Annotated in this window: 61 protein-coding genes and 1 other RNA gene (2 of these 62 only partly in view); 23 read left to right on the top strand and 39 right to left on the bottom strand. The window is 45.5% G+C overall.

Going from position 1 to position 55,069, the window contains the following annotated elements; translation table 11 throughout:
• Together GJQ68_RS14935 and GJQ68_RS14930 are read left to right on the top strand one after the other, a co-directional pair.
• Window positions 1-605 carry the 3' portion of a bifunctional nuclease family protein gene (locus GJQ68_RS14935; protein ID WP_162340035.1) on the top strand. It extends 10 nt beyond the left edge of the window, so the window shows 605 of its 615 coding nt (coding positions 11-615); its start codon lies off the left edge, out of view; its stop codon occupies window positions 603-605.
• Window positions 606-729: 124 nt separating this feature from the next.
• Window positions 730-2,013 carry a NupC/NupG family nucleoside CNT transporter gene (locus tag GJQ68_RS14930; RefSeq protein ID WP_162418058.1) on the top strand — a complete coding sequence of 428 codons (1,284 nt, stop codon included), beginning with the start codon at window positions 730-732 and terminating at the stop codon, window positions 2,011-2,013.
• Window positions 2,014-2,021: 8 nt separating this feature from the next.
• Here GJQ68_RS14930 and GJQ68_RS14925 read toward each other — a convergent pair whose 3' ends face one another.
• A complete protein-coding gene (locus GJQ68_RS14925; protein ID WP_162418056.1) occupies window positions 2,022-2,456 on the bottom strand; it encodes a peptidylprolyl isomerase in 435 nt (144 codons plus the stop codon).
• A 209-nt stretch (window positions 2,457-2,665) separates the two neighbouring features.
• Between GJQ68_RS14925 and GJQ68_RS14920 the strand changes: the two genes are divergently transcribed.
• Complete coding sequence (locus GJQ68_RS14920) at window positions 2,666-4,165, top strand: peptide MFS transporter (RefSeq protein ID WP_394351317.1); 1,500 nt, start codon at window positions 2,666-2,668, stop codon at window positions 4,163-4,165.
• A gap of 48 nt (window positions 4,166-4,213) precedes the next feature.
• Here the strand turns inward: GJQ68_RS14920 and GJQ68_RS23225 are convergent, their stop codons facing one another.
• From GJQ68_RS23225 to GJQ68_RS14905, 4 genes are all read right to left on the bottom strand, one after another.
• Window positions 4,214-4,360: a hypothetical protein gene (locus tag GJQ68_RS23225; RefSeq protein WP_202927950.1), complete on the bottom strand. Its 147-nt coding sequence runs from the start codon at window positions 4,358-4,360 to the stop codon at window positions 4,214-4,216.
• Between the two features lie 137 nt (window positions 4,361-4,497).
• The gene (locus GJQ68_RS14915) at window positions 4,498-4,698 is read right to left on the bottom strand and encodes a hypothetical protein (RefSeq protein WP_162418052.1); all 201 of its coding nucleotides are present in this window, start codon (window positions 4,696-4,698) and stop codon (window positions 4,498-4,500) included.
• Window positions 4,699-4,752: 54 nt separating this feature from the next.
• Window positions 4,753-5,241, bottom strand: a complete 489-nt coding sequence (locus tag GJQ68_RS14910) for a hypothetical protein (RefSeq protein ID WP_162418051.1) — start codon at window positions 5,239-5,241, stop codon at window positions 4,753-4,755.
• A gap of 73 nt (window positions 5,242-5,314) precedes the next feature.
• Window positions 5,315-5,692: a response regulator gene (locus GJQ68_RS14905; protein WP_162340041.1), complete on the bottom strand. Its 378-nt coding sequence runs from the start codon at window positions 5,690-5,692 to the stop codon at window positions 5,315-5,317.
• 226 nt (window positions 5,693-5,918) lie between these two features.
• Between GJQ68_RS14905 and GJQ68_RS14900 the strand changes: the two genes are divergently transcribed.
• Window positions 5,919-6,401 (top strand): deoxycytidylate deaminase, encoded by a 483-nt coding sequence (locus GJQ68_RS14900; RefSeq protein WP_162340461.1) that lies wholly within the window; start codon window positions 5,919-5,921, stop codon window positions 6,399-6,401.
• 230 nt (window positions 6,402-6,631) lie between these two features.
• On the opposite strand, the gene murB is transcribed toward GJQ68_RS14900, so the two are convergent.
• Window positions 6,632-7,669 (bottom strand): UDP-N-acetylmuramate dehydrogenase, encoded by a 1,038-nt coding sequence (gene murB, locus GJQ68_RS14895; protein WP_162418049.1) that lies wholly within the window; start codon window positions 7,667-7,669, stop codon window positions 6,632-6,634.
• A 116-nt stretch (window positions 7,670-7,785) separates the two neighbouring features.
• Here murB and GJQ68_RS14890 point away from each other — a divergent pair, with 116 nt between their 5' ends.
• Window positions 7,786-8,751, top strand: coding sequence for a succinylglutamate desuccinylase/aspartoacylase family protein (locus GJQ68_RS14890; RefSeq protein WP_162418047.1), 966 nt, complete (start codon window positions 7,786-7,788; stop codon window positions 8,749-8,751).
• 90 nt (window positions 8,752-8,841) lie between these two features.
• On the opposite strand, the gene GJQ68_RS14885 is transcribed toward GJQ68_RS14890, so the two are convergent.
• Window positions 8,842-9,651 (bottom strand): hypothetical protein, encoded by an 810-nt coding sequence (locus GJQ68_RS14885; protein WP_162418046.1) that lies wholly within the window; start codon window positions 9,649-9,651, stop codon window positions 8,842-8,844.
• Window positions 9,652-9,781: 130 nt separating this feature from the next.
• Here GJQ68_RS14885 and GJQ68_RS14880 point away from each other — a divergent pair, with 130 nt between their 5' ends.
• Window positions 9,782-10,654, top strand: a complete 873-nt coding sequence (locus GJQ68_RS14880; RefSeq protein WP_162418045.1) for an SDR family oxidoreductase — start codon at window positions 9,782-9,784, stop codon at window positions 10,652-10,654.
• A gap of 18 nt (window positions 10,655-10,672) precedes the next feature.
• On the opposite strand, the gene GJQ68_RS14875 is transcribed toward GJQ68_RS14880, so the two are convergent.
• From GJQ68_RS14875 to ffs, 6 genes are all read right to left on the bottom strand, one after another.
• Entirely contained in the window at window positions 10,673-11,197 is a 525-nt protein-coding gene (locus GJQ68_RS14875; protein ID WP_162418044.1) for a hypothetical protein, read from the bottom strand.
• Window positions 11,198-11,267: 70 nt separating this feature from the next.
• Window positions 11,268-11,453, bottom strand: a complete 186-nt coding sequence (locus GJQ68_RS14870) for a CPXCG motif-containing cysteine-rich protein (protein ID WP_162340046.1) — start codon at window positions 11,451-11,453, stop codon at window positions 11,268-11,270.
• A gap of 187 nt (window positions 11,454-11,640) precedes the next feature.
• Window positions 11,641-12,354: a cell division ATP-binding protein FtsE gene (locus GJQ68_RS14865; RefSeq protein WP_162418043.1), complete on the bottom strand. Its 714-nt coding sequence runs from the start codon at window positions 12,352-12,354 to the stop codon at window positions 11,641-11,643.
• Between the two features lies 1 nt (window position 12,355).
• A complete protein-coding gene (locus GJQ68_RS14860) occupies window positions 12,356-12,559 on the bottom strand; it encodes a fructose-6-phosphate aldolase (RefSeq protein WP_162340048.1) in 204 nt (67 codons plus the stop codon).
• Window positions 12,560-12,622: 63 nt separating this feature from the next.
• Window positions 12,623-13,279 (bottom strand): fructose-6-phosphate aldolase, encoded by a 657-nt coding sequence (fsa, locus tag GJQ68_RS14855; RefSeq protein WP_162418042.1) that lies wholly within the window; start codon window positions 13,277-13,279, stop codon window positions 12,623-12,625.
• Between the two features lie 84 nt (window positions 13,280-13,363).
• Window positions 13,364-13,456: signal recognition particle sRNA small type (gene ffs / locus GJQ68_RS14850), an RNA gene on the bottom strand.
• 150 nt (window positions 13,457-13,606) lie between these two features.
• On the opposite strand from ffs, the gene GJQ68_RS14845 reads away from it, so the two are divergent.
• The 6 genes from GJQ68_RS14845 to GJQ68_RS14820 all read left to right on the top strand — a co-directional run bounded on the left by GJQ68_RS14845 (window position 13,607) and on the right by GJQ68_RS14820 (window position 19,605).
• Window positions 13,607-13,939, top strand: a complete 333-nt coding sequence (locus GJQ68_RS14845; protein WP_202927949.1) for a hypothetical protein — start codon at window positions 13,607-13,609, stop codon at window positions 13,937-13,939.
• A gap of 359 nt (window positions 13,940-14,298) precedes the next feature.
• The gene (locus GJQ68_RS14840) at window positions 14,299-15,645 is read left to right on the top strand and encodes a Gfo/Idh/MocA family protein (protein WP_162418041.1); all 1,347 of its coding nucleotides are present in this window, start codon (window positions 14,299-14,301) and stop codon (window positions 15,643-15,645) included.
• Window positions 15,646-15,680: 35 nt separating this feature from the next.
• Complete coding sequence (locus GJQ68_RS14835) at window positions 15,681-16,289, top strand: 3-keto-disaccharide hydrolase (protein ID WP_162418040.1); 609 nt, start codon at window positions 15,681-15,683, stop codon at window positions 16,287-16,289.
• A 156-nt stretch (window positions 16,290-16,445) separates the two neighbouring features.
• Window positions 16,446-17,588, top strand: a complete 1,143-nt coding sequence (locus tag GJQ68_RS14830) for a 1-acyl-sn-glycerol-3-phosphate acyltransferase (protein WP_162418039.1) — start codon at window positions 16,446-16,448, stop codon at window positions 17,586-17,588.
• 60 nt (window positions 17,589-17,648) lie between these two features.
• Window positions 17,649-18,524, top strand: a complete 876-nt coding sequence (locus tag GJQ68_RS14825) for a carbon-nitrogen hydrolase (RefSeq protein ID WP_162418038.1) — start codon at window positions 17,649-17,651, stop codon at window positions 18,522-18,524.
• The gene (locus GJQ68_RS14820; RefSeq protein WP_162418037.1) at window positions 18,514-19,605 is read left to right on the top strand and encodes an agmatine deiminase family protein; all 1,092 of its coding nucleotides are present in this window, start codon (window positions 18,514-18,516) and stop codon (window positions 19,603-19,605) included. Before GJQ68_RS14825 ends, GJQ68_RS14820 begins: the two co-directional genes overlap by 11 nt.
• A gap of 414 nt (window positions 19,606-20,019) precedes the next feature.
• Here GJQ68_RS14820 and GJQ68_RS23680 read toward each other — a convergent pair whose 3' ends face one another.
• The 10 genes from GJQ68_RS23680 to GJQ68_RS14775 form a co-directional block, all read right to left on the bottom strand.
• Window positions 20,020-20,091 carry a hypothetical protein gene (locus GJQ68_RS23680; protein ID WP_394351316.1) on the bottom strand — a complete coding sequence of 24 codons (72 nt, stop codon included), beginning with the start codon at window positions 20,089-20,091 and terminating at the stop codon, window positions 20,020-20,022.
• Between the two features lie 34 nt (window positions 20,092-20,125).
• Entirely contained in the window at window positions 20,126-20,335 is a 210-nt protein-coding gene (locus GJQ68_RS23545; protein WP_202927948.1) for a HepT-like ribonuclease domain-containing protein, read from the bottom strand.
• On the bottom strand, window positions 20,328-20,618 hold the full coding sequence (locus tag GJQ68_RS14810; RefSeq protein ID WP_162418036.1) for a nucleotidyltransferase family protein: 291 nt from the start codon (window positions 20,616-20,618) through the stop codon (window positions 20,328-20,330). Before GJQ68_RS14810 ends, GJQ68_RS23545 begins: the two co-directional genes overlap by 8 nt.
• Window positions 20,619-21,136: 518 nt before the next feature.
• Window positions 21,137-21,436, bottom strand: coding sequence for a helix-turn-helix domain-containing protein (locus GJQ68_RS14805; RefSeq protein WP_162418035.1), 300 nt, complete (start codon window positions 21,434-21,436; stop codon window positions 21,137-21,139).
• Window positions 21,423-21,776 (bottom strand): type II toxin-antitoxin system RelE/ParE family toxin, encoded by a 354-nt coding sequence (locus GJQ68_RS14800; protein ID WP_162418034.1) that lies wholly within the window; start codon window positions 21,774-21,776, stop codon window positions 21,423-21,425. The genes GJQ68_RS14805 and GJQ68_RS14800 overlap by 14 nt, the downstream gene beginning before the upstream one ends.
• Before the next feature lie 539 nt (window positions 21,777-22,315).
• A complete protein-coding gene (locus tag GJQ68_RS14795) occupies window positions 22,316-23,890 on the bottom strand; it encodes a solute:sodium symporter family transporter (RefSeq protein WP_162418033.1) in 1,575 nt (524 codons plus the stop codon).
• Between the two features lie 72 nt (window positions 23,891-23,962).
• Window positions 23,963-24,844, bottom strand: coding sequence for an inositol oxygenase family protein (locus tag GJQ68_RS14790; protein WP_162418032.1), 882 nt, complete (start codon window positions 24,842-24,844; stop codon window positions 23,963-23,965).
• 87 nt (window positions 24,845-24,931) lie between these two features.
• A complete protein-coding gene (menD, locus tag GJQ68_RS14785) occupies window positions 24,932-26,638 on the bottom strand; it encodes a 2-succinyl-5-enolpyruvyl-6-hydroxy-3-cyclohexene-1-carboxylic-acid synthase (RefSeq protein WP_162418031.1) in 1,707 nt (568 codons plus the stop codon).
• Entirely contained in the window at window positions 26,635-27,840 is a 1,206-nt protein-coding gene (locus GJQ68_RS14780) for a chorismate-binding protein (RefSeq protein ID WP_162418030.1), read from the bottom strand. The genes menD and GJQ68_RS14780 overlap by 4 nt, the downstream gene beginning before the upstream one ends.
• 5 nt (window positions 27,841-27,845) lie before the next feature.
• On the bottom strand, window positions 27,846-28,265 hold the full coding sequence (locus GJQ68_RS14775; RefSeq protein WP_162418029.1) for a hotdog fold thioesterase: 420 nt from the start codon (window positions 28,263-28,265) through the stop codon (window positions 27,846-27,848).
• Between the two features lie 53 nt (window positions 28,266-28,318).
• Between GJQ68_RS14775 and GJQ68_RS14770 the strand changes: the two genes are divergently transcribed.
• Window positions 28,319-28,948 carry a histidine phosphatase family protein gene (locus tag GJQ68_RS14770; protein ID WP_162418028.1) on the top strand — a complete coding sequence of 210 codons (630 nt, stop codon included), beginning with the start codon at window positions 28,319-28,321 and terminating at the stop codon, window positions 28,946-28,948.
• On the opposite strand, the gene GJQ68_RS14765 is transcribed toward GJQ68_RS14770, so the two are convergent.
• The 3 genes from GJQ68_RS14765 to GJQ68_RS14755 all read right to left on the bottom strand — a co-directional run bounded on the left by GJQ68_RS14765 (window position 28,938) and on the right by GJQ68_RS14755 (window position 31,325).
• A complete protein-coding gene (locus GJQ68_RS14765; protein WP_162418027.1) occupies window positions 28,938-29,348 on the bottom strand; it encodes a hypothetical protein in 411 nt (136 codons plus the stop codon). The genes GJQ68_RS14770 and GJQ68_RS14765 overlap by 11 nt on opposite strands.
• A 105-nt stretch (window positions 29,349-29,453) precedes the next feature.
• On the bottom strand, window positions 29,454-30,221 hold the full coding sequence (locus tag GJQ68_RS14760; protein ID WP_162418026.1) for a zinc ribbon domain-containing protein: 768 nt from the start codon (window positions 30,219-30,221) through the stop codon (window positions 29,454-29,456).
• Between the two features lie 3 nt (window positions 30,222-30,224).
• Window positions 30,225-31,325 (bottom strand): Nif3-like dinuclear metal center hexameric protein, encoded by a 1,101-nt coding sequence (locus GJQ68_RS14755; protein WP_162418025.1) that lies wholly within the window; start codon window positions 31,323-31,325, stop codon window positions 30,225-30,227.
• 44 nt (window positions 31,326-31,369) lie between these two features.
• Between GJQ68_RS14755 and lpxK the strand changes: the two genes are divergently transcribed.
• From lpxK to GJQ68_RS14725, 6 genes are all read left to right on the top strand, one after another.
• The gene (gene lpxK / locus GJQ68_RS14750; protein ID WP_162418024.1) at window positions 31,370-32,437 is read left to right on the top strand and encodes a tetraacyldisaccharide 4'-kinase; all 1,068 of its coding nucleotides are present in this window, start codon (window positions 31,370-31,372) and stop codon (window positions 32,435-32,437) included.
• The gene (locus GJQ68_RS14745; protein ID WP_162418023.1) at window positions 32,430-34,355 is read left to right on the top strand and encodes a putative porin; all 1,926 of its coding nucleotides are present in this window, start codon (window positions 32,430-32,432) and stop codon (window positions 34,353-34,355) included. Before lpxK ends, GJQ68_RS14745 begins: the two co-directional genes overlap by 8 nt.
• 8 nt (window positions 34,356-34,363) lie before the next feature.
• Window positions 34,364-34,975, top strand: coding sequence for a tRNA-(ms[2]io[6]A)-hydroxylase (miaE, locus tag GJQ68_RS14740; protein ID WP_202927947.1), 612 nt, complete (start codon window positions 34,364-34,366; stop codon window positions 34,973-34,975).
• Window positions 34,976-35,088: 113 nt separating this feature from the next.
• Window positions 35,089-36,333 (top strand): ABC transporter permease, encoded by a 1,245-nt coding sequence (locus GJQ68_RS14735; protein ID WP_162418022.1) that lies wholly within the window; start codon window positions 35,089-35,091, stop codon window positions 36,331-36,333.
• 10 nt (window positions 36,334-36,343) lie between these two features.
• Complete coding sequence (locus GJQ68_RS14730) at window positions 36,344-38,035, top strand: GMC oxidoreductase (RefSeq protein ID WP_162418021.1); 1,692 nt, start codon at window positions 36,344-36,346, stop codon at window positions 38,033-38,035.
• Between the two features lie 90 nt (window positions 38,036-38,125).
• On the top strand, window positions 38,126-39,688 hold the full coding sequence (locus GJQ68_RS14725; protein WP_162418020.1) for a GH3 family domain-containing protein: 1,563 nt from the start codon (window positions 38,126-38,128) through the stop codon (window positions 39,686-39,688).
• 57 nt (window positions 39,689-39,745) lie between these two features.
• Here the strand turns inward: GJQ68_RS14725 and GJQ68_RS14720 are convergent, their stop codons facing one another.
• The 3 genes from GJQ68_RS14720 to GJQ68_RS14710 are packed head-to-tail and all read right to left on the bottom strand — an operon-like array spanning window position 39,746 to window position 43,923.
• Window positions 39,746-40,504 (bottom strand): LytR/AlgR family response regulator transcription factor, encoded by a 759-nt coding sequence (locus GJQ68_RS14720; RefSeq protein ID WP_162418019.1) that lies wholly within the window; start codon window positions 40,502-40,504, stop codon window positions 39,746-39,748.
• A 6-nt stretch (window positions 40,505-40,510) separates the two neighbouring features.
• A complete protein-coding gene (locus GJQ68_RS14715; RefSeq protein ID WP_162418018.1) occupies window positions 40,511-41,503 on the bottom strand; it encodes a sensor histidine kinase in 993 nt (330 codons plus the stop codon).
• A gap of 38 nt (window positions 41,504-41,541) precedes the next feature.
• Window positions 41,542-43,923 carry a TonB-dependent receptor gene (locus GJQ68_RS14710; RefSeq protein ID WP_162418017.1) on the bottom strand — a complete coding sequence of 794 codons (2,382 nt, stop codon included), beginning with the start codon at window positions 43,921-43,923 and terminating at the stop codon, window positions 41,542-41,544.
• A gap of 193 nt (window positions 43,924-44,116) precedes the next feature.
• On the opposite strand from GJQ68_RS14710, the gene GJQ68_RS14705 reads away from it, so the two are divergent.
• The 3 genes from GJQ68_RS14705 (at window position 44,117) to rbsK (ending at window position 46,476) form a co-directional block, all read left to right on the top strand.
• Complete coding sequence (locus GJQ68_RS14705) at window positions 44,117-44,506, top strand: DUF2784 domain-containing protein (protein ID WP_235941569.1); 390 nt, start codon at window positions 44,117-44,119, stop codon at window positions 44,504-44,506.
• An 83-nt stretch (window positions 44,507-44,589) separates the two neighbouring features.
• Complete coding sequence (ric, locus tag GJQ68_RS14700; protein ID WP_162418015.1) at window positions 44,590-45,330, top strand: iron-sulfur cluster repair di-iron protein; 741 nt, start codon at window positions 44,590-44,592, stop codon at window positions 45,328-45,330.
• A 228-nt stretch (window positions 45,331-45,558) separates the two neighbouring features.
• Window positions 45,559-46,476 carry a ribokinase gene (gene rbsK / locus GJQ68_RS14695; protein ID WP_162418014.1) on the top strand — a complete coding sequence of 306 codons (918 nt, stop codon included), beginning with the start codon at window positions 45,559-45,561 and terminating at the stop codon, window positions 46,474-46,476.
• 304 nt (window positions 46,477-46,780) lie between these two features.
• On the opposite strand, the gene GJQ68_RS14690 is transcribed toward rbsK, so the two are convergent.
• The 10 genes from GJQ68_RS14690 to GJQ68_RS14645 form a co-directional block, all read right to left on the bottom strand.
• Window positions 46,781-47,491, bottom strand: a complete 711-nt coding sequence (locus tag GJQ68_RS14690) for an endonuclease/exonuclease/phosphatase family protein (protein ID WP_162418013.1) — start codon at window positions 47,489-47,491, stop codon at window positions 46,781-46,783.
• A gap of 82 nt (window positions 47,492-47,573) precedes the next feature.
• Entirely contained in the window at window positions 47,574-47,987 is a 414-nt protein-coding gene (locus tag GJQ68_RS14685; RefSeq protein WP_162418012.1) for a serine hydrolase, read from the bottom strand.
• A 51-nt stretch (window positions 47,988-48,038) separates the two neighbouring features.
• Window positions 48,039-48,422 (bottom strand): DUF3037 domain-containing protein, encoded by a 384-nt coding sequence (locus tag GJQ68_RS14680; protein WP_162418011.1) that lies wholly within the window; start codon window positions 48,420-48,422, stop codon window positions 48,039-48,041.
• Entirely contained in the window at window positions 48,400-49,191 is a 792-nt protein-coding gene (locus GJQ68_RS14675; protein ID WP_162418010.1) for a HipA family kinase, read from the bottom strand. The genes GJQ68_RS14680 and GJQ68_RS14675 overlap by 23 nt, the downstream gene beginning before the upstream one ends.
• Entirely contained in the window at window positions 49,184-50,029 is an 846-nt protein-coding gene (locus GJQ68_RS14670) for a sulfurtransferase (RefSeq protein WP_162418009.1), read from the bottom strand. The genes GJQ68_RS14675 and GJQ68_RS14670 overlap by 8 nt, the downstream gene beginning before the upstream one ends.
• 110 nt (window positions 50,030-50,139) lie before the next feature.
• Entirely contained in the window at window positions 50,140-50,340 is a 201-nt protein-coding gene (locus tag GJQ68_RS14665) for a hypothetical protein (RefSeq protein WP_162418008.1), read from the bottom strand.
• Window positions 50,341-50,400: 60 nt separating this feature from the next.
• The gene (dinB, locus tag GJQ68_RS14660) at window positions 50,401-51,468 is read right to left on the bottom strand and encodes a DNA polymerase IV (protein WP_162418007.1); all 1,068 of its coding nucleotides are present in this window, start codon (window positions 51,466-51,468) and stop codon (window positions 50,401-50,403) included.
• 8 nt (window positions 51,469-51,476) lie between these two features.
• On the bottom strand, window positions 51,477-52,826 hold the full coding sequence (gene gdhA, locus GJQ68_RS14655) for an NADP-specific glutamate dehydrogenase (RefSeq protein WP_162418006.1): 1,350 nt from the start codon (window positions 52,824-52,826) through the stop codon (window positions 51,477-51,479).
• A complete protein-coding gene (locus tag GJQ68_RS14650; protein WP_162418005.1) occupies window positions 52,827-54,107 on the bottom strand; it encodes an anthranilate synthase component I family protein in 1,281 nt (426 codons plus the stop codon).
• An 81-nt stretch (window positions 54,108-54,188) separates the two neighbouring features.
• Window positions 54,189-54,911, bottom strand: a complete 723-nt coding sequence (locus GJQ68_RS14645; protein WP_162418004.1) for a YceI family protein — start codon at window positions 54,909-54,911, stop codon at window positions 54,189-54,191.
• 148 nt (window positions 54,912-55,059) lie between these two features.
• Here GJQ68_RS14645 and GJQ68_RS14640 point away from each other — a divergent pair, with 148 nt between their 5' ends.
• On the top strand, window positions 55,060-55,069 hold the beginning of the coding sequence (locus GJQ68_RS14640) for a gamma carbonic anhydrase family protein (RefSeq protein WP_162418003.1). It continues 503 nt past the right edge of the window; the window shows 10 of its 513 coding nt (coding positions 1-10); the start codon lies at window positions 55,060-55,062; the stop codon falls past the right edge of the window.

Raw genomic sequence — 55,069 nt, 5'->3', positions numbered from 1 at the left:
CTGTTGAGTTAGAAATCTTGGGTTTATCTTCCAATAGCACCCAATCGGGATCATTTACCTTGGTACTGGGGGAGTCGGAGGGAAGGCGAAAATTACCAATTGTCATTGGAATGTTTGAAGCGCAAGCGATCGCCATTGAAATTGAAAAAATCATTCCCAACCGGCCGATGACACATGATTTATTCAAGTCGTTTGCCTCCAATTTTCAATTTTCGGTGGATCATATTTTGATTTCGGATATGAGAGAAGGGGTGTTTTATGCCAAGATCATGTGTAAAAGCTCCCTTAAAACGGTGGAAATTGATGCCCGCCCATCGGATGCCATCGCCATAGCTGTCAGGTTCGATGCACCGATCTATTGTGCCAGTGCGGTGATGTCCGAAGCAGCGATTGAATTTACCGAGGAAGATGAAAAAAGGGAACAGGAGGCCTCTGGAGGAGGCACTTCCAGAAAAGATTCCTCAAAAGAAAAAGGCAAATCCCAGGAAGCTTCCCTCAAAGACTTTAGTCTGGATAAACTAAATCAATTATTGGAAAAAGCCATTAGCAATGAGGACTATGAAAGGGCAGCGCGATTAAGGGATGAGATTAACAGAAGAAATTAATCGGAATAGTGCCCATAGCCGGCAGCCATCCCCATTTTTTTTTAAGGAAGGGAAAAAAAGGCACCGAGTTTTTGGGCTGACATCCTTCGTTTCGAGGCGTTTTTTTTCCTAAAAATGGCCGGATATGGATTACGCTAGAGGTGTATTGGGAATAGTGGTACTGGTAGCTATTGCCAGTCTTTTTTCAGCTAACTTTAAAAAGATCGATTGGCGATTAGTAGCCATTGGAATTGCCCTACAAGCCATATTTGGAATATTGATTACCAAGGTCACCTTTGTGGCAGGTGTTTTCAGCAAGATCAGTGAAGGATTTGTGAAATTCCTGAGTTTTTCAGAACAGGGAGCGGAATTCCTATTTGGGGAGTTAGCCAGCAATTCCTTTGGTTTTATTTTTGCATTTCAGGTATTACCGACGATCATTTTCTTTTCCACCGTCTCTGCAGGCCTCTATTACCTGGGGATCTTGCAAAAGGTCGTCTTTGGAATCGCCTGGCTAATGGCACGAACCATGCGGTTGTCAGGAGCGGAGAGCCTGTCGGCAGCAGGAAATATTTTTTTGGGTCAAACGGAAGCTCCCTTGCTGGTGCGTCCGTTTATCCCCACCATGTCCAGATCCGAACTGATGTGTTTGATGACCGGAGGCATGGCCACCATCGCTGGCGGGGTATTGGCGGGGTACGTAGCCTTTTTGGGAGGCGATGACCCGGTAGAAAAGACGCGGTTTGCGACCTATTTACTGGGGGCGAGCATTATGAACGCTCCGGCTGCCATTGTCATTTCTAAGATCATCATTCCGGAAGAGAATAAGGAAGTGATCAACGATCAGTTGCATATCAGTGGTCAAAACACGGATGTAAATCTAATTGATGCCATGTCGAGAGGAGCGACTGAAGGCTTAAAGCTGGCATTAAACGTAGGGGCGATGTTATTGGCCTTTATAGCTGTTATAGCTGCATTGAATTTCTTTCTTTCGGGGGTTATCGGAGATTATACCGGCCTGAACTCCCTGGTGGTTTCCTCTACAAACGGCACCTTTTCAGGGTTTTCATTGGAATATTTGCTAGGACAGGTTTTTCGATTGTTTGCCTGGGTGATCGGGGTGGAATGGAAAGATACCCTGGCTGTTGGCTCGTTATTGGGGCAAAAAACGGTCATTAACGAGTTTGTCGCCTATTTGGGATTAGCCGAAATGAAATCTGCAGGAGACTTGTCTGCCAAGTCTATCGTCATCGCCACCTATGCATTATGCGGGTTTTCCAATTTCAGCTCCATCGCCATTCAGGTTGGTGGGATAGGAAGCATAGCGCCTGAACAGCAGGGAAATCTGTCCAGGCTTGGTATGCGTGCGCTGCTGGCTGCCACCATCGCCTGCCTGATGACGGCCACGGTGGCAGGAGCGCTTTTTTGACTTTCTACTTATTCATGAATGACGATTTTATTGATCTTATCGCCCGCACGAATCTGATCGATGATTTCAAGCCCATCGGTAACTTTTCCAAAACAGGTGTGGTTTCGATCCAGGTGTTGGGTATTGCTGCGGTTATGACAGATAAAAAACTGAGATCCTCCGGTATTTCGGCCCGCATGCGCCATGGATAATACGCCCCGGTCATGGTGCTGTAATTCTCCATCCAGTTCGCAATCGACATGGTAACCAGGACCTCCGGTTCCATTGCCTTTGGGACAGCCTCCCTGGATCATAAAATCTGGGATCACTCTGTGAAAAGTCAATCCATCATAAAAGCCTTTTTGAGCTAATTGAATAAAGTTTGCGACGTTTTTTGGGGCATCTTCCTCGTAAAAGGTGATTTTCATGGTGCCTTTTTCGGTTTGTATTTCTCCGGTTTTCATGAAGTTATCGTTTGTTTTTTTTGCAATAATACTGATTTTATGCCAGGATCATGCTATACTTGTATTCATCGAGCATGTCATTTTAAGAAATAATCACCTTAAATCAATCAGACTTGAAAGAAGAGGACCAGTTTATAGGAAAACACAACGCTCCGGAGGATATTCTGGAATTCGAAGGCCCCCAACTTTTTGGGCATCCAAAGGGATTGATGACCTTGTTTTTTACCGAAATGTGGGAACGGTTTAGTTATTATGGGATGCGCGCCCTGCTCATCTTATTTATGACGGCGCCAATCGCTTCGGGAGGACTGGGTTTCGACGATCAAACTTCCGGTGCTGTTTATGGTTTGTACTCCATGGCGGTATACCTGCTCGCGCTTCCCGGAGGCTGGGTGGCGGACAGGCTGATCGGTCTGAAAAAATCCGTTTGGTACGGCGGAATTATCATCACCATAGGACATTTCACCATGGCCTTGCCAGGGGTTTTCGCCTTGTTTTCAGGAGATTCGGTTCCGGAAGGGCAGTTAGCGGCATGGGACCTGCCTTCCTTTTTTCTGGGGTTGATATTGATCGTCTTTGGTACCGGGTTGCTGAAACCAAATATCAGCTCCATTGTAGGGCAACTCTATCCTGAGAATAGTTCCAAACGGGATGCCGGGTTTTCTATTTTTTACATGGGGATCAACCTGGGTGCATTTATGGCCCCTATCGCTTGCAGTACCCTGGCCATTTACGATTGGCACCTGGGCTTTGGGCTTGCCGGTTTTGGGATGTTGATGGGATTGATTCAGTATAAGGGTACAAAAAAGTATCTGGAAGGAGTGGGGGAGCCGGTGGAGAGTAATAGCAGGGAGGAAAAACAAGCCTATCAGCGATTGCTGAAACGCGTTTGGCTGGTTCTGGGGCTGGTGGTTTTAGCCCTGGCGTTATTCTTTTTTCAGGTAATCCCCCTGGATCCGGTCGCCGTGGCCGGGGTGTCCAATACCGTTATCGCGATTGTAGCCCTGCTTTTTTTTGGGTACGTTTTGTTTTTCGGGGGATTGGATTCCGGTCAAAAGAAGAAGGTGCTGGTGATTATGATCCTTTTTGTTTTTTCAGCTATCTTCTGGTCAGGGTTTGAACAGGCGGGCTCTTCACTGAACCTTTTTGCAGAACGGTTTACGGACAGGATGGTTTGGGGTTGGGAGATTCCGGCTGGCTATTTCCAATCGGTAAACAGTATATTTATCATTATCTTTGCTCCTTTTTTTGGAGCGATGTGGGTGGCCCTGGGAAGGAAAAAACTGGAACCAAGTTCTCCTTTAAAATTTGCGATTGGACTTATTTTTCTCGGTATTGGGTTTTTGGTGATGTATTTTGCTGCCAAGATCGCTGCATCCGGAGATTTAGCAGCCCCTTCCTGGCTGGTGATTACCTATCTTTTCCATACGTTCGGAGAACTCAGCCTCAGCCCCGTGGGCTTGAGTTTGACGACCAAGTTGGCTCCAAAAAAGTTTGCCGGTCAAATGATGGGCATGTGGTTTCTATCCATTGCCATGGGTAATCTGATCGCAGGAAGAATTGCTGGAAGCGCAAGTGGAGGTACCTCAGAAGCCCTGGCCGAAATGCCGGATCAATACATGCTGATTGTGTATACCGTAATGGGTGCTGGTATCCTGTTAATGTTGATTTCCAAACCGATACGAAGTCTGATGGGGAAGGTACACTGAGGTGTGCCAGGAAAGAAAAAAGGCCGGTTTTCCCAAACCGGCCTTTTATTAGTCTTCTTTATCTTGTTTTTTGAAAACAGTACTTCTGAAATCAATGGCCGAAATGCCAGCTCCCAGGCCTACCAAAATGGCAACAATCAACCAAAAAATTTGTGCTCCGGAAGCAATTGGTGAACTGAATATTTCTAATAGCATACGATTATTGGTTATGACAATGTTTAAAGCCGCAATTTAGCATCCAAAATAAGGATAACAAAGCGAATAAATAAAAAGGATTAAATCAATTTCCTGAAGCGAGACTGATTAAACTAGAATGGCCCCTGATAAGAAGATCAATCGATCTCATCGTCGTCCTCCTCATCGAACTCATAGTCTCCTGAGAAATCATCACCGGTGTCATCGTAGCCATCGTCTTCGAAATCCATAAAGACATCGTCATCGAAGTCGGTGTCTTCATCCTCATCGTAAATGGAGTCGTTGAATTCATCACCGAAATCATCCTCATCGAAATCGTCTTCAAAATCTTCATTCATAAGCGTCAATTGTTAAGGGAATGCTGTTTTTTGCGCTAAGTAATGAAAATTTTATTAGTAACTCAATAGCTCTTCGGAAATTAATTTTTCTGGTACAGATTTCAGGGTATGTGGTTGAGCGGCAGCCCATTGATTCTCCAAAAGAGCGACCCATGTTTTCAGGTAAAGCAATAGGTCTTCCTTTCGATTTTTAGCCAAATTTTTCCGCTGTTCGAAAGGAATATGTTCCAGAATCTCCGGATCAGATAATCGCTCCAGATGGATCAAATCGGCTCTTTCCAACCCGATCTCAAGTAATTCGGAGATCATCAGATCCATAGGCAGGCCACTTCCGGGACAATAATCATTTAATTGCTCGCTCCAATCACCGCTACGCTGCATTGCAAAGCGATGAATGTCTCCTTTCGTAATTCTGGTGATTTCCTGTGCCAGGTTGCCACAGTTGCAAGCCCCCATATGCCCCCATTGATAAGGAGCTCCCTCTTTCAATTTTGTAATGGTTTTCCTCAGGGCCAGAATTAAATTTGGATTTGCTGTTGCCATTTGTTTTTGGTTTTATTTTAATAACCGATTTTGGCAAAAGTAGTTTCTAAAAAGTGAGATTATATGCCCCTGTTTAAGAAATATTCTCTCTGTATTTTCCAAAAATGAGATTGATATATTGTTTGATCAAGGGCTTGGAAAGGTATTTTTTTACCTGATCGTATTGATTGGCTTTAAGGATGTCTCGCTCGTCAACAGAGCTGCTTAGAATGTATATTTCCGGATCTGATTTGGCAGGGTTAAATGTTTCCAAAAAATCCCATCCCGTCATTTCGGGCATATTGAGATCTAGGAATAAATAATGGGGACTTATACGATAGATGTCCTTCAGCGCGTCCATGGCATTATCGAATGAGAAAACCTTGCAAGGTTGCATGATGTTTCTTTGAATCAGTTTTTCGGTTACAAAAATACTAATGGGATCGTCGTCTATAAGAACTATCTTAATCATTGAAATACATAAATCGTGTTTTGAAAAGCAAAATACAAGCTACAAAAGTAAATAAAAAATTTTACTTTAAACTTTTATTTGCTCTTTTTTTCTTAATCCAATGAAATTTCTGAATTAAAAAATTTAAATAGCTAATTTTGTGCCAGTTCCCCTAGTGGGGAAGTTATCTTCTGGTTTTACTTTTGAAGATGGCCGTGAATTTTACCAGGCAGCAAACCGAAACCCTATGAGCAAACCGGATTTTGATGATATTTTTATGGAGTTAGCCGTTAGCCTTGCCCAACGCTCTCACTGTATCAAGAAGCACGTTGGCGCTGTATTAACGAAGGATACGCGGATCATTTCCATTGGTTATAATGGCCCTCCGTCGGGCACGCATAATTGCGACGAAGAGTTCCCTGAGGAAGGCTGTAGCCGTGATAGCAAAGGCAGTTGCTCGCTGGCATTGCATGCCGAGCAGAACGCGATCCTATATGCTGTAAAAAACAAGGCAACTGTGGAGGGATCTACCCTATATGTGACGTTAGCACCCTGTTTGCCCTGTGCCCGAATCATTTATTCCATGGGTATTTCGAAAGTTATTTATTTGTATTCCTATGCGGCCTATAAGGGATTGGGAATCGACGAAGGGATCGTTTTTCTAGAAAAATTTGGCGTATCGGCAGAAAAATATCCCAAATCGATCCGAATTAAGGATTCTTTAATTTAAAAGTGCAGGAGCATAAGCTTAACTGGATCGACAAACATTTCCTTCCGGTATATCAATAAGTCCGGGCCAGAGTCCGATTTTGATAACCAGTATAACTTTATCACGCCTGAGAATAAAAGGGTATATCCATGCTTTCCTACTACCTAAAAATCTGACCCACCCTGTCGTCCAGGCAGGCGCAACTTGCAATACACTAAACTGGGGGGCTGATCGTAGAAAAAAGGATCGGTTTAGGGATTGATCCATTGCTGGGGAGAAATCAGGTTAACTTCCCTTTCCAAGGTGATACCGTACTTATCGTAAATATCAGCTTGTATTTTTTTGCTCAGGTCAATTAAGTCCGAGCCCTCTCCATTGCCATGGTTTACCAAGACCAGGGGTTGGTGCTCATGTACGCCTATGTTGCCAAAGCGCTTTCCTTTCCAACCGGCTTGCTCGATCAGCCAGGCCGCTGGTATTTTGACGGATTTATCCAAGGGGTACCCGGGGATCCCGGGAAATTTATTCCGGAGACGCTCAAAGGCTGCCACCGGGACCGTGGGATTTTTGAAAAAACTACCCGCATTTCCAATTTTGGCAGGGTCAGGCAATTTCCGTTGACGGATGCTTATCACCGCTTTGCTGATATTTTCGGGAGTAGGGGAGAGGTTCCCGAGTTCCTGCAAGGTACCTTGGATATCCCCGTAGTCGATGGTCGGCCGGGGTTTCTTGGATAACCGGAGGGCCACATGAGTAATGATATACTTGCCCTTCCATCTGTTTTTAAATATGCTTTCCCGGTAACCAAATGCGCAATCCGCTTTATAGAATCTTTTGGTCTGGCGACTCGCAATTTCGATGGCATCCAGGTGGTCAAAAACCGATTCGATTTCTACCCCATAAGCACCGATGTTTTGCATGGGGGCTGCCCCGACGGTACCGGGTATTAAGGACAGGTTTTCCAGGCCGCTTAATCCCGATGCCAGAGAAAAGGTGACCAAATCGTGCCAAACCACACCTGCGCCCGCTTTTAGCAAAAGAGAATCTGCATCTTCTTCTATTTTTTCGATGCCCTGAATGTTGATTTTAATAACCAAGGCATCGATGTCTTGCACGAGTAGAATGTTACTTCCACCGCCGAGAACAAATAATTTTTTACCCAAAGACCGGGCATGCGAAATGGCCTGGATGACCTCATCGGAGCGATTGGCTTCCAAAAATAATCGGGCTTTTTTGTCGATCCCAAACGTATTGTACCGGCGTAAAGAAATATTTTCTTGTATCTTCATCTTTTTAATTATGACACGAAATAAGGATTATTTGATCAAATAGAAAAAAAGACGGCTCGTTTTCTCCGTGTTCTTTTACCCTGAGCCGTTTTGGAGGAAAAGCAAAAGGAGTATTTATGAAAGAAATGGTGATCAATGGCATACGGATAAGACCCGGCCAATCATTAAACATAGAAATTGCCATTGCCAGGCTGCCCACCCATACCTTGATTGACCTTCCGGTGTTTATCAGGAGTTCAAGTAAGCCCGGCCCGGTGGTACTGATCAGCGGCGGCGTACATGGAGACGAAATCAATGGGATCGTGACCGTAAAAAGAATGCTGGAAGAAAACATTTTCGAGCCGAAGAAGGGCACGCTGATCTTTATTCCATTGGTAAATGTGTATGGTTTTTTGAGCAATTCCCGAACATTCCCGGATGGCAGGGATCTGAATAGAAGCTTCCCCGGTAACAGAAAGGGATCCCTCGCTTCCCAGATCGCCAATATTCTTACCAATGAAATTATCCCGCAAATAGATTATGGCATCGATTTTCATACCGGCGGTCGGATGCTTTCCAATTATCCCCAGGTACGCGTGGATTTTAAGGATAAAAAAGGGCTGAAGTTAGCAGAAGTCTTTGGAGCTAATTTTACGGTAAACTCTCCGCACATTGACCGGTCCTTTAGAAAAGAAGCTTACAAGCACAAGAAACACCTGCTGGTGTTTGAAGGGGGGGAATCCATGCGGCTGGATGAGCAGGTGATCCAGGAAGGCATTATGGGTACGGGAAGGATATTGAAACACCTTGGAATGATTGACGGAGCGTTTCCTTTGGTAAAGACCCTGAAAATTCAGGATAGCAGCTGGGTAAGAGCTAAAATTTCGGGCATATTTAATGCTTCGGTGTCTGCTGGAGATGAGGTAAAAAAGGGCCAGGTGCTGGCTAAAATTTCCGACCCTTATGGGCAGGTAAAAGTTCCCGTTAAGAGTACCTTTTCCGGACACGTCATCGGGATCAATAATCAACCGGTAGTCAATGCAGGCGATGCGTTGGTGCATGTAGGCAAATCACAAACAGCAGCGGAAGCCTCCGAAAAATGAAATCACAATTAGAGTAACCAATATCGGATTTTATCCATTCTGGTAAAAGGGGCTTCAATGGCGGGATGTAGAAACACCGGATAGTTTGTATCAGGGTTCCTTTTCCATGACCACCCCTTCTGCCAATCTAATAGTAGTTTTGGAGTCACAAGCTTCCTCTACAGAATACGTTAATTCGTGGGTGACTGGATTCTCCCCGGTCCGGTTGATGGTCCAAGTTTCGGTACCGGAGGCTGGCCGGAGTAGCGTTTTAGACAGGCAGGCTTCGGATATCTTTTTTTCAGGGTTCACCTGAACCGTAAAGCTGTTGCCACTCCAGTTCCGCCCCTCCATAGATCCCACGCTGGTAATTTCGCTTACTTTTCCAGATTGAATCCTTCCTTGATACGTGTACCTGGGGCTCAGGCGTGTAGAAGAACCTTCTGAACGGACCAGTAGCAGGGAGTCGGTTAATTCATTCATGGTCAGGCCTTCGACCTGTTTCGCTGAGAGTTGAAAAATCCGCTGCCCATTTACCTGACTGCCTTCGATTTCGTATCCATTAAAGGCCAAATGGAGGGAATCACCAATTCCGAGGTTGGCTTGCCCGTACTGGATGGTAATTTCTCCCTTTCGAATGGAAGCGTCCGTATCGCACTGTGGTTGATCGTAATGTAGACTCACGGAAAAATTGGCCGAATCCAGGGTAATACCGGGACAACCCGGCAACGAATCCGTATGGGAAGTATCGAGGAAATATTCCCAATCCTGAAAAACCAGGTAAAGGTGCTCGTCCAGGCTTTTGGAAGCCCAGTAGGCCTCTTCCCCTTCAAATGATTGATTGATCTGCAGGTCTTTGCTTACATCGGGCACGCAGGATATCAGAACCCATAGCAGTAAAAAAGGCACCTTATTTTTCATTCAAACTGAATTTAATGGGTGAAGCGTTTCAATGACGAAATTACTCAAAGTTAAATTAATATCCATGCCAAGGTTTAAAGCGTGTAAAAATATGTATTTTAAGGCTTGTAAGGACTAAAAAATAAGAAAAATGAACTACAAGGAAGGGATGTTGGTAAAAGGAGCCTTGGACAATCAAGTGATTATCGTAACTGGGGGCGGTACGGGACTGGGAGCCTCGATGGCTCGTTATTTTTTATCACTTGGAGCAAAATTGGTCATCAGTAGCCGGAAATTGGCCGTGTTGGAGGCGACTGCCAAGAAATTGGAGAAGGAGACTGGGGGGCAGGTTTTACCGCTGGCCTGTGATATACGGGATCATACGGCGGTGTCGGATATGTACGCTAAGGCTAAGGCCCATTTTGGGAAAGTGGATGCAGTGGTAAATAATGCTGCGGCTAATTTTATCAGCCCCACCCAGCGACTCTCTCCCAATGCCTTTCATACCATTTTGGATATTGTACTCAAAGGCAGCTCAAATATGACCTTGGTAGTAGGCCAGGACTGGATCAAAGATCAAAAGCCGGGTGTGTTTTTAAACATCGTAACTACCTATGCCTCTACGGGTTCTGCTTACGTGGTTCCCAGTGCTGCGGCTAAAGCAGGCGTATTGGCAATGACACGCTCCCTGGCAGTGGAATGGGCTCCCTACGGTATACGGAGTAATGCCATCGCTCCGGGTCCTTTTCCTACGGAGGGAGCCTGGGAACGTTTACTGCCAGGTCATCTGGCTGAAAAGTTTGATCCTGCCAAAAGGGTCCCCATGGGAAGAGTAGGTGATCACCAGGAACTAGCGAACCTCGCGGCCTATTTGATTTCTCCCTTTTCCGCTTTTGTAAACGGCGAAGTAATCACCATAGATGGGGGCGAGTGGCTACAGGGGGCCGGTCAGTTTAATGCCTTTCGGGATGTAAAGGAAGAAGAATGGGATGCCCTGACTAGCAAAAGGATAAAGGCAGATTAAAATTCTTCAGGCTTTAATTTAGCGTTTATCTTCTTTAAAGACCGGCGGCTTTTTAAATGGCAAGGCAAGCCTGAAATCCCAACTAGGCAGGACTTTCTGAATGTTATTTTCTTCCAGGGAGGTGGTTTCGATAAAGTACCAGTTCTCTCGGTTTTCGGTGCCTACGGCGATCAGATTGCTTTCCGTGATCAGGGTTCCCCCCGGCACTTTTGTGACTTGCTTTACAGGTACGATCGCATGAACTTCATCTTTTACCTGAACCGTCCGTATTTCCTCCCCAAATTGCATGGAGGCCAACCGCTGCCCCTGCCTCTTCTTGGTTTCCTGAATCTGCTTTAATAATTCTCTCATGGCTTCCCTGCCTCCTGCTTTTTCGATCAAGGATGGATAGGTAAAATCCAACAGGATTTCATGGTCGCCGTGTAACTGAGCGTAAGCGTAAATCTGACCGGCTGTTTTTATTTCTTCCACTACCTGCCCATGGGCCGTTTGAACTTGTACTCCCGTCCAAAAAATAAGACCAAACAGTAAATTTTTTATCATAGCTAAACCGTTATTTTACTTCTAAAATAGGTCTAAGAAAATGAAAGTCAAGCCAAAAAATCAGAAAATTTTATTGCTCCACACCAGATGCATTAAACCAGTGAAGTTCGCCATTTTCCATCCCATAACTGATCTGAATGGGATTGCAACACACTTCACAATCTTCGATATACTCCTGGTCCGAAACGCTGGGGTCAAGCAACATGGATATTTCTGAAAAGCAAAAGGGACATTGAAAAAAGTGTTCGATTTCCATTATTTTTCGTGGGATAGTTTTTTTTAGTCTACTAAAATCCGGAAACAAAGTTGCGAAATCCTCCGGTTTTTTCTTTCGGTTGGTTTTTTACCGGAAATGACAACGCCTTTTTCAGGATGAGGTTCCTCATACAGGTAGTCTTATTTCTAGCGGTAAAGAAAGGGAACTGGAAGGGGGGATGGTTCTCCTACAAACCGGTCCCACTTAAGGAAATGGTCGTCAGTTTGCTATCCAAAACCTGTCCTTTTTCACATTTCAGGATTCGGTAAGGATATTTTTTTAGCAGGTCGTAATTGTGAGTGGCCATAAGGATGGCGGTACCTTTCTTATTGATTTCCTGAAAAAGCTTAAAAATTCCATCCGATACTTCCGGATCCAGGTTTCCGGTGGGTTCGTCTGCCAGCAAAATGGAGGGTTCGTTTAGCAGTGCCCGGGCAATAACGACCCGCTGTTGTTCCCCACCGGATAGTTGGTGGGGCATTTTCGTGGCAGCTCCTCCCAACCCCACGCCCATCAGGACTTCAATCATCCTGTTTTTCATTTTGAGTTTGTCCTTCCAGCCAGTAGCACGAAGGACAAAATACAGGTTTTCGGCCACAGACCGATCAGGAAACAATTGAAAGTCCTGAAATACAATGCCCAATTTACGGCGTAAAAAGGGCACTTCTTTCTTTTTGATTTTTTCGATGGAAAAACCAGCCACTTTGGCCTCTCCCATAATTAAGGGAAGGTCGGCATACAGGGTTTTTAGCAGGGAACTCTTTCCACTTCCAGTTCTGCCAATCAGAAAGATAAATTCGTCTTTTTCTATGGAGAAATTTACATCCTTTAGAATGGTATTGATTCCCTGAAAAATACAGGCCCCCTGTACCTTGACTACCGGCTCATTTGAAAACACCATATCAGAGGCTGAGTTTTTTGAGTTTGCCAAAAGGAAGCTCCTTGATCAATTGCTCTAGTTCAGCTTCTTTTCCCTCCAGACCGAATTTTTCAATGTTCTTTAATGGCCGGTCGGCTCTAAAATAGGCCACCAATACAAAATTCTCATCCCGTATCTGTATGTAGTCCGGGATTTTTGCTTTCCCTTTTACTTTTATAATGTACATAGGCGGACCGGTTAATTTTTGGAGATAGGTGACCTTTCAGGTGAAAGATCACCTGCTATTCAATTATGCATTGGCCTTGGCATGGTCTGACAGAAACTGAGCAAGTCCCTTGTCTGTTAGCGGATGATTCAGTAATCCGGTGATGACTTTAAGCGGGCAGGTCACCACATCCGCACCTAGTTCTGCACATTTCACCAAATGCATGGTATGCCGAATAGAAGCGGCCAATACCTCGGTTTCGTAACCATAATTCTGGTAAATATGGACGATTTGTGAAATGAGATCCAATCCATCAAAAGAAATATCGTCGAGCCTGCCAATAAACGGTGAAAGGTAACTGGCACCTGCTTTGGCAGCAAGGATGGCCTGTCCGGCCGAAAAAACCAGGGTACAATTGGTGCGGATGCCTTCGCTGGAAAAATATTTGATGGCTTTGATTCCTTCCTTAATCATTGGAACCTTCACCACGATTTTGTCATCAATTTTAGCTAATTCTTTGCCCTCGCTGACGATCCCGTCAAAATCGGTAGCAATTACTTCCGCACTTACGTTGCCATCTACGATATCACAAATGGCTTTGTAATGATTCCTGACTTTCTCTGTTCCACTAATCCCTTCTTTTGCCATCAGCGAGGGGTTAGTCGTCACGCCATCCAATACGCCCAAGTCGTAGGCTTCCTTGATCTCATTTAAATTTGCGGTGTCAATAAAGAATTTCATGTGCGAAAATTAGGTTTGGTTTTATTACAAAATGGATAATAATTCAAAAGTAACAAAAAGAAGGGGAGCGTTTAATAAAAAGATAAAAAATAAGCGGCATCGCACCGCTACAACCGCCTACCCTTGCTTCCTTCCGGACCTGGGGGATTCAGCAGGAGCTGGTCGTGCCGCTCAATACAAAGGTAGGTAAATTTCTTTCATCAACAAAAGTTTTTCCTCCTCCATAGCTAATTCCTTTAGGGTCAAACCGATATTTTTTGGCAATATTATTGCAAGCCTTTTTTGCAAAGGATAACGAACACACGTTTTCCCAAAACCTTTTAAAATATGTTGACAAAATCGATTGGTATCATAAGTTTGATTTTTTTGATGGGTTCATGTGCCTTATTTCAGCCAAGAATTCCCTATCAGTTGGGCATGTCTGAAAGCAAGTTTCTCCGACAAAATAAAGAAGCTGTCATCAGCCAGCTGAATGAAGACCGAAAAGTATATCGCGTCAACAACGATGAGCGGTTTTACATACTTGCCACGTTTGAAAATGGGGAATTGGTGAGTTTAGAAGAAAAGGAATTAACTCCTCAATGGCCTCGCAAGCGAATGATGGATGAAAATGACTCCTACGAACAAAACTCCCAAAATCCCAACCAGCGCATGCCTTAAATAGACGAATGCTTTCCGCTAATCCGAAGGCCAGTTTTCCCTATTCATTACTTTTTGTCCCTGACAAATGAATTTTTAGAAAAGATAATCTAAAAAATTTACTAAGTTTGACTTATTGATAAAAATTGTACGTTACTGGTTGGGTGAGCTTGGCGTTACATCGTGAAAGTTACCCGAAAAACCGGGTGATAACCTCCGGGTTTTTCAAAATATTGCCCGGGGAAGGTTGTCGTTCGAACAGGTATTTGTTGCAGATCTCTTTTTCCGACGTACCCACCCTTATGGTTTGTTCAGGCAGGCATATTACCGGTAGCTGCAAAACCTAAGATTTAATTAGCGATCAGATCAAACTTAAAAAAATGGAAAACAACCGAAGGAAGTTTTTAAAGAGATTAGGGATGGCAGGTGCCGCCTCTGCTATTGCACCGACGGCGTTTGGGGCAGCCCATCCGGGAAAGGTGGAGTCAATGAAGCGCTTGGCCCAAAAACCTGCAGACAGGGAGCTGAAAATCGCACTGATAGGTGCGGGAATTATGGGAACTCAGGACATGAACACGGCGCTCCAACATGAAAATGTGGAGGTAGTAGCAGTTTGTGACTTGTATGATGGTCGATTAGAGTCGGCAAAGGAAAAGTGGGGGCAGCATCTGTTTCTTACAAAGGACCACAAAGAGATCTTAAAAAGAGACGATATCGATGCCGTATTGATTGGTACTCCCGATCATTGGCATAAGCAAATAAGTGTGGATGCGCTCAATGCGGGAAAACACGTGTACTGTGAGAAACCCATGGTTCATTCCGTAGAGGAGGGAAAGGCGGTGATCGATGCCTGGAAAAATTCCGGTAAGGTCTTCATGGTAGGTAGCCAGGGGATTTCCAGCCTGGGAAATGAAAAAGCAAAAGAGTTACTGGCATCGGGCGCGATCGGAGATATCAATTACGCGGAGGGATTTTGGGCTCGTCATTCTCCTGAAGGAGCCTGGCAGTACCATGTACCTGCGGATGCTTCTACGCAAACGGTAGATTGGGAACGTTACATTTCCAATACCACAGACAGGGAATTTGATCCGCTTCGGTTTTTCCGTTGGAGGAATTACCTGGATTACGGTACCGGCATGTCCGGGGATTTATTCGTTCACTTGTTTACCAGCTTGCATTTTATCACCAATTCCCTTGGGCCCAATAAGGTTTCCGCCATGGGCGGATTAAGGTACTGGGAAGACGGCAGGGAGGTTCCGGATGTATTGTTGGGGATGTTCCAATATCCTGACAGCAAGGAACACCCAGGCTTCAATTTGTCCCTGCGATGTAATTTTGTAGATGGTACCAGTGGGTCCACCTACTTGAAAATTGTGGGGAGCAAAGGATCTATGGATGTGAAGTGGGATGAAGTAGTGGTCAAAACCAACCAGCAGGCATCCAGCGACGATCCCTTTTTAGAAGCACAGGCACAAATGAGTGGCAGGGCTGCTGATCGCAAACGTATACTGCCTCCCAATGAAATGGTTTACAAAGTGGAACCCGGATATAAAGGAGCCCATTATGACCACTTTGGGAATTTTTTCGCCGCCATTCGTGAAAATGGAACGGTGACAGAAGATCCCGTTTTTGCATTTAGAGCTGCTGCACCGGCGCTTTTATGTAATGACAGCTACTTTCAGGATGAATTTATTGCCTGGGATCCGGTGGAAATGAAATTGGTGTAACGAAATAGCTTTTACCTAAAAACAAAAATAGAAGAATGATGAACACACTTGCAAAAAAATCCGGTCTGTTTCTGGCCATGGCAATGGGGCTGTTTTTGACCTCATACGGTCAAAAAGCACTTTTCAATGGAGAAGACCTTACCGGATGGACGATCTATGGCACCGAAAAATGGTACGTTGAAGACGGGATTTTAGTGTCCGAAAGTGGACCCGATGCCGAATACGGTTACCTGGGGACGAAGGAAAATTACGATGATTTCGAACTGACGGCACAGTTTAAACAGGATCAGGATGGAAATAGCGGCATTTTTTTCCGGTCCACCTTCGAAGGAACTAAGGTATCCGGCTGGCAGGTAGAGGTCGCCCCTCCCGGCAATGACACAGGTGGTATATACGAGTCGTATGGAAGAGGTTGGCTTGTCAAACCAGATCCGGAATTAGACAAGCATCTGAAGTTTGGTGAGTGGAACGATATTAAAATAAGGGTAAAAGGAGACCGGGTGAGAACCTGGCTGAATGGAAAGAAAATGGTGGATTACACCGATGAGAAAATCGGACAGGGTGAGGGACAGATAGCCCTGCAAATCCACAGTGGCGGAGGCTTGAAGATCTCCTGGAAGGATATTGAAGTAAAGGAACTTTAAATCCCATACCGGTTGCGCTTTCAAAAGCTAACCGCAAAAATGAATCAAAAAAGGCCCCTGTAACGGGGCCTTTTTTGGTATCAGGACTATTGTTTGACGAAAGGAAGGAATCTTTGGGGCATTTTTCGTAATTTGCACCCTGTTAAAAGATACTATATGTCTAAATTTGATTCCATAAGGCCTTTTTATGATAGTGAAGTCAACAATGCGTTAAAGGAAGTCGCCGATCATCCCATGATGAAGGCGATGATGAATTTTACTTTTCCGGATAAGGATGAAAGGGAATGGACCGAGCAACTTTTAAAAACACATTCCATCAGGGATTTTCAAATTAACTTTATTTATCATTCTGTTCGAAAAGTGCTGGACCTCACTTCTGATGGTCTTACCACTTCTGGCTTCGAAAAGCTAGAGCCGAATACAGCCTATTTGTTTATCTCCAATCATCGGGATATTATTCTCGACACTTCCCTTTTAAACGCCACCTTGTACGAGCATGGCTTGTTGATGACCACCTCAGCGATCGGCGATAATTTGGTGAAAAAACCATTTCTAAAGTCACTTTCGCGACTCACCCGTAACTTTATAGTCTATAGGGGGCTGAGTAGCAAAGCGATGCTGGAGTTTTCCAGATTAAATTCAGAATACATTCGAGAGGCTATCTTTTCCCAAAACCGATCTGTTTGGATTGCCCAACGGGAGGGAAGAACGAAGGACGGACTTGACCTCACGCAGAAAGGAATCCTAAAAATGCTATCCAAAGGATGTGAAAACCTTTCGTTGAAAGATTATTTCCTGAAACTTAAAATTGTTCCTGTATCCATTTCTTATGAAAATGATCCGACCGATGTCTTGAAAATGCCCGAACTTCTGGCTAAAGCAAGGGAAGAAACCTACGTAAAGCAGAAAAATGAGGATTTCCGAACCCTTATGAGTGGGATTATGGGACAAAAAAAGCGGATTCATATTTCCGTTGGAAAAGTTCTGGATGAAGAAATAAATACTATTTTTGAAAAAGAAAGTAGTGTCAATAAACAACTTCAGTTATTGGTAGAGGAGCTGGACAAGGTCATCGTACGAAATTATCGGCTATGGCCTACGAATTACATTGCCCTTGACCTGTTGAATCAATCGGACGAACACCGGCATCAGTACACTTCTGAAGAAAAACAAGAGTTTCAGGAACGGATTCAAAGAGGGGTAGAAATGGATAACCCAATGGCCGTAAAGAATTTCCTTTCCATGTATGCCAACCCTGTAATTCATAATGACAATTTGAAACAGTTAGCTCCCAAATAAGGAGTCCAACACAATAGAAAAGAAATCCACTAATTTCCACCACTAACTACTCGTAATCCCTTGAAAGAAAAGCGCGTAAAAATAGGTTTGGTACAGCTGAGCTGCAGTGCCGATACCGATCAAAACCTGGAAAAAACCAAGCTGGCCATTCGAAAAGCGGCCAGTGAAGGGGCACAGGTCGTCTGTTTACAGGAACTTTTCCGATCCCTGTACTTCTGTGATTTAGAGGAATATGAGAATTTCGCGCTGGCAGAGAAGGTTCCCGGACCCTCTACGGAAACCTTTTCCGTGCTGGCCCGGGAACTGGAACTGGTGTTGGTGGTATCCCTTTTCGAAAAACGAGCAGAAGGCATCTACCACAACACCACTGCCGTAATAGATGCAGATGGAAGGTACCTTGGTAAATACCGAAAAATGCATATTCCGGATGATCCGGGTTTTTACGAAAAATTTTATTTCACGCCCGGCGATTTGGGGTATAAAGTTTTTTCCACCAGGTTTGGGAAATTGGGCGTGTTGATTTGCTGGGACCAATGGTATCCGGAAGCGGCACGGATTACCAGCCTGATGGGTGCTGAAATATTATTTTATCCCACCGCTATCGGCTGGCATGAATCCCAGGATGCTGACACCAACGAGGAACAATACCAAGCCTGGCAAACCATTCAGAAATCACACGCCGTAGCAAACGGGGTTCCCGTAGTGGCCGTAAACCGAACTGGAATGGAGGGAGAAGTACAATTTTGGGGAGGCTCGTTCGTAACCAATGCGTTTGGAAAAGTGGTATACCAGGCCCCCCATTTGGAGGAACAGGTGGAGGTAGTGGAAGTAAGCCTGACCCAATCGGATCGGTACCGGACGCACTGGCCGTTCCTCAGGGATAGGCGCATCGATAGTTATGACCCCATTCTCAAGCGCTTTTTGGATGAAGATTGATCCGAAATACTTTTTTAAAGACCTCTCCGATAAAGATCCGCTTCGGCCTGCCGATTTGGGATACTTCTTTCCTGCGGAGTTTCACCCCCACGAGGCCACCTGGCTTAGCTGGCCCCACAAAGAAGCTTCCTGGCCAGGTAAAATCCAACTTATATACCCGGCCTACGCCCAATTTGTGGCCTATCTGGCCCAAAGCGAACGGGTAAACATCCTGGTTGCGGATCAAAACATGCAGCACTTTGCGGAAGGTCATCTTGACCAGGCTGGAGTGCCAATGGATCGGATTCAGTTTCATCATTTCCCCACGAACGATGCCTGGTGCCGTGACCATGGCCCGGCTTTTCTGATTCCCTCCCAGCCTGGCATGAGCAAGGCCATCGTGGACTGGGGATATAACGCCTGGGGAGATAAGTATCCCCCATACGATCTGGACAATTTAATTCCCGAAAAGGTGGCGCTTAAGTTAGGGCTTCCCTGTTTTCGACCCGGTATTATCATGGAAGGTGGTTCGGTTGATTTTAATGGCAAGGGGGCGGTTATTACCACGGAGGCCTGCTTGCTAAACACCAACCGAAACCCCCATTTGAGAAAGGAAGAAATAGAAACCTACCTGAGAGATTACTACGGGTTGAAACAGATTTTCTGGTTAAAAGATGGGATTGTAGGCGATGATACAGATGGGCATGTAGACGATATTACGCGCTTTGTTAGTGAAAATAAGGTGCTAACGGTCGTCGAGTCCAATAAAAAGGATGAAAATTATACCTTATTGCAAGAGAATTTGAAGCGGCTGGAATCTTTCCGGCTGTTGGATGGGCGTTCATTGGAGATTGTAGAATTACCCATGCCTTCTCCTGTGATTTACGAAGATACCCGCTTACCTGCCAGTTATGCCAATTTTTACATAGCCAATAAGCATGTGATTGTGCCCACTTACAGGGATAAAAATGATGAAAAGGCCCTGGATATAATCAGCGGCTGTTTTCCGGACCGAGAGGTGGTGGGAGTAGATTCCTGGGATTTGATCTGGGGGCTGGGCTCCTTCCATTGCCTCAGCCAGCAGGAGCCGGCGTATTTGTGATCCGGATTCATAAAACGGAATCCCTTTTAGCTCGGTAGGGAAATATATTTCGCCCTTGCAGGGCTTGATTTGCGGAAGTCGATGTTTCTCATAGGGCTACACCCTATGTTTTGATATTGCGCACTTTCAGTGCTTGGTTCCCGAACAATTTTCATTCTGGTAAGTCCTAAAAAAGCGAGGGATTTAAATTTAATTTACTGTTGGACCTACCGCATGAACTTACCTCCAGGCACGAAATCTCCTGCCAATGCAATTAACACAAAGTTTCATCGTTCATCAAACGTCAAGCAGTTATCAAAGAGACTTCTTGTCACACTACGGTGGTCCCGATTATCGGTATAAATCGTGGAGGGTGCTCCGCAGGCCTAAGGCCATCCACTCGGCTGGGGGCATGTAGTAGTTGAGGGAGTTGCTTTACTGGGTGATTATGGTTTCAAGCCAATCTATAAGTTCGTTTAGGTTATTCACAATTATTTCCCAGACAATTTCATTATCAATTCCGAAATAATCATGGACAATCCTATTCCTGAATCCCCGAATTATTAGTTCTGAAATCTGGATCTATTCTATTGGCTGCTTCTCCAATAATTTCAAAGTTCCGTACGACGGCATCAATAGTCTTTTCATCTTTAAGGAAATCTTCAAATGATAAATCTGCGGTATATCGCTTGATCTTTTTAGCTGATTCAAGCATGTCTTCAAGGAGTAAATTGACATCTCTTTTAGACATAAATAAGATCGGATGCGATTGATTTATAATATTTGTCTTTGATCCCTTTTCTTGAAATTAAATCGACTTTGAATCCGATTAAATTTTCCAGTTCATCAGCAAGATCAATGAATCGTATTCCAATTTTATCGTTGAATTCAACAATAATGTCCAGATCACTATCATCATCTTGTTCATTCCTGGCAAACGACCCGAAAATTGCCAAAGATTCAATGGGATAGCTTGAAAACAATTGATCCTTGTGTTCAACTAAAGTACCCTGAATGTCTTGCAATGACTTCATATTCCCAAAAGTACGAAATTATTGAAAAATCGTTTGTATTTCCGGTTTCAGCCCTGGTGCGGTTTTTTATACCATTGCCCCCAACGGCCCTGGCAAGTGTGGGTTTTGAAATCGAATCGTTGTCCGACCGACCTAATGTTGTGTAGTTGCGACATCTTCAATTTTAGTAGTCAGCTCCCCGCATTTGCTATCGCCAATGTGTGCGCCTTTTAAATGGTGAATATAGGTCAAAAAGTTGACCGTTCCAACGGGTGAAATGCCTGTACGGATCCCTAAGAGTAGCCTGTACCGATTTTAAGGTATCTCTTTACGTAGGGCTAACCCCGTGTTGTCGGGGCTGGCTGTCCCCAGAGCCTTGCCAAGTTCCACTTAGATTACGCATTGGATTCTGCCAATTTGCCGGGAGAATCCTATTTTTGTCGCACCCGGGTGGTCGCGATGGTCGGGATAAATTGTGAGGGGGGCTCCGCAGGCTTATGACTTGCGGCCATCCACTCGATTGCGTTATTCCTTTCATTTTATAGGAAAGTTAAACCAATTCTCCTATTAAGCCCTTGTTCGAAAATCCTGATCAAGGTCGACAGCTGTATGTTCCCTTTTCCATTTTCAAGTTTAGAAATATAACTTTTCTTCGTCCCAGCTTTTTCGGCCAACTGCTCCTGGGTCATGTTGGCTTCCTTCCTTGCCGCCTTCAACATCTCGCTGACGATAAACATCTGGGCGTTCTCTTCATATTTATTTCGGCTTTCGCTCCCGATTTTTCCATGCTCCAATTCTATCAGTTCATCGAATGTTTTGATATCCTTATAATCTTTCATGGTTTTGTTTCTTTGATTGAAAATATTCCTTCATTAACCTTTCGGCTTTCTCGATCTCTTTTTTTGGTGTCTTTTGGGTTTTCTTCTGGAAACCGTTGAAGAGAACCACCAACCTTCCTTCATCAAAACAACAAAATATCCTATAGATATTTGATTGGTATTCCACACGTACCTCAAATAGCCCATCAGTTCCTTTAATATGATCGAGGAACTTTTTGGGCACCCTTTCCACTTGCTTGATCAGTTCAAAAACATATTGAATCTTACTCTTGACCTTTTCATCCTGGTCTTGGTAAAACTCCATAAAGTGGTTTTCGTAAAAAATAATCTTCCTGACCATAAGCACAAAGTTATCTCAAAAGATAACATTTTCCAAGAACGTAGACTTATTTTAATGCACTCTAAACCTATTATAACACTGAGAAAATCAGGCATATCTTACCAAATCCAGTTGAATTCCCTCATAAAACGAACCTATAGTCAGGGTTTAATATTACTAATAATTTCTTTAATTTCATCGGAAAAGTATCCTTTCTGATGTCAAAACCTTGTTCAAACAAAGGAATGTACCGCCAATGGCCTGTTTCCGATCCGAAAATGGGGCGTATGCTTTCTTAACCTTAGGCAGGTCTTAGATTGATTATTCGTCCTTCCAATGGGAAAAGCAAAAAAAAATTCCTGCCGGCATTATCCGGCTGGAGCCATTTCTTTGTAGGTGCTACAACCACCGCCAAGGGCCCGGTACAAGCTGGCGATGCTTTGCAGTTGTTGTACCTTTAGGTTAGTGTAGTCCAGCTCTGATGACAAGGCATTGGACTGGCCTGTTGATCACATCCAGGTAGTCGGCCTATCCGTTCTTGAACTGACAGCAGGGTAAATTTAACTTCCCAGCCAGATATAAATCAACAAGGTCACCAGGCAGAGAACGGCGGAAACCGGTTTGGCATACTTCCAGGGTTTCATTTCCAGCACCGGTGGTCTGCTGACATAGGTATTGGGCTTTCCCGGGAAATAATGGCTAATGGCAATCATCAGTACCAGGTTCATCACGAATTCAATGGCCCATATATGGATGAAGTGAATACCTGTATCCAAAACAAAGCTGGTCAGCAGGTAGAAGCTCAGCCCCGTGATCAATCCAATTTTAGCTCCCCGGGCGGTTACTTTTGGAATGAAAAAACCGGCAATCAAAACGGAGGCAATGGGAATAAAGAAAATGCCATTGAGTTGTTGCATAAGTTGGTAAAGCCCTTCCGGAGCGTTTCCCACCAAGGGGGCGATGCCTATGGCAAATAAGGCCAGGACCAGGGAACTCAAGCGCCCCACCCGGACCAGTCGCTTGTCGGTACAGTCCGGATGAATCAGTTTTTTATAAATGTCGAGGCTAAAAATCGTCGCGGCGGAATTTAGTACGCTATTAAAGGTACTCAATATGGCACCCAAAACCACCGCAGCAAAGAACCCCAAAAGACCTACCGGCATCACCCGTGTGAGCAGTACCGGATAGATGAAATCCTGATTGTCATAATAGGTATCGCTGTAGTAATAGTAGGCAATGATTCCTGGCAACACGATGATCAGGGGGATAAAAATTTTGAACATTCCCGTTAATAGTAGCCCTTTTTGGGCTTCCGCCATGTTTTTTGCTCCAAAAGCCCGTTGGATAATGGTTTGGTTCATCCCCCAGAAATAGAGTTGATTGATCATCAATCCGGTGAAAATGGTCCCAAAGGGAAGCACCGAGTCTGCTTCACCGATCACATTGAATTTTTCCGGGGCATACGCATATACCTTGCTCATGCCTGTTAGGATATTGCCTTCTCCGATATCCCATAGTGCAAAAATGGGAACCATCAGCCCTCCGATAACCAGGCCAATGGCATTGATCGAATCCGATAAGGCCACGGCCTTCAATCCTCCAAAAATCGCATATACCGATCCAATGACCCCGATGGTGATGACGGTGATCCAGATGCCTTCGGATAAACTTACGCCTAAAACCTCGGAAACATTAAAAATGCTTTCTAAATTGATGGCTCCGGTATATAATACGATGGGCAGCAGGGTAACCACAAAGGATACCATCAGTAAAAAGGCTACCAAGGTCTTGGTGCTGCTGTCGTAGCGATTTTCCAGGTATTGGGGGATGGTGGTCAGCCCCATCTTTAAATAGATGGGCAGGAAGTACAATGCGGCAATCACCAATGCAATCGCACTGGTCACTTCCCAGGCGATGATGATCATGCCGTTTTTATAGGCAGAGCCATTCAGCCCTATCAGGTGCTCGGTAGATATATTGGTCAATATCATGGATCCGGCGATTACGCCTCCCGTGAGCGAACGGCCACCCAAAAAATAGCCGTCTCTGGAGCGAATATCGTCTTTTCGTAATTTATACCAGGAAAAAATAGCCACGAATAACGTGAATCCAACAAAGGTCAGGGCTGTAAGCATGGGTGAAAATTAAATTGCTGCCCGGGATCCGTTCCAGGCAGCAATGAATACGTTATTTTGGAAAAAAGGAAATCAAAATCTAAGGGTTGCCGGCAAATACTTAGCAACCAGATCTTCGTAATAGGGTCTTAGTGCTTTTGCATCCGGCGGTACCGGTACTTTCGAGTACAGGTCGTAAGGATTGAATTTATCTACCCATTTAAACATCTCCTTGTCGTGATCATTTAGAAGGTGATCGTAGGCACCTTCCCGGTGTTGGGCATAAAAAGAATGGTACCGAATCATGTACAGTGCCGGTTCCGGCAAGTAATCCTTTACCATTTGGTAAAGATACTCGTCATGTCCCCAGGACATTTTTACGTTATCCAAGCCGGTGTTGGGTTCATAAATCCCAAATTTGGTGTTAAATCTTTCGTCTGAAGCGTCGGGGTTTTCCTCAAAAAACTCCGGGTAAACAATTTTGTCCGAATGGCGACAACCCACCGGAAAAGTGTCACCCACAACGGCCCACTGGGGCTCCCCGAAGAGGCACAATACCTTTCCCATATCGTGGATAAAACCGGTCAGGACAAACCAATCCGGATGTCCATCGGCACGAATGGCTTCCGAAGTTTGCAAGAGGTGCTGCAACTGATCCAGGTTGATATCCGGGTCCGAGTCGTCTACCAGGGTATTTAGATAATCAATGGCCTCCCAAAAGGGCATTTCTTTCTTGTCAAACTTCAGGTAATCCTGCTGCTTTTGGCTTACAAAATCATAGGTTTGATACTGATGGTTTAAGCGGTAAAATTCCCGTACCGTGTCTACCCGCTCCGAATCGTGGTAGTTTCGGTAATCCTGTTTGCCTTTGGCTTGTTCGGCCTTGGGTTTTGGGTAACGAACTTTTAAATCGTCTTCCCATTCTTCTATATTTCCCAATGGGGCTTTTTCCTTATCCGTATATTGTTTGGTCATGATTCAGAAGATTTTATTCAGTGGTTTAAATTTAGAAAAAAACAACCTGTATTTTATTACCTAACTAATAATTTTCAAAATAATTGTTCACAAATTACGATCGGTCAGAAATTTTTGTATGGATTCATGAAGCATTTTCAGGGTACGGGTATTGCTTTCACTGCTACTTTCTATTTCTACGATTTTTGGGTGGAGTGATTTTTGGAAAAAGGTTTCCAGGCATTCTTCCAAGGCAGCGGTATCCCGGACCAACCGGTATTCGAATCCCATTTCCGCCGCCAGGTGTTTTGCGCTAAGCTTCTGGTGGGTTTCAAAATACTCTTCCAACTCCGGTTGTTCGGCCGGCCCCTCGATCATTCGGAAGATACCCCCTCCGTGATTATTAAAGAGCACCACCCTCAAATTTGTTAGTTGGTACTGATGCCAGAAGGCATTTCTATCGTAAAAAAACGCCATGTCACCGGTAATCAGGGTGACGTTTTCTTTGGTGGTGAAGGTGCAGCCAACCGCAGTACTTGAGGAGCCGTCAATTCCGCTGGTCCCCCGGTTACAGATAATCTCCAGGTCTTTTTCCGGCAGGCCCAGTCTATTCACATTCCGCACGGCCAGGCTATTGGCCAAATGTACCTTCCCGAAGGGAGGCAGTCTGGCTAACACCCGTTTCAGTGCCAGCAGTTCCCCGAAAGCCTGTTTCTCCAGCAGGCCCTGAATACCGTTTTGCAGGGCTTCGTTTTTTTGACTCCAGCTTTGAATAAAAACGGGATCTGCCGGTCCTTGTTCGTTTGAGAAATACTCCAGGAAGTATTCGGGATGCACGCGGATGATCTGCCCCAGTTTTTGAAAAGGATCCGGTACCCTACCGGCGGGTTGCACGTGCCAGTGAGTGGCCTGGCTCTTACGCAGAAACTGCTTCATTGCCTTTGATAGGATGGATTTCCCAAAACTAATGACAAGTTCCGGAGCCATTTCTTTTTGGGTTTCGGGGTCCTTAATAAAAAAATCGTGGTGGATGATGGCACCTTCCTGTACCTGGTTACTGATCACATCCGTCACCAGGACGGCCTGTTGTTTACGAATAATATCAGCCAGTAAGGTTTTGATTGCCCGATTTGGCCGCTGCTGGCCAGGAAGAAGTAGGATTTTCCGGTATTTCACCAATTGGGCCCGGATCTTCTGTATGGCCTCCTCCCCAAAGGTGCTGAGGCCTGTCTGTATTTCCAGCGGCGGTTCGAGGTCGGTCACTTCAAAAGCATACTTCTCCTCAGGCAAGGGGTAGAAAGGCTCCCTCACCGGAATGTTTATGTGTACCGGACCCATGGGAAGACTTTTGGAAAGGACCAGGGCCTCTTTTACGATGCGTTTGGCATGCCATAACTTGTCGGGAAGCTGTGCCTCGTCAGGAAAGGTGAAGCTTTCTTTTACATGTTGCCCATAGAGGTTTTCCTGCCGAATGGTTTGGCCGTCCCATTGGTCGATCCATTCTGGCGGACGGTCTGCAGTCAGTACCAGTAATGGGATTTGTTGGTAAAACGCTTCGGCGATGGCTGGTGCGTAATTTAAGGCAGCCGAACCACTGGTGCAAACCAACACCACGGGTTTTTGAAGTTGCTGGGCCATTCCCATCGCTATGAAGGCAGCCGATCGCTCGTCAGGTATGGTCCGGCAGTGGATTTCAGGGTGACGGATAAATGCCAGAGAAATCGGAGCACATCTGGAACCAGGCGATAATACCGCCTGCGTGACACCACTTTTGGCACAGATAGAGGCTAAATGAGTTAATTGAGGAAGTATCAATGGGGCTTGGTGGTTTGGATGAATTTTCCGATAATGTCACATTTTAGCTCGGTCTCCTCCCATTCCTTTTCCGGGACGGAATCTTCCGTAATCCCTGCACCGGCATAAAGAAGTGCCTGGTTGTTTTCCAATTTGGCGCAGCGAAGGTTCACGAAAAGACTGGTTTCCCCATTTAGATTTACGGGGCCAATGAACCCGGAAAAATAAGAGCGGTCAAAACCCTCTTCCGCTTTAAGAAAAGCCAGGGCATCTTCCTTTGGCATGCCACAAACGGCAGAAGTAGGGTGTAATAACTCCAACATGACCGATCCGAGTTGGGGGAAGTTGGTTGCCTTCATATCCACCAGGAATTCGGATTTTAAATGAAGTAAACCACCCGCTACGGAGGTTTTAGGCCCCAGTTCCTGGTATTCCCGAAGCCGGATTTTTTTAAAGCAGTTGACAATGTAACGACTTACCAGGGCTTGTTCTTCGATTTCCTTCTGCGTCCAGGCGGCGTTTTTTAAGGGGTTATCTCCCTGCGCTTTCTGGGTGCCTGCCAGGGCCATGGTGTAGAAAAGATCGCCCTTGGTTCGGATAAGGGTCTCAGGACTGGCACCGATCCAGCATCCACTGGTTTCACTATAAAAACAATTGACAAAGGCGCTGGGATAGGCTTCGCATAATTCCAGAAATACCCGGGCCAAGTCAAAATCCGGGGGGAGTTGTCGTTTTTTTAAGCGGGCGGGCACCACTTTGTAGAATCCTCCCGATTGAATACGATCAATGGCCTTTGCGACGGTAGCCAGGAAGTTTTCTTTGTTGGAAGGGGTACTGTTGGGTGCTTCCGGGAGAGAGGCAATTTTATTTCTAACAATAGTAGCGGATCCCTCCAGTATCGATTCATTGGAATTCCACTCCTCTTCGGCGGCGGGGGATGCTTCTCCCAGCATAAACCGTTCGTAGCGAGAGGCTTTTACGTATACTTGATCATGGATTTCAGAATTCTGGAACGGGTGTATCATAAAGCCCCCCGGCAATTCGTCCAGGTCCAGGTTTGGACGGGAATAGGCTTGTGGATCCTTATCCATAATCATCTCCACCAGTGGCTGGCCTGGTTTTTTCCACACAGCGAACGGACATCCTTCGCGAAAGGCTTCCGCCATAAAGGATTCCAGGAACAGCTCCCGGGTGGTATTTTTTGCAATGTTTTGTGTATCCATCGGATTTACTTTCGGATAATAGCCAGGGTGATCCGGCTGATACAGGTCAGGTTTCCCTCCTGATCGTTAATTTTTATTTCCCATACCTGTGTCCTTTTGCCAATGTGCAGGGGAGACACCCTTCCTGTAACCTTGCCTTCTTTTACAGATTTTAGGTGGTTAGCATTAATTTCGAGTCCTACAGGATAAGCACCTTCTTCATCCAGGGTTAGCAAGGCCGCTACTGATCCCAGGCTTTCGGCTAATACCACGTTTGCTCCTCCATGTAACAGGCCAAATGGCTGTTTGGTTTTGGCTTCCACCGGCATTTCTGCTTCCAGGTAATCCTCGCCAGCGGCCGTGTAGCGGATGCCCAGAAATCCGATCAGGTTGCCTTTTCCCATCTGATTTAAAAAATCCAGGTCGGGTTTTTTCTTAAATAGCATGTTTTATGGGATAAAATTTTTTTCTTTGAATCCAAATTCAAAAATAGAGAATCTTGAGCAGTAAAAAAATTTACGTGGTGCGCCACGGACAGACAGATTTCAACCTCAAAGGGGTGGTACAGGGAAGTGGAATAGACGCCCCGATAAACGAAACGGGGAGAAAGCAAGCGGAACTATTCTTTCAAAATTTCAAGCATATTCCGTTTGACCGGGTTTTTTACTCCTCCCTGATACGAACCAGGCAGTCCATTGAAAAGTTTTTGACTCCGGATATGTATCAGGAGGAACTTTCCGATCTGAATGAGATCTCTTGGGGAGATTACGAAGGGCTTCCTATGGATCATGACGAAAACCAATATTACCTCAACATGCTTGCGAAATGGTCCGCCGGGGAGCTGGAACATAAAATAGGCGGTGGGGAGTCGCCCATTGACGTGGTGCAGCGATTAAAACGGGCCATGGATCACATTCTGTCGACAGGGGGAAATAACCTGCTGATCTGCATGCACGGTAGAGCCATTCGAATCTTAATGACACTGTTGTTGGGCTATGATCTTAGGTATATGGATGTATTCAGGCACGAAAATCTATGCTGCTACGAATTGCATGTGGAGGAAGATGGAAGCCTGACCTTGGATAAATACCACCCTTCCCCATTAAAAAAGACAGCCCCTATAAGCTGAGTTTGATGGTTGCCACTTTTTTTTGTGATCCCTGGTCCTTGGATTCGGAAAGCAGGGCCTGAAAATTTTCCTGACACTCATTCATGTCGATGATGCGGAACGCAATGGATTCCAGCGGAATTTCGCTTTTGTCAGATAGGCGAACGAGCGATTTTCCCATCTCGCAAACGGTCCAATCCGAAAAGGGAACGGTAACAAACAAAGCGTGTTCTGAATTTCCCACGTATACCTTGGTTTTAAAGGCATCCAGAAAACTCAATTCCATCTTTTGGGCACTGGATTGATACAATTCCAGCTCGGCCTCATCAAAAATAATCAAAAAGGTTTTTTGGGGACCCTCCTTGGCGATTGAGAGATGCGTAAGGCAAACGAATAATAGGGTGTAGATCAGCTGTTTCATTGTTTGGAAATATATGGAATAAACATATACGAAACAACAAAAGTTTTTGGATCTAACCAAAAAAGAAAAAACCGGAGCATGTCCGGTTTTGGTATTTAGGAAATTTTAAGCTTTGCTTCGCTTTCTTTTTGGAGTTGGTTCTTCTACGATTTCATCTTCCACTCCTGCCAGAATTCGGCCACAGTGTTCGCAGACGATAATTTTTTTCCGTTCGCGAATTTCGGCTTGCCTTTGTGGAGGAACGATATTGAAACAGCCACCGCAGGCCCCTCGTTTTACCAAAACTACAGCCAATCCATTCTTAGCGTTGTTTCGGATTTTATCATACGATTTGATGAGGCGATCTTCCACTTTCTTGGCGGCTTTTTCCCGTTCGGTTTTAAGCTTCTTTTCGTCGGATTCGCTTTCTGCTACGATGGTATCTAATTCCCCCTTCTTTTGATCCAGGTCGTTTTGCCGATCGTCAAGGATTTCTTTCAGATCTGCAATATCTTGCTGCTTTTCTTCTATTCGTACCTGAGCTTCTGCGATTTTCTTTTTAGATACTTGAATTTCCAGATCCTGCAGTTCCAATTCTTTGGTGATGGCATCGTACTCCCGATTATTTCGCACGTTCATCTGCTGTTCCTGGTACTTTTTGATCAGCTTCTCAGATTCCTTAATGGCATCTTTATTCTTCTTAATCTCGGCCTCCTTCGCTTCAATATCGGTATTGAATTTGTTCAGTCGGGTTTCGTAGCCTACAATTTCATCTTCTAAGTCCTGGACTTCCTCCGGAAGGGCCCCCCTGACCTTAAAAATGGCATCTAGACGGGAATCAATATTCTGAAGATTGAGGATGGCTTCTAGTTTTTGTGCGACTGGACTTTCCATGTACTAAAGGTAACTTATCGGATTGGTAACTAAATTTGTCAAATAGGTTGCAATATTACTAAATTTTTGCGACAATAAATCTTTTAATAGTTCTTTTGTGTAAATTTCACTTTCGTAATGTCCGATATCCACCAGGAGAAGCTTTTGGTCGGCGTCGAAAAATTCGTGGTACTTAATATCAGCCGTGATAAATACGTCAGCACCTGTTTTCATGGCAGATCCCAGCAGAAATATTCCTGCCCCTCCGCAAATGGCTATCCGCTGCACTTTTTTATCTAAAATGGCAGTATGTTTAAGAATTTCCAGCCCCATTGCCGCTTTTAGGTGTAGTAAGAAAGACTTTCCGTCCATAGGTTCGGGAAGCATGCCTACCATTCCAGAACCTACCTCCTGGTGCTCATTTTCGAGGGATTGGAGGTAATAAGCCACCTCCTCGTAGGGGTGGGCTTCCTTTAGAGCACGAATGATACCCGTCCGGAGATATTCCGGAAACATGAGCTCTACCCGAACCTCATCCACGCTTGCCGCTTCTCCCCGGACTCCCAGGTGAGGGTCAGCACCATCTAGCGGCAAAAACGTACCTTTTCCCTGGATTTGAAAACTACAATGGGCATATTCCCCGATTGTCCCCGCTCCGGCCTGGTACAGGGCATTTAGGACCTCATCTGCGTTTTCTTTCGGAATGAAGGTCGTGAGTTTAGTCAAGATGCCCTTTTTTGGGGCTAAGATTCGTGTTTGCTGCAACCCGATTTTTTGGGCTATTTTTTGATTTACGCCCTGATAAACCGCATCCAGGTTGGTATGGATGGCGTAAATGGCAATGTCATTTTTAATGGCCAGTATAACCGTTCGCTCTACGTAGTTTTTGCCGGTAAGTGTTTTTAATCCCTTGAAAACAATAGGGTGATGCGCCACGATGAGATTGCAACCTTTCGCTATGGCTTCCGCTACCACTGCTTCGGTTACGTCCAGGCTACACAAAATCCCCGACACTTCGGCATCCCGGTCACCGGTAATCAGTCCGGAATTGTCGTAATTTTCCTGATAAACCGGCGGAGCAATGGATTCCAAATGAGATATGACATGCTTAATCAAATAAACCATATATTTGCTTTTGTTTTTCAATCAAAATTACAAAAAAATCCACAATGCGCTTTTCTGAATTATTGCTGTATCCCTTTGCCTGCATCTATGGGGCGGCTACCGCATTCAGAAACAGGCTGTTTGATCTGGGGATAAAAAAAAGTCAGGTTTTTGAAGTCCCCACGCTGGTGGTAGGGAACCTGGCCGTAGGCGGTACAGGCAAGACTCCTTTCGTTGAATTTCTACTCCGCCACCTTTCCTCCCATCACCGACTGGCGGTCCTAAGCCGGGGTTATGGACGAAAAACCCGTGGATTTATTTTGGCGGATGATAGCACCGGCCCTGAAGCGATTGGAGACGAGCCCTTGCAGATTTATTCCAAATTTAAGGAGAACGTAAAAGTAGCCGTAGGGGAGGAGCGGATCCTGGCCATACCCATGATCCTGGCTACAGGTGGAGATATTCAAGCTATTTTGTTGGACGATGCCTACCAGCATCGCTACCTGGAACCAGACCTGCGGATTTTGCTTACTACCTATTCCGAGCCTTTTTTTTCCGACCGTTTGATGCCCCTGGGAAGGCTCAGGGAAAGCCCTGCGAACGCGGTACGGGCAGATGTGGTAGTGGTCACCAAATGTCCCTTACCGGTATCTCCAGAACAAATGGAAAGATACGTTTCCAGCTTGCGTGAATTTACGCGAGCGGAAGTGCCCATTTATTTTGCTGGTTTGACTTACGGTAAGGCTTACCCCCTGACCTCGAAGCTGGCGGAATTACCAAAAAATCTGATTGTATTAACTGGTATCGTTGACCCCAATCCCCTGGTGGAAGAACTTTCCAAAAACCACAGCGTATTGGAAGTGATGTCGTTTCCAGATCACCACCGGTATCGCTTAAAAGACCTGGAGGGTATCCGGGCTGTTTACGATAAATACCAAAAATACCATCCTGCTATTTTGACTACCGAAAAAGATGCGGTAAAATTGAAGAACAGAAAATTTGAGCCGGTAATCGATGAACTCCCTATCTTTGTCATGCCTGTAGAGGTGCGGATGGACCCGCAGGATGCGGAACAATTAATACATCAGGTAGCCCATTTGATAAAAGAAAAACAATTTGGTGGTGATGCGTAAGAGAGGTTATTTTTTGGCAATTTGGATCGCTTTGTTGGCTTGGATTCCTGCGGCATTTTCCCAGCAACAAGATCAGCAACAAGATCAGGAGGAAGGAGAGGGGGCCAGGAGAGGATTGCTGGACGACTCTACTAAAATGGTCTACGGCCCCAATACTTCCCTTTACTTCTATGAGAAATTTGTCCGGAACAACCGGTTTGAGAAAATCGAACTGGATACCTCTTTGACGGGTTTTCACAATTACGAACCTGTGGCCGACACCTGGTACAAATACCAGGATCTGGGAAATCTGGGCACTGCCGCCAGACCGGTTTTTTACGATGTGCCCCAACAGATTGGAAGAACTTCTGGGTTTGCGGCATACGATCTTTACCATAATTCTTCGGACAGCATCCGTTATTTTGACACCAAGTCACCCCACACGCATATTGCTGCATTTTTCGGTGGAGGCAATCGCAACCAGCTGGATGTGGAATTTGTGCGAAACATCCGTCCGAACTGGAATGTTGGCATCGCTTACCGCACGATCCGGGCACGGAAAACGCTCAATCCGACCCGAAGGGACGATAATAATGTGGTCAACGACTCCTATGAGATTCACACGAATTACTCCTCTACTAATGGCAAGTACAGGTTGCTGGCTAATTTTACCCGGATGGAGCACAATGTGAACGAACAGGGGGGGATCATTCCGCCAGAGGTAGATACGACTTCCCTTTATTTTACCTATGAGGACTCCAAAGTGTGGTTACGAAATTCCAGAGCCAAGGATTTACGGCAGGAATACCATCTTTATCAACAATTCGAAATATTGAAAGGCTGGCAGGCCTACCATGTATTCGATAAGAAAAAACAAGAAGTGACGTTTTTTTCTAATCTGGGAACATCAGATGCCGATTTTTTTAATGAAAACCGCTTTAATTCCTCGGATACCAGCCTGGTCTTCAGTAAACGGGATACGACCAATAATCACAATCATTTTTCGGAATGGAGAAATGAAATTGGATTTAAGGGGGATTTAGGTCCTGTTTATTACAATGCCTATTTGAAATTCAGAACCGGCAGAATGGCCAGTCGCTTTTTTTCTTCCAACAACTCCTTTACCGAGTTATACCTGGGGGGTGCCTTAAGAGGGGAGATCAATGAAAACTGGGTTTTTGAAGCCGAAGGAGAGTACCTGATCCCCGACGGCTACCGGATCACCGGTTTGTTTATCTCTCCCTACCTGGATGTCCGGTATACCAAGGCCCTGTACAAACCTACGCTGGCCCAGGAAAGATACCGGGGCAATCACTACCGCTGGGACAATGACTTTTCCAATACCGGAGTGGATCAGATTCAGGGAACAATCAAGGTTAATGTAGGCGAAATTAGACTCAGACCCAACCTGACCATAAACAGGATCAATAACTATGTGTTTTATAACGAAGAACAGGTACCCGAGCAGGCAGCTTCTCAGGCATTTATGGTTATCCCCGGATTAAACAGCCACTTTGTCGTTGGAAAACGATTTCATTGGGTATCCGAAGCCCGCTATACGCTCATCACGGGAGGAGCCGCAGATAAATTCAGAATCCCCGAATTGTTTATCAATTCCCGTATTTACTTTGACGGCCCTTTATTTGACGAAAATATTTTTGTGCAAATTGGACTGGAAGGAAGGTACCGGTCGGATAACCTTGCTCCGGCTTACATGCCAGCCACTCAGCAGTTCTACCTACAGGACGACTTCAATGTGTATGCCTACCCGGTGGCCGATGCCTTTCTTAATTTCCGGATCAACCGCACGCGGGTGTTATTTCGGTACAATCACCTGAATGCCGGTTTTATGGAAAACGACGGGTACTTTGTCACCCCCGGGTATACCGGATTAAAAAACATGCTGGATTTGGGGATTAGTTGGTATTTCTTTGATTAACCGTTAGTATGGACTGGAAAGAATCTACGAAAAGCAAAATGCTGCACCTGCAACTGCCTACGGACCCGCGTTGGGTAGATATAGCTAAAATCAGTTTGGAGGCTATTTTGGTGGACCACGCTTATTGTGAGCAAAAGGCAGCTTCTTCCTGCATCTCTCTGATCATCAAATTCCCCGAGTTTGACACCATGGTGGATGTACTCAGCCCTGTGGTAGCGGAAGAATGGGCCCATTTCGAAGCGGTAATGCACCAAATCCGGAAGCGAGGGTACCGGTTCGGACATCCGCGGAAAGATGAATATGTGGTACAGTTGCAAGGGTTTATTCATAAAGGAGGCAGCAGAACTTATCAGCTTACCGAACACCTTTTAATGAACGCATTGATTGAAGCCAGATCCTGTGAACGCTTTAAATTGCTTTCCAAAAATTTACAGGATGAGGAGTTGAAACAATTTTATTATGATTTGATGGTTTCGGAAGCGGGGCATTATGTGAATTTTATCCAGTTGGCCAAGACCTATCAGGATTCTGATAAGGTGGAACGGCGCTGGAAGGAATGGCTGGATTATGAAAAGGAAGTTATGAAATCGCTGGAAGTCAGAGGGGACCGCATGCATTAAAGGCCCTAGATACCGTTAAAATTTCTGAAATTCTTTGCCCAAACTTATTTTATGATTAATATTATCAAAATAGTTTGTCCAGAAAAATTCTTTTGGCCTTATACAGACAAAACATGGATTTGATAGAAAATATCCGGGAGGCCTTCCGCTCCGTCAGAATGAACCTGTTGCGGACGATTCTGACAGGCTTGATTATCGCTATCGGCATCACCTCACTGGTGGGCATGTTGACGGCCATTGATGCCATGAAGGCGCAGATTGAGGAAAGTCTTTCCGGATTTGGGGCGAACAATTTTGATGTCAGGAGCCGGGGCTTTTCCGGCGGCAGGGCGACAAGTTCCGGCGTGGCACCGAAAAATTACTCCAATATTTCCTACAGAGAAGCAAGTGCTTTCAAAGAAAAGTACAATCAAAATGGCATTTCTACCATCACTACTACTGTCTCAGGCTCTGCTGAGGTTTCAAGAGGATCCAAAAAAACCAATCCAAATAGCCGGATTATCGGAGGGGATGAAAATTATTTTCTGATCAAGGGAATCGTATTGGAGGAAGGACGTAACTTCAGTAATGTGGAAATTGAGTATGGCAACAATGTTTGTATAATTGGAACTGAAATTAAGAAAACGCTTTTTGAGGAGGGAGAAAACCCCATAAATAAACATGTCACTTTTTATGGCAGGCGCTATACCATTGTAGGCATCATGGAGCGACAAGGGGGTGTTGGAGGAGATACCGGTCCGGACAGGGCCATCGTCGTTCCCATTCTGAATGCCCGAAACCTGGATCAAAGGGGGACCTTTCGGTATACGATCACGGTGGCTGGGCAAGACCCCCTTAAGCTGGAATACGAGATGGGCCAGGCCACTGGGGTCATGCGTTCCATCCGCGAGGATGGCATTGGTATGGAAGATTCCTTTGAGGTGGTCAAGTCCCAGACGCTGGGAGAAAGTTTGGAGGAGATTGCGGGCTTTCTCCGAATCGGAGGGTTTGGAATTGGATTCATTACCCTGTTGGGGGCAGCCATAGGGTTGATGAATATCATGTTGGTTTCCGTGACGGAAAGGACCCGTGAAATTGGCATCCGAAAGGCAATGGGGGCGACTCCTAAACGAATCCGGCAACAGTTTCTGATCGAGGCCATCGTGATTTGTGTGTTGGGAGGGATTTTAGGTGTGCTGATGGGCATTGGTATTGGGAACCTGGTAGGAAATACCGTAGGACCAGGTGGTTTTCTCATTCCCTGGGTTTGGATAGTTTTTGCTTTTGTTGTGTGCATTGTGGTGGGCTTGTTTTCCGGTCTTTTGCCCGCGTACAAAGCCAGCCGTCTGGATCCGATTGAATCGTTACGGTACGAATAGAAAAATGAATATGAAAGCGAATACATACGATGCCATCGTCATTGGCTCCGGCATTAGTGGAGGCTGGGCGGCAAAGGAACTTTGTGAAAAAGGATTAGAGACCTTGGTTTTGGAAAGGGGACGGCAAGTAACTCATAGGGAGGATTATCCCACCATGCATACCCCGCCCTGGGAGTTTCCCCTGCGAGGGCAATTGCCGCTGGAGTTGCGGAAAGAAAACCCCGTGGTTTCCCGTTGTTACGCTTTTAGAGATGATGCCGACCATTTTTTTGTAAAAGATAAGGAGCACCCCTACATTCAGGATAAACCGTTTGACTGGATCAGAGGGTATCAGGTAGGAGGTAAATCCCTTTTGTGGGCAAGACAGGTACAGCGCTGGAGTCCTTTTGATTTTGAAGGGCCTGGAAGGGATGGTTTTGCCGTGGATTGGCCGATACGCTATGAGGATCTGGCGCCCTGGTACAGCTATGTGGAAAAATTTATTGGGGTAAGCGGCAATAAAGACGGGTTGGACACCTTGCCTGACGGGGAGTTTTTACCGCCCTGGGAAATGAATAAAGTGGAAAAGCTGGTTCAGGAGCGAATCCTGGAAGCCTATCCTGACCGAAAATTTGTCATCGGACGCTGTGCGCACCTTACAGAACCCCAGGCCCATCACACCGCTCAGGGTAGGGGACAATGCATGGCCAGAAGCCTTTGCCAGCGGGGATGTCCCTTTGGGGCCTATTTCAGCTCCAATGCCTCTACCTTGCCGGCTGCTGCTGCTACAGGAAACCTGACGCTCAGACCCCATTCGGTGGTACATTCGTTGATTTACGACGATGCCAGGGGAAAGGTGACCGGAGTACGGGTTGTCGATGCAGGTAGCAAGGAAACAACCGAATACTTCGCCAAGGTAATCTTTGTAAATGCCTCCGCATTAAACTCCAACCTGATTTTATTGAACTCTAAATCTGACCGCTTTCCGGAGGGATTGGGTAATGACAATGGCTTGTTGGGCACTCACATTGCTTTTCATAATTATCGGGGTTCCCTTTCTGCCAGCATGGAAGGCCATTTGGATTCTTATTATTATGGAAGGCGACCCACGGCGGTGATGCTGCCGAATTTCAGAAACGTCAAGAAGCAGGAGATGGACTTTTTGCGAGGATACATGAGTTTTTACTCTGCTGGCAGGGGCGGTTGGGGCGGTGCCCGAAACGAGGATTTCGGTCCGGATTTTAAAGAGGCCAACTCGGAAGCCGGGCCCTGGGGGGTATACATGATGATGCAAGGAGAAACCATTCCAAAACGGAGCAATAGGGTTTACCTGGATGATACCCAAAAAGACGAGTGGGGCATGCCCCAGTTGCGGGTGGATGTGGGGTATGATGATAACGATGAAAAGAGCCTTCGGGACTTTTTGGATCAGGGGGCTGAAATGCTGGAAAGTGCAGGGTGTAAAAATATCCGTCAAAATGATAGCCGGCAGGCTCCGGGATTGGATATCCACGAAATGGGTGGCGTACGGATGGGGAAAGATCCCAAAACCTCCCTTCTGGGTAGGTTTCATCAAATGCATGCCTGCCCAAATGTCTATGTCACCGATGGGGCATCCATGACTTCCACCGGCACCCAAAATCCCAGTCTGACGTATATGGCCTTTACGGCCAGGGCAGTGGACCACGCGGTTGGGGCGTTGAAGCGGGGGGATTTGACTTAGTGGGTAATTTCCGGATGGAGAAAGTACATTCATTTTAAGATTTTTTATTACATATTGCTTTTAGTTTGATCAATTCGTTAAAAGGAAGATATGGCCATCTTGGGTACATTGCTTAAAAAGGGTATCAGGTTAAGGGAAACCCTGGAGCAGGAGTATAGCGCTCCCCGGGAACTGCAAAAGCAGGAGTTGAAAAAGCTAATGATCAAGGCTAGAGATACCGAATTCGGGAAAAAGTACCAGTTCAACGCCTTGCTCAAAGAATTCAGAATGGAAAATGAAAATTTTTACACCCAATTTTCTGCCAGGGTTCCCATTTACGATTACGAAAAGATTTATAATGAATGGTGGTACCGATTGAAGGACGGGAATAAGTACGTTACCTGGCCGGGTTCGATCCGTTACTTTGCTCTTACTTCCGGCACTTCCGGGTCGGCATCAAAATACATTCCCATCACCAAAGACATGGTAAAAGCCATCCGTAAAACAGGGGTGCGGCAAATTCTCACCTTATCCAAGTATGAGCTTTCGGATAATTTGTTTACCAAAGGGATTTTGATGTTGGGAGGGAGCACCGATTTAGACTTTAATGGCACCTTCTTTTCCGGTGACCTTAGCGGTATTACCACGGGAAGGTTACCCGTCTGGTTTCAGCGCTTTTACAAGCCGGGCAAGAAAATTTCTAAAAATAAAAACTGGGGCGACAAGATCGATCAAATTGTCAAAATGGCTCCCAAGTGGGATATTGGAATAATCGTGGGAGTTCCTGCCTGGTTACAAATTCTTTTAGAAAAAATTATCGCCACTCACCAGCTGGAAAGCATACATGACATTTGGCCCAACCTGCAGATTTTTGTCCATGGCGGGGTTTCCTTCGAGCCCTACCGAAAAGGGTTTGAAAAATTGCTGAACAAACCCCTGATTTACATCGAAACGTACCTTGCTTCCGAAGGGTTTCTAGCTTTCCAGGCCATTCCGGGCCGAAAGTCCATGCGATTAGTGCTGAACAATGGGATATTTTATGAATTTATTCCCTTCAATGATGCCAATTTTGATGCGAATGGAGAAGTCCTTCCGGATGCAGAGACCCTAAAAATCGATCAAATACAAGAGGGCATCGATTATGCCCTACTTATCAGCACTTGTGCGGGAGCCTGGCGGTACTTGATAGGAGATGTTATCCGTTTTGATTCAAAAAGGGAGAGTGAAATTCGTATTTCGGGGCGAACCAAACATTTTTTGAGTCTTTGTGGAGAGCATTTGTCCATGGACAATATGAATCGTGCCGTAGAGCTGGTTTCCGAAGAATTGAATGTAGATATCTGCGAGTTTACTGTGTTGGGCCTTCCCGCCGAATCGTTATTTATGCATCATTGGTTTGTGGGTACCGATGAGGAGGTAGATGAAACGGAATTAATGGAAAAAATTGATGGGAAATTGAAAGTCCTCAATGATGACTATGCAGTAGAAAGGCAACATGCTCTAAAAAAAGTGAGGGTAACCAAATTGCCTTCCACTTTATTTTACGACTGGCTCAAATCCCAGGGAAAGGAAGGGGGACAAAATAAATTTCCCCGGGTTTTAAAAGGAGCAAAGGCCGATGACTGGTTGGTATTTCTTCGGGATAATGGGATAGGTCAGTCGCAACAGGTATAGGCTATTGACATTGAGCTATTATTTGTTGGCCATTAATTGGGGCAGAGGCTTTTAAATTTACCTCCCCAACCAATCCTTAAACTCCGCCGTTTTCTCCGAACTGCTGATACATTCTTTGCTACAGGCTGGCTGCAGGTCCAGCTTGATCCTGCTGCGGGAGTAGGCATGCATCTGACGGATGGCATCTACCTGTACCATAAAACTGCGGTTTACCCGGAAAAACACTTCCGGGTCCAGTCCCTCCGATAGCTGATCCAGCGTTTCGTCCAGGACGTATTTACCGCCCGTTTTGTCTACCAGGTAAACCGCCTTGTTTTCCGCGAAAAAATAGGCCACCTCCGATATACCGATGGACTTGATCGTATTGCCATACGCAACCAGAAAACGCTTTCGGTAGGGTGATTCTCCCTTTCGGATTTGGGACAGCAATGCCTCCAGGGAGGCTACCTGCGTCCCGGATGCCTGTATGGCTTTCAACTTTTGCAGGCTTCCTGCCAAGGCTTCCGGACTAATGGGCTTTAGCAGGTAGGCGATGCCATTGACCTGAAACGCCCGCAGCGCGTATTCGTCGTAAGCTGTCGTAAAGATGACCGGGCAGCTCACCTGCACCTGCTCAAAAATCTCAAAGCCCGAGCCATCCGCCAGGTGAATGTCCAGAAAGATAAGTTCGGGTTGCTGATTTTTTAGAAAAGCTACAGCGGCACTTACCGAATCAACTTTAGCCTGCACCCGGATATCCGGAGCAATCTGTTGCAGCATCCGTTCCAAGCGGTCCGCCGCCAACTTTTCGTCTTCTACTAGTAGGGTGTTGTACATGGTTGCTTAATCAGATTCTGGGATCAAGGGAATTTCAGCACAAAAATATCCCTCTTTTTCATAAAATTTAGCTTCTTTGTTTGCGACTAACTGCAGCCGCTGCACCATATTCCGCAGACCCGTTTGGGTGGAAGCGGCAGGGTAACTCCTTTTTTGCAGGTTATTGCGCACCAATAAAGTGTCATTTTGTATCTCAAGACGGATGACCAGGGGACGGTCTTTCAGAATAACGTTGTGCTTAATGGCATTTTCCACCAGGTTTTGCAAAATCAGTGGTGGAATATGGTATCGGTCCAGGTGTTTTTCCAGTTGCTGCTCAAACTTCAGGTGCTCGCCAAATCGGATTTTGAGCAGGTAGACAAACGACGATACAAAGTCCATTTCCTCCCGGAGAGAAACAAAATTCCGGTCTTTCACTTCCAGCACATACCGGTAAATCCGCGCAAATTCCTGCACGAATTTTTCCGCCTTTACCGGATCCACGGGAATCAGGGAAGCGAGGCTGTTCAGACTGTTAAACAGGAAGTGAGGATTGACCTGGTTTTTAAGGCTTTCAAACTGTAAACGGGCTGCCGTTTTCTTTAGCCGCTCACTTTCCAGTAAAGAGGATTTCCAGAGGTCAAAATAGAAAATGGTCTCATACACAATGGCAATGATGGCGGTGATAAACAAGCCCATCAGCAGGATGCGCAAATGACAATCCCATTCGTAAGGAACCCAACCAACCAAATGCAATAGTATAGTTACGGCTGTACCACCAAGAATGGTGTATCCTATGGAAAGCCCGATTTGGGTAACGATTCGTTTTTTTGTTTGATGCATAAGCGGAAATCGCTCCCTGACCCATCCCACCAGCTGGTAATTTCCTTCCCAGAAAACGAAGGTGAATAGGATATTGACCAGTGCCAGGGGCCAGAACTGTGCCCCTGGTCTGATGCTGAGTAATATGGCCAGGCCCAGCATTAACAGGTACCGGTCATAGGGAGCTTTTAATTTCATTTTACATGCAGCTTTGGAGGCAATATAACCAAAGCCATTTAAAAGGTAAGCCGGTATTGGGGAATCGGAAAAATACCCAACTGATAACTATTCACAACAGACTCGGTAATGGGATTATAGGTCTGCCGAAATAAATTTTGGTGATTGGTCAGGTTTTGTATGTCCAGGGACCATTCGTGGGTCAGGTTTTTCTTATTCACCCTGTAATTTATTTTCAGATCGGACCGGAAATAATCGGGGTTTTTTACTGAATAGGCCCGCTCTTCCTGATAGACGGCCTGGTTTTCCAGGATGCTCCGCTCCAGATCGATGGGAGTGATGTATTGTCCGCCTGCAAAGGTTATTTTGAAGTCCAGGGATAAGATTCGGTTTGGATTTCCTATCTGCCATTCTTTGCCCAGCAATCCATTCAGCACGTATTGGCTGTTGAAGGCAGTGTTTCGCCACTGTCCATCACTGCCCCGGTATTTGGAATCAAATAGGGATGTGGTGAACAGAAAATAGGAGCCGCCGCTAAATTGTTTTTCCAGGGTAAGTTCGAGACCATAATTCCTGCCCCTTCCGCCATTGGTAAGGCTGTCCACATCCGGAATCCCAAAATCGGCTCCAGCATTGAGCATGGAAAAACTGCTGGGGGTTTCCTCTACCGCGATTCCAAATAGATGTTGGTAGTATATCTCGGATTTCAGGTGAACATCCGGACTTAGTTGATACCGGTATCCGGCTACAAAGTGATGAGATTTGCTGAAGTCCAGGTTTTTGTTCGTTCTTACAGGCTCCTGAAAAGGGATCTCGGATTCCAGAAAATAAATGGGTAGTGGCTGCAATTGGCTGTGCAGTCCATAGCCCAAACTAAAGGTATTCCTGTCGTTTAGTTCAAAGGAAAGACCGATCCGGGGCTCTACCTGTTGGGCGTTATTCAAGATAAAATGCTGGTAATGAATACCTGCGTTGGCTGTTAAGCTTTGGTTGAACCGGTGTTGCCATTGCAGGTGGGATTGAAACAGACCGGAATTGCCGGATTCATTTCTCAGATCCCGGAAGCGATTTTCATCGGCCTGATACAGGCTATCTCGTAGATTGAAATTCAGGTAGTCATAGTTGATTCCCGCACGAAAATTGTTTTTGTTGTCCACTTTCCGATGCAACTCATACTGCGCTCTGATTTTGCTCAAACCATAATGGTTGCGGTAAAGCGGTACGGCTTCCCTGTTTTCCATGCTCAATGAATCCACGCGGTTTCCTGAAAAACTATGGTCAGCGGACAGTGTAATCACAGCAAAGGTCTGGGGGTCATAATACTGCGTGTGGTTGATGCCAATCACGCCCATTTTTGCCCGGTTGTAGATGTTTTGGGACATTTCAGAGTACAAATCCGTAGTGCTGCTGTCCGTTTCCGATCCAAGCAGGTCAATGTTGCTTTTGCCACCCAGGGCAAACAGGGAGAATCGTCCCATTTTATCGGTTGGGATATCCACTTTCATGGAAAAATCCTGATAATACGGTACGGCATCCCCTGTACCGGCAGAAAAACCTACTTCCTGCATCATGGCAATGGTAGAGTACCTGTAATTAAGCAGGTAGGATGCGCCCTTATCCCCGCCCAGCGGGCCCTCGGTACCGAGTTCCAATCCATTGAACCCCATTTGCACCAGGTGCTCCCGGCGATAGGCATTGCCTTTACGAAGGTTGAGATCAAAAACCCCGGCCGTGGCATTTCCATAGGCGGCAGGAAAAGCACCCGTGATAAAATCACTTTTATCCAGAAGGTTGCTGTTTAGAATGCTTACCGGACCTCCGGTAGTACCCATGGCCCCAAAATGGTTGGGGTTGGGAATGTCCACTCCCTCCAGTCTCCATAGCACGCCAGTAGGTGAATTACCACGGATGATGATGTCGTTTCGGGAATCATTGGCTCCGCTTACTCCGGCAAAGTTCTGAGCCATTCGGGCCGGGTCATTTCTGCTACCGGCAAAACGGTTGGTTGCTTCCATGTCAAACCCCCTGGCCGAAACCGTTGCCATTTCATTCCGGGCTTCGCGGGAATCACCGGTAGCTCGGACGACCACTTCTTCCATCTGTTCCAGATTCTCCTGCAATTGAATGGTGAGCACCACCTCTTTCCCACTGGTAATGGGGATTTCACGCAAGGTGGTGGACTCGTAGCCTAAATAGCTGATTTGGATCGTTGCCCTCCCCGCAGGGACTTTTTCCAAGATAAACCCCCCATCCAGATCAGTGGCAGTTCCGATCAGGGGATCCGTATCCGGGATGCTTACCGAAGCTCCTGGTAAAGGAGATTGACTCACCTTGTCCAAAACCCTGCCTCGAACCGTTTGCGTATACGATGCGGTTTCCTGCGCCTGTGCCCAGGCGGATAGGCTGATTAGCATTGTCAGTAAAATTATTCGTTGTCTCATGTCGTTTGTGGTATAGGTTAACATACCTGCAAAGCAAGCCTCCGTCTGGGATTGGAGAAAATCAATCTGGACAGAACCGCTTAAGTTGGAGATGAATGCGTAAATTAATCGGATGAATTTTTGATCCCGATTTCTAAACGATAAAAGGGTTTTTCATTTGAAAATGCCTGATTACAGGATAATGCTTCTGTTTATGAACTGGTTGTTAATTGCTGATTACGCGCTTTTGATATTTCACACCGCCTTAATTCTATTCAATTTGCTGGGATGGATGAGTAGGTCTACCCGAAAATGGCACTTGTACAGTATTTCCCTGACGCTGGCCTCCTGGTTTTTGCTGGGGATTTGGTTTGGTTGGGGATATTGCCCGCTTACGGACTGGCATTGGGAAATCCTTCACCGTCGTGGCGTGAGGGATTTACCAAATTCCTATATCAGCTATCTTTTATACCGGCTTTTGGGGATACGGCCAGCTGCTACACTCATTGAAGTCTCCACCCTGTTGGTTACACTTATGGCGTTTCTGCTTTCGCTGTGGGTAAATTTCCGAAAGCGACTCGAAGGAGTAAAAAAGGAATTATAATAAAAGATAAAATTGTCCTTTATTATAATTTTCATTATATTTGTCCCATAGAAAGACAAACATAGGCTTAAAATAGACACACAATGGAGCAGTTAAAAGCAGAAAAAATAGGAACAATTGTCGCCCGGGATTTCAGAACAGCAAAAATTTTTACGGAGTACGGGTTGGATTTTTGCTGCGGCGGAGGCATTAGTATTTCCGAAGCCTGTCAGAAAAAAGGCTTGAATGAAGCAGATTTGTTACGGAAACTCGAAGGATTGGACAGCCGTTCAATAGATCTCCGGTTTTCCCAAATGAAACCGGGAGAACTGATCAACCATATTTTGGAAAAGCATCATCGATACGTGGAAGAGACCTTACCTTCCTTAACGTTATATCTTGAAAAGATCGAAAAAGTACATGGTGACCGACATCCGGAGCTGGCTAAAATCAATCAGTTATTTTCAGCAGCGGCTGCCGCCCTGACGGTGCATATGAAAAAAGAAGAACTGATCCTTTTTCCGTTTATTCAATCCATGGAAAAGGCGAAAAACGAAGGGGTCGATTTACCGAAACCCCATTTTGGTCATATTGACAATCCCATTTCCATGATGGAAGATGATCACGCAGCGGAAGGCGAGCGCTTTGTAGCCATTTCGACCCTCAGTCAGGGGTACACCCCACCAGCGGATGCCTGCCAAACATACAAAGTAGCATTTGCCATGTTGGATGACTTTGAAAAGGATCTGCATGTACACATACATTTGGAAAATAACATTCTTTTCCCCGCTGCACGTAAGCTGTATAAAGAATTAATGCCCGCTGCACAGGAGTTGAATCAATAAGTCCACGATATCGACTAAAGCCCGAATTTTTCGGGCTTTTTTTGGGGGCTTCAGGAAAGGAACCGTTTTTAAGCTGGGATTTAGGAAGATTTGTTTTAGCTTTATTCCTGAATGCGCTTTGCCAATTTGGGGCATGGCCGGATGCAGGAAGTGTGAGGCCATTTGATTCCAACAGCCGGGCTGCCTTTGAAATTTTTACATTCATTTTCTGACTGACGAATCCATCGTATGGGGCAAAATCGAAAAATTGTGGTGGTTGGGAGTTCCAATACCGATATGATTATCCAGATAGACCGGTTTCCGGTTCCGGGAGAGACGCTCCTAGGAAAAGACTTCAGGGTTCTTCCTGGAGGAAAAGGGGCCAACCAGGCTATAGCAGCCGTTAGATTAGGGGGAGATGTTGCTTTAGTCGCCAGATTGGGAAGCGATTTATTTGGGGATCAAAGTTTGGAGAATTTTAGAAAAGAGGGGTTAGATGTTCAGGGGGTAGTCCAGGATAAGCTGTTACCTTCCGGTGTTGCTCAAATCACCGTGGATGCTGCTGGCGAAAACACCATTCTCGTGGCAAGCGGGGCCAATAACGCATTGAGCACAGCGCAGGTATCGGAACATGCAGGACTCTTGGAATCGGCCGATTTTATCCTGATGCAATTGGAGATCCCTCTGGAAACCGTGAGGTTTATTGTTGAAAAATACGGTAATAACGGGAAAAAGTTGATTTTAAATCCGGCACCTGCTTTTCACTTGCCTGAGGAAATGTATGCCGCTCTCCATGCCATTATTCCCAATCAGGCGGAAACCAGGTTTTTGACTGGAATTGGGGTAACGAATGAGGATACAGCGGTACATGCAGCAGCGTTTTTTCACGAAAAAGGCGTGGAAGTAGTGGTGATTACCCTGGGGGCTGCCGGGGCTTTTCTTTCATCTCCCGGTTTTACCGGAAGCCTGCCCGCTCCGGAAGCCAATGCGGTGGATAGTACCGCTGCGGGAGACACGTTCATTGGGGCAATAGCTGCCGGACGTTGCTCAGGAATGGACTGGAAGGATGCCGTTATTTTCGCCAACCGGGCCGCGGCACTGTCGGTAACCAAATACGGGGCGCAGTCCTCCATTCCTTTTTTAGCTGAGGTGCAAAAGCATTTTTAAAGGAAGTTACTTTTTTTTGCTAGGAACGTCCAGAGTCCTAAGATACTAGTGGAGGTAGATGTCCGGGTGGCAATTACGTTCATTCCATTTCACCTAACAATATCGCCGATTCCTCGTTAAAAATGGAACTATTTGTAATAGGACCATCCAAAGATGAACATATCTGTTTTTAGAATACGGATCGAGGTTCTTTTCGAAGCTCTCTACTATCAGCTAGCTAATTTACCTGAACTCTTGAAACGTCGATTCGTCACATTACCCATCATAAGCTATAAAAGCTAATCATGTGTTTTTCTTTTCTTAATTATAGATCTATTTCGCACAAAACTGGCATATGGTCACTGAATCTTATCCATTTGTCCCTATGCCCGATTTCGATTTTCTTTAGGTTTTTAGAAAATTCTTGGGCTCCAAAAACATAGTCAATATGATAGGGTCTTTCGAGTTTACGTTGAAAATATAACGTCGGATTTGTCTCTTTTCCTTGTTGTTCGTTTTGAAATTTGTGGTAGAGACTTTCGATACCAAATTTCTTTAATTCATTCACCACGTCTGAATGGTTCCACCACCTATCCCATTGGTCCCAAATAGCATTACTGTTAAAATCTCCGGCAATTATGGTCCTATTTAATTTTTCTTTATTGACCTGTAAGTACTTCCATAATTGCCCAATGTACCCAAAATTCGGTGAGTTGTTGCGGTGTGTCCAAACTGTGAGTAGGTCAAAGTCTTGATTTATTTTACATGGTAAAAAGTGCTTTACAACATGATCATTGTACTTATTCGACCAATTTAATTGGTTTAACTTAATTTCAGGTTTAGCGAAAATTGCCAGCCCTCTGTTTTTAGTGTCACCAATCCATTGATAATTTTCGGCCCATTCTTGGTATTGTTTGTGTTGAGATTCGGCTGGGTTCTCGCATTCTTGAATTAGGTAAAGGTCAGCATTGAAGTCCGAAATTTTTTCGAACTTCCTTCTAAAAGCTCCATTGCAATTCCAAGTTACAATTTTCAATTTTATCTCGTTTTGAATGCACACTAAACAGCTAATAGATAAACAAATAATTTACTCGAAAATCTGTTATTATACAAGTCGACTACTTTCCATACGTTTCATAGGCTAGCTTCCCGATCTTAGCGATGATTTTCTCTGCTTCGGAAAGGTCACGAAAGTCCTCCACAAAAACGGAAATGACTAGTGGCCTCCTGCCAAAAATGATCCCGGCATCTCCCCTAACATAGGCGAGGGTTCCGGTTTTATGCGCTACTTCCAGTAAGGTCAGGAGTATGGGTATTTTTATAATGCTAGCCGATGGGATCTGCTTGTCAGGCTGTCTTTGCGCCAGTAGTTTGCCGGTTTCATCCTGGATTAAATAGGAAATAGTGCATTCAGGGTCGAGGCTTTCTAAATAATCCAATAGGGGATTTTGCGCCTTTGTGGTCGAGACACAAACAGACAGGGCAAGGATGGCAACCGAAATGCTGCGCAGAAAATTTGGCCTATGTTTCATGATTTTTTTATCATAAGTATCTACCTAATCCAATTCTGTTTTTATACAGGTTTAACCAACGTAGGCCTTAAATAGGTTTTCAAACGTTTCTTCCAGGTTGTGAGAAAGACCGGGGTGTGGCCGGGAGGTTTGAATTATGGAACTCCTAACCGCTGTCAGCCAGCGGAACCGGGACGCAACACTTTGAGTAGCGATGGGGCTACGTCCTTTTTTACCCTGGCACACCTGAGTAAATGCGTTCAGGTGATCTCTAATTGTTTCCGGATCGGCTTCGGGATCCAGGGCTTTCAGTTTTGATTCATTAAGCGTGGTGGTGCATTTTAAAAATTGTTGTTGTATGGAGCACAGGATGACACCCACATTGATAAATTCCTCCCGCTCTACCCGGGGAACTACCCGGATGATGGCATATTCATACAAGTGCTTTTCTGGCATCTTGGGCTTGGGTTACAAATGTTTCAGAATGTTTCAAACGGAGCAATAGAAAATCCAGATAGACTTGTTTCCATATTTCTACCGTACCTGGTTCACCCATGGCTTCCAGCCACTCCTCCGGCAGCGAGTTAACGATTCGCCAAAGTGATTCCGGGGAAAGGGTCTGTTTGAAGGCTGCATCTACCTCTTCCAGCTTTTCTGCACCGGGCAATAATACGTGGTCTTTGATTAAAGGGAAAGGTCCTTTGGCATGCTTTTCCCAATTGTCCCAGGTGTGGTGAAAGATAAACGATGCTCCATGATCAATTAGCCACAATTCGCGGTGCCACATAAGCATGTTGGTATTGCGGAACGAACGGTCTACATTCGTAATAAACGCATCCAGCCATACGATGCCAGAGGCCAGTTCTGCAGAAACGGATACTGCCGCCGGGTCAAAATTGACGGCGGCGGATAAAAAGTGGAGCCCCAGGTTCAGACCCTGGCTACTTTTTAGTAAATCCTGAATTTCTTCATCTCCTTCCGTTTGCCCAAAGGCAGGGTCCAGCCTGGCAAAGACCAATTCCGGTACTTTAAAACCTAGCAAACGGGCAATTTCGCCTCCCAGCAATTCTGCTAACAGGGCCTTTTCACGCTGCCCGGCACCGCGAAATTTCACCACATAGGTAAATCCATCGTCTGCCAGGGCCAGGGCGGGTAACGAGCCGCCTTCCCGCAGGGGCATCTTGTATTGCATGACATGAACCAACCGGAGGTCTAATTTATTCATTTCCTGTGGCCACCGGCCGGTTATTTCGGGACCATTCACTCCAGGATCCAACGTATAATTTGGGGATTTCAAGCCCTGCATGTGCCAGCGCAAGTAGTGTGTGACAGGCGGTCACTCCCGAACCACAGTGAACAAGGGTATTTTCTGCAGGTCCTGCGGCCAGCAGCTCCGAATAGTTCTTTTTCAAGGTTTCTGAGGGTAAAAAATGACCGTTTGAATCCAGGTTTTCTCCAAAGGGAACGTTGATCGCTCCGGGAATATGGCCGGCTATCAAATCAATGGGTTCCGTTTCGCCCAAATAACGGGCCGATTCCCGTACATCGATCACCTTGTAGGCCGGGTCTTTCGCTTTTTGGGCAACCTCTTCTAAATCTGCCAAAGGCAATTGCCATTCGCTAGCAGGGTAGGGGGCAGTAGGAGTAGCCGATTCCTCACCGGTACTTATGGGATAGCCCGCCGCTTCGGCGGCTTGTAGACCGCCATCCAGTACCTGAACGAGTTGATGCCCCATTGCCTTCAGCATCCACCAAAACCGGGCTGCTGACATGGCTCCTTGTTTGTCATCGTAAACAACTACCCGGCTTTCCGGAGTAATTCCCAAGTTGCCAAGGGTCTTACCAAAATCCACCGGATCGGGTAGGGGATGCCTGCCTCCTTCGGCCGGATTTTCCTTAATCGACGACAAATCGCGATTTAAGTCTACATAGAGGGCACCGGAAAGATGCTTTTGAAGGTATTTTTCTTTTCCAAATCCGGCATCAATCAGCACCAGAGACGGATCATCCTTTAGTTTTAGTAAATTAGTAGCAGGAATTAGCGGTGTCAATTCGGAATTCATGTTTTAGGTCGTTTGATGGTTGTCAATGAATCGTAGACCAAAGATAAAAGCTAAAACATATAAATCCGGAATAGCAGCAGCAAATTAACTGAAAAAGGACCCTGAATCGGTTACAACTCCGGTTGCCTGTCTAGGGAATCTTTGGCCTTTTTGAGGCTATATAGATACCCCAGTAAGGTAGGGGTGACCAAAGCAAAGACGATCAAATTCCCCACTCCTTTTGCTTTTTTCATGGACAGGGTCGCCAGGATGATGGACAGGGGAACGCCATATTTTAATCCGAAGTCCAGGTATTTTTGATAGGTATTCATTTGCAGGTCGTTTTTCCAAAGATTACTGCAAGATTGATGCCGAACCAATTCGGCATCAAGTTAATAAGCAATTCGTAATTGCTCCCCGGGATCATCCGGACGACTTAAATTGGAAAGGCTGACACCCAATAGGCGCACCGGACCGGCCAGAGGCTCTTGCCGGGCCAGACCGACGGCCAGACCTTCCATTTGATTTAAGGGAATGGCTTCTGCAAACGTCCGGCTCCGGGTATGCACAGAGAAGTCGTCGTATTTGATTTTCAGGGTAAGTGTCCTTCCTTTGGTTTGGTTCTGGTTTATCCGCCGAAAAAATTCAGGAAGAATTTTTTCCGTTAAGGTAGCGATCACCGCTGAAAGATTTGGTAAGTCCTTTTCGAACGTATTTTCTACACCTAGTGATTTCCGGATTCGGTCCGGCTTTACTTCACTGAGATGAATTCCCCGGACAATATTGTAGTAATGAAGGCCCGATTTACCAAACCTACGGGTAAGGAATTCCAGCGAATATTGTTTGAGATCCAGGCCGCAATGAATGCCGAGGTTCTTCATTTTTTCCGCTGTCACTTTTCCGATACCAAAGAATTTTTCTATCGGAAGTTTTTCTAAAAAAGCTTCCGCCTTTTCCGGGGGGATTACCGCCTGTCCGTTTGGTTTGTTGAGGTCAGAAGCGACCTTGGCCAGAAATTTATTGTAGGAAATCCCTGCGGATGCCGTGAGCCCGGTTTCCGAATGGATTCGATGCCTAATCGCTTTTGCTATCAGGGTAGCTGATGGAAGTCCGAAATGGTTGTGGGTGACATCTAAAAAAGCCTCGTCTAGGGAGAGGGGTTCGACCAAATCGGTAAATTCAAAAAATATTTTCCGGATCTTTCGAGAAATTTCCTTGTAGCGGTCAAATCTAGGTGGCACAAAAATAAGGTTGGGGCATTTTTTTGCCGCCAGTCTGGAGGGCATGGCCGAACGGACACCATATTTTCTGGCTTCATAACTGGCCGCTGCCACCACCCCCCTTTCTTTATTGCCTCCTACGGCAAGCGGTTTACCGCGAAAATCTGGCCGATCCAATTGCTCTACCGAGGCGAAAAACGCATCCATATCTACGTGTATGATTTTTCGGTTTGCGGCCATGGTTGCGGTCAGACGGTCCCCTGAGCATTCATGGATTTCGCTACTTTTTCAAAAGCTCCAATATTGGCTGCATTCAGGTAATCCTGTTCCTGAAGATCGTGTTTGGCGATCGTTTCCAGGCATTTGTCATGAATATCTTTCATGATGGTACGAAGTTCTTTCTCCAGATCACTTTTGGTCCAGTACCTGCCCACCCTGTTTTGGGTCATTTCCAAGCCCGACACGGCGACTCCTCCTGCATTGGATGCCTTTCCAGGACCGTACAGCACCTTTGATTCCTGCAGGTAATTGATAGCCTTAGGAGTACAGGGCATGTTGGCACCCTCTGCCAGTAAAATGAGTCCGTTTTTTTGAAGGGTCTTGGCATCGGCTTCTTCAAGTTCGTTCTGCGTCGCACAAGGGAAGGCACAATCGGCGGGAATAGACCAAATGTTTTTATCCCCTTTGGAGGTGAAACTGGCAGAAGGATACGTTTCGACAAATGCCGAAATGCTCTTTCTCTGACCATTTTTAAGCATCTTTAAATGTGCCAATTTTTCCTCGTTCATGCCTTCAGGATCATGAATGAATCCCGACGAATCCGAAAAAGCCACTGCTTTAGCCCCTTCCTGAAGGAGTTTTTCGATGGCAAACTGAGAAACATTCCCAGCCCCAGAAACCAGGCAGACCTTATCTTCTAAATAGTCATCTGCCTCTGTCAACATAAAATGGGCAAAATGAACAAGCCCGTATCCGGTGGCTTCTGGCCGCAGGTAGGAGCCACCCCAATCCAGACCCTTGCCGGTCAATACCCCCTGAAACTCATTTTGAATCTTTTTATAAGCGCCAAAAAGATAGCCGATTTCCCTTTCGCTCACACCAATATCCCCGGCAGGTACATCCGTAAAATGACCAATATGCCGGTAGGCCTCCATCATCCATGCCTGGCAAAATCGCATCACTTCTCCATCTGATTTACCCTTTGGATCAAAGTCGGCACCCCCTTTTCCGGCTCCCAGGGGAAGGCCGGTAAGGGCGTTTTTAAACACTTGCTCAAAAGCTAAAAATTTTAAAATACTTTGATTCACGCTGGGGTGAAATCGCAGTCCGCCTTTATAAGGCCCCAATGCGCTATTCATTTGAACCCGGTATCCTTTATTTACCTGCACCTTCCCTTGATCATCCGTCCAGCAAACGCGAAAGGATATGATCCGTTCCGGTTCACAAATCCGCTCAAATAACCGGGCATCGACATAGTTTTTATGAACTTTCAGGACAGGTAAAATGCTTTCAAACACTTCTTCCACAGCTTGGTGAAACTCCGGTTCGTGGGGATTTTTATCGATGATGCTTTTTAGAATAGGGTTGCGTGTTGCCATTTATGATATAATTGGGTTTGGTTGATATAATTTTTTTAATGTCTTTAGTATGGGAGCAGCCTTTAACTGGCATTCCTGGTATTCATCGGTAGCATTGGCGTCCAGGGTAATGGCACTTCCAACTCCGAAATAATAAGTGTTTTTGGATTGATCGATTACCAAACTTCGGATCACCACACAAAAATCAAAATCACCGGAGCTGTCAATATACCCCAGGGTGCCAGAAAACCAGGATCTTTTAAAGGACTCGTACCTTTCTATTAATTCCATGCATTTTATTTTTGGAGCTCCGGTCATGCTTCCCATAGGAAAAGTTTTGGAGATGATTTCCTCAAAGGTAACCTTGTTTTTCAACCGGCAGCTAATACTCGAAATCATTTGGGTAATGCTCTGAAACGAATAAATTCCAAATAACTCGGTTACTTTCACAGATCCAATTTCTGCCAACCGGGATAAGTCATTTCGCATCAAATCTACAATCATCAGGTTTTCGGCTCTTTCTTTTTCGCTCTCAGCTAACGATTTTACAAGCTGCGCATCTGCTTCCGGATTCGATCCGCGTTTCACGCTTCCTTTTATAGGCTGGGACAATAGGTTTTGCCCGGTTTTCTTGAGAAACCTTTCGGGAGAAGCGCAACAAAGGAATAGGTCTTTTGCTTTAAAAAAAGCACTAAAAGGCATGGGAGACTGGGAGCAGAGCTCCAGGAAAACCCGCTCCGGTTCCTGTGCAGGTAAAGAACCGTGATAATCCATACAAAAATTCAGTTCGTAAATAGTGCCTTCCAAAATTTGATCTCGGACCTGAGAAAAGATACTGCTATATGCCTGCTGGTTATGAGAAACCTGCATCGTCAGTTTTTCCCCAGGCAGCTGCCGAAGTACTTTCGTCGATTGAATGGAATCGGCAATTTCGGCTGGCCTTAGGGCTGTGATCTGTACAACATCCTCGCCAAGTTGAATGACTACTTCCGGACTAAAAAACACACTATCCGGGCAGTCTACCAAGGAGGTGTTATGGCTGTATAGCTTTTCGTACTTGTTTTTCTGATCGTATCCGATAATACCGATTTTGGGTTTTTCATCAGGTAATTTGCCAATGCGCTCTAAAGGCTCCGCCCGATTTCCTGCATAAAAGACGTGGTCAAATCCCCCTTGAGGATAAGGTATATTATTGGAATGGAAATACCCGAAATAGCTGAATCGCTGCCTGCCCCATACCAGCATTTGTTCAACCCAGCTTGGGTTCAGAGGAATATGGATCGTAGAATCGGTTTCAGGCATGGGTGCAAAATTAGCAAAATGGCAATAAAAAAAGGGGACAAACAGTCCCCTTCTTTTCAAACTTCAACTAAGAATTCGCTATTAATTCGCTTTTACATCAAAATTTACACTAACGGTGTTGTAAATAAATTGATCTTTTGCTTTATCCACTGCGGAAGCTTCATCACCATAAGACAGGCCCCAGTCGGTTCGATTGATGTTAAAACCTGCCTGAGCCGAAATGGTACCGTTGTCTAACGATACGCTTGCTGGGAACTTAATATTCTTTGTGTTCCCTCTCATGGTCAAGTTTCCACTAATCCAATGCGTTGGTGCCTCAGGAGCAATTTCCGAAGCACTTTGTGGCGTGTTTTCTGACTCGAATTGTTCCTTGTCCTCTATTTCATCACCAGAAGTGTAAGGGGTGATTTCGGTGATTACAAAACTCGCCTGCGGATGGTTGCCAGCATCGAAAAAATCGTCTGACTGAAGGTGGTTCCAAAGTTTGCCATGATCTTCGCTTCCTTCTTCCAAATCATGTATTTCCAGGCCGGTGATGTTAAACGTAAATTCTCCACCTGTGATGGCATCGCCCTCTACCGACAATTGCCCTTCGGTAACTGGGATTAACCCAAAATGCTGACCGGTTGGTTTGTATCCTCTCCAGTTTACTTTACTGGCGTTGGTATCCAGGCTCAACGTTTGCCCAGTGGCGACAGCCGCGTCTTGAGCCTCTGTGGTTTCAACGGTGTCCGAGCTTTTTCCACATGCAAATGTCAGCAGCGCTGCTGCCAACATAAATCCTGATAGTTTTAATGATTTCATACTAATACTGGTTTAATTTAGATTGGTTTAGATCCTTTAAATGTATAGACACTAAAACTGAATTTTCACAAAAAAGTTCAGTTAATCCGAAAATAAATTTCTTATTTAGAATATATTTTCCTGCTTTACTGAATTAAATTTTGAATCTATGGCATTAA

It is taken from the genome of Cyclobacterium roseum (assembly GCF_010119225.1).
GTDB lineage: Bacteria > Bacteroidota > Bacteroidia > Cytophagales > Cyclobacteriaceae > Cyclobacterium > Cyclobacterium roseum.
Note: the sequence above shows the minus strand (reverse complement) of the source record. Positions and strands in the feature narration are given on the sequence as shown.

What these genes read in the sequence shown, in the direction of transcription:
- GJQ68_RS14915 (WP_162418052.1), bottom strand. Translation starts at nt 4,698, where the DNA reads ATGAATGAAGATTTTGAAGACGATTTCGATGAGGATGATTTCGGTGAT.
- GJQ68_RS14680 (WP_162418011.1), bottom strand. Translation starts at nt 48,422, where the DNA reads ATGCCAGAAAAGCACTTGTATGAATATGCCATCATCCGGGTAGTTCCC.
- GJQ68_RS14870 (WP_162340046.1), bottom strand. Translation starts at nt 11,453, where the DNA reads ATGGAAATCGAACACTTTTTTCAATGTCCCTTTTGCTTTTCAGAAATA.
- GJQ68_RS14810 (WP_162418036.1), bottom strand. Translation starts at nt 20,618, where the DNA reads ATGAAGTCATTGCAAGACATTCAGGGTACTTTAGTTGAACACAAGGAT.
- GJQ68_RS14875 (WP_162418044.1), bottom strand. Translation starts at nt 11,197, where the DNA reads ATGATAAAAAATTTACTGTTTGGTCTTATTTTTTGGACGGGAGTACAA.
- GJQ68_RS14705 (WP_235941569.1), top strand. Translation starts at nt 44,117, where the DNA reads ATGAACTGGTTGTTAATTGCTGATTACGCGCTTTTGATATTTCACACC.
- murB (WP_162418049.1), bottom strand. Translation starts at nt 7,669, where the DNA reads ATGAAGATACAAGAAAATATTTCTTTACGCCGGTACAATACGTTTGGG.
- GJQ68_RS14930 (WP_162418058.1), top strand. Translation starts at nt 730, where the DNA reads ATGGATTACGCTAGAGGTGTATTGGGAATAGTGGTACTGGTAGCTATT.
- GJQ68_RS14860 (WP_162340048.1), bottom strand. Translation starts at nt 12,559, where the DNA reads ATGTACATTATAAAAGTAAAAGGGAAAGCAAAAATCCCGGACTACATA.
- lpxK (WP_162418024.1), top strand. Translation starts at nt 31,370, where the DNA reads ATGCGCTTTTCTGAATTATTGCTGTATCCCTTTGCCTGCATCTATGGG.
- GJQ68_RS14675 (WP_162418010.1), bottom strand. Translation starts at nt 49,191, where the DNA reads ATGAATAAATTAGACCTCCGGTTGGTTCATGTCATGCAATACAAGATG.
- GJQ68_RS14835 (WP_162418040.1), top strand. Translation starts at nt 15,681, where the DNA reads ATGATGAACACACTTGCAAAAAAATCCGGTCTGTTTCTGGCCATGGCA.
- GJQ68_RS14845 (WP_202927949.1), top strand. Translation starts at nt 13,607, where the DNA reads ATGTTGACAAAATCGATTGGTATCATAAGTTTGATTTTTTTGATGGGT.
- GJQ68_RS14670 (WP_162418009.1), bottom strand. Translation starts at nt 50,029, where the DNA reads ATGAATTCCGAATTGACACCGCTAATTCCTGCTACTAATTTACTAAAA.
- GJQ68_RS14710 (WP_162418017.1), bottom strand. Translation starts at nt 43,923, where the DNA reads ATGAGACAACGAATAATTTTACTGACAATGCTAATCAGCCTATCCGCC.
- GJQ68_RS14865 (WP_162418043.1), bottom strand. Translation starts at nt 12,354, where the DNA reads ATGGTGTTTTCAAATGAGCCGGTAGTCAAGGTACAGGGGGCCTGTATT.
- miaE (WP_202927947.1), top strand. Translation starts at nt 34,364, where the DNA reads ATGGACTGGAAAGAATCTACGAAAAGCAAAATGCTGCACCTGCAACTG.
- GJQ68_RS14925 (WP_162418056.1), bottom strand. Translation starts at nt 2,456, where the DNA reads ATGAAAACCGGAGAAATACAAACCGAAAAAGGCACCATGAAAATCACC.
- GJQ68_RS14765 (WP_162418027.1), bottom strand. Translation starts at nt 29,348, where the DNA reads ATGAAACAGCTGATCTACACCCTATTATTCGTTTGCCTTACGCATCTC.
- GJQ68_RS14755 (WP_162418025.1), bottom strand. Translation starts at nt 31,325, where the DNA reads ATGGTTTATTTGATTAAGCATGTCATATCTCATTTGGAATCCATTGCT.
- GJQ68_RS14715 (WP_162418018.1), bottom strand. Translation starts at nt 41,503, where the DNA reads ATGAAATTAAAAGCTCCCTATGACCGGTACCTGTTAATGCTGGGCCTG.
- GJQ68_RS14890 (WP_162418047.1), top strand. Translation starts at nt 7,786, where the DNA reads ATGAAAGAAATGGTGATCAATGGCATACGGATAAGACCCGGCCAATCA.
- GJQ68_RS14820 (WP_162418037.1), top strand. Translation starts at nt 18,514, where the DNA reads ATGAAGATTGATCCGAAATACTTTTTTAAAGACCTCTCCGATAAAGAT.
- GJQ68_RS14795 (WP_162418033.1), bottom strand. Translation starts at nt 23,890, where the DNA reads ATGCTTACAGCCCTGACCTTTGTTGGATTCACGTTATTCGTGGCTATT.
- GJQ68_RS14735 (WP_162418022.1), top strand. Translation starts at nt 35,089, where the DNA reads ATGGATTTGATAGAAAATATCCGGGAGGCCTTCCGCTCCGTCAGAATG.
- GJQ68_RS14745 (WP_162418023.1), top strand. Translation starts at nt 32,430, where the DNA reads ATGCGTAAGAGAGGTTATTTTTTGGCAATTTGGATCGCTTTGTTGGCT.
- fsa (WP_162418042.1), bottom strand. Translation starts at nt 13,279, where the DNA reads ATGAAATTCTTTATTGACACCGCAAATTTAAATGAGATCAAGGAAGCC.
- GJQ68_RS23225 (WP_202927950.1), bottom strand. Translation starts at nt 4,360, where the DNA reads ATGCTATTAGAAATATTCAGTTCACCAATTGCTTCCGGAGCACAAATT.
- GJQ68_RS14665 (WP_162418008.1), bottom strand. Translation starts at nt 50,340, where the DNA reads ATGAATACCTATCAAAAATACCTGGACTTCGGATTAAAATATGGCGTT.
- GJQ68_RS14900 (WP_162340461.1), top strand. Translation starts at nt 5,919, where the DNA reads ATGAGCAAACCGGATTTTGATGATATTTTTATGGAGTTAGCCGTTAGC.
- rbsK (WP_162418014.1), top strand. Translation starts at nt 45,559, where the DNA reads ATGGGGCAAAATCGAAAAATTGTGGTGGTTGGGAGTTCCAATACCGAT.
- GJQ68_RS14720 (WP_162418019.1), bottom strand. Translation starts at nt 40,504, where the DNA reads ATGTACAACACCCTACTAGTAGAAGACGAAAAGTTGGCGGCGGACCGC.
- GJQ68_RS14730 (WP_162418021.1), top strand. Translation starts at nt 36,344, where the DNA reads ATGAAAGCGAATACATACGATGCCATCGTCATTGGCTCCGGCATTAGT.
- GJQ68_RS14840 (WP_162418041.1), top strand. Translation starts at nt 14,299, where the DNA reads ATGGAAAACAACCGAAGGAAGTTTTTAAAGAGATTAGGGATGGCAGGT.
- GJQ68_RS14910 (WP_162418051.1), bottom strand. Translation starts at nt 5,241, where the DNA reads ATGGCAACAGCAAATCCAAATTTAATTCTGGCCCTGAGGAAAACCATT.
- GJQ68_RS14725 (WP_162418020.1), top strand. Translation starts at nt 38,126, where the DNA reads ATGGCCATCTTGGGTACATTGCTTAAAAAGGGTATCAGGTTAAGGGAA.
- GJQ68_RS14880 (WP_162418045.1), top strand. Translation starts at nt 9,782, where the DNA reads ATGAACTACAAGGAAGGGATGTTGGTAAAAGGAGCCTTGGACAATCAA.
- GJQ68_RS14920 (WP_394351317.1), top strand. Translation starts at nt 2,666, where the DNA reads ATGACCTTGTTTTTTACCGAAATGTGGGAACGGTTTAGTTATTATGGG.
- GJQ68_RS14885 (WP_162418046.1), bottom strand. Translation starts at nt 9,651, where the DNA reads ATGAAAAATAAGGTGCCTTTTTTACTGCTATGGGTTCTGATATCCTGC.
- ric (WP_162418015.1), top strand. Translation starts at nt 44,590, where the DNA reads ATGGAGCAGTTAAAAGCAGAAAAAATAGGAACAATTGTCGCCCGGGAT.
- GJQ68_RS14800 (WP_162418034.1), bottom strand. Translation starts at nt 21,776, where the DNA reads ATGGTCAGGAAGATTATTTTTTACGAAAACCACTTTATGGAGTTTTAC.
- GJQ68_RS14805 (WP_162418035.1), bottom strand. Translation starts at nt 21,436, where the DNA reads ATGAAAGATTATAAGGATATCAAAACATTCGATGAACTGATAGAATTG.
- GJQ68_RS14780 (WP_162418030.1), bottom strand. Translation starts at nt 27,840, where the DNA reads ATGGATACACAAAACATTGCAAAAAATACCACCCGGGAGCTGTTCCTG.
- GJQ68_RS14775 (WP_162418029.1), bottom strand. Translation starts at nt 28,265, where the DNA reads ATGCTATTTAAGAAAAAACCCGACCTGGATTTTTTAAATCAGATGGGA.
- GJQ68_RS14685 (WP_162418012.1), bottom strand. Translation starts at nt 47,987, where the DNA reads ATGAAACATAGGCCAAATTTTCTGCGCAGCATTTCGGTTGCCATCCTT.
- GJQ68_RS14650 (WP_162418005.1), bottom strand. Translation starts at nt 54,107, where the DNA reads ATGCCTGAAACCGATTCTACGATCCATATTCCTCTGAACCCAAGCTGG.
- GJQ68_RS14645 (WP_162418004.1), bottom strand. Translation starts at nt 54,911, where the DNA reads ATGAAATCATTAAAACTATCAGGATTTATGTTGGCAGCAGCGCTGCTG.
- GJQ68_RS23545 (WP_202927948.1), bottom strand. Translation starts at nt 20,335, where the DNA reads ATGTCTAAAAGAGATGTCAATTTACTCCTTGAAGACATGCTTGAATCA.
- gdhA (WP_162418006.1), bottom strand. Translation starts at nt 52,826, where the DNA reads ATGGCAACACGCAACCCTATTCTAAAAAGCATCATCGATAAAAATCCC.
- GJQ68_RS14790 (WP_162418032.1), bottom strand. Translation starts at nt 24,844, where the DNA reads ATGACCAAACAATATACGGATAAGGAAAAAGCCCCATTGGGAAATATA.
- GJQ68_RS14830 (WP_162418039.1), top strand. Translation starts at nt 16,446, where the DNA reads ATGTCTAAATTTGATTCCATAAGGCCTTTTTATGATAGTGAAGTCAAC.
- GJQ68_RS14905 (WP_162340041.1), bottom strand. Translation starts at nt 5,692, where the DNA reads ATGATTAAGATAGTTCTTATAGACGACGATCCCATTAGTATTTTTGTA.
- GJQ68_RS14760 (WP_162418026.1), bottom strand. Translation starts at nt 30,221, where the DNA reads ATGGAAAGTCCAGTCGCACAAAAACTAGAAGCCATCCTCAATCTTCAG.
- dinB (WP_162418007.1), bottom strand. Translation starts at nt 51,468, where the DNA reads ATGGCCGCAAACCGAAAAATCATACACGTAGATATGGATGCGTTTTTC.